We start from the raw sequence: 55,881 nt of genomic DNA on the forward strand, positions 1-55,881 counted from the left end.
CAGGCCGACCTGGTGAAATAAAGGCCTGCCTAACGGCAGGCCGTTACCGGCCCGCACACAAAAAATCTGACAGTCCCGTTGTTGCAGTCACATTGCAATGTAGCTATTGCTTTAGTTTTCTTCGGACATTTCCTGCAAGTCACAGCGCTTTCTGTGAACTTGTGCCCTATCACCCAGCCAGATAACCTTCCCCCGCCGCTGAAAAATCAGCGGTCGGATGTGGAAGTCCGTTTTGTAGCTAAAGGAGCCCAAGCACCCATAAATGCTAAAGGAGCTTCACCCATGAAAAAGATCACCCCCAATCCCCCCGAAACCGCAGCCGTTTCCGACCCCACCAACCACGTCTTCACCATCGCCCCCAACGTCGACACCGAAACCCTATTGATCCACGCCTCCGAAACCCTCGCGTCCCTCAACGCCATGACCACCGACCTGGCCTTCGAGCTCGAAGGTTCGCGGCGCCATGTGGCGTTGGCGATGCAGCAGTTGGTGGTACTCAGTGAGTTGTTGGTGAACCGGGCGCTGGAGCATTTCGACACGCCGGACTCGGCGTCCGGGGTTTCGTCCGCGGCTCGTCACTGAGTGCTCACGCTGGTTCATTCACTGGAGGTTCTGCCATGGCTCGATACATGCCGATCACCGGCATTGACTGCACAATCCCATCTTTGCTGATCGACACGGAAGCGCCGGTCGATGTGCTGCACGACACGGCGGCGTATCGCATTCGCTGTGTGACGCAATTGCTGGAAACACTTTCCCTGGGCGAGGGGCTCGGCCGTGATGCGTTGCTGTTGCAGGACTTTGCGCGGGTGTTGGCGATTCCGCTACGCGATGGCTGTGATTTGATGGATGTGGTGGGGCGACGCTTGCACGCTCAGCTCTGATAGCCGTAACGAAAATGGGCGACCTCGCAAGGTCGCCCATTTTTTTGTTTGGCAGGGAAGGGTGACATACCACACTTCTTCCCCGCGTTGCTCTCGGCTTTAGAGATCCAGGCCTTCCTGTATCACCGAGAGAAAGTTGTCTTCACTGAGCTCGACCGGCTCCGGCCGTGGTTGTCCGGTACGCGGGATGCTCTGGATCTGCCACTGCGCTTCACCGTGTTCGGTCTCGGTCCGGCGCAAATACAGTTCTTTGCCTTTGGCGAGGACATCGACACGGCCCATGCCACCAATGATGAAGCGAGCAATCGGGTCGAGGGTGATGCTGTTGTGGTTACCCTCGATCAGCAGTTTGTCGATGGCGTAGTTGAAGGTCTCGCCGGAAGGGAGGTTTTCGATAACGTGTGTGGGGACTCGGCGAATGTTCAAACCGGCTTCAATCAGCGGCTCCAGCCATGCCTCAAGCTGGTGGTACATCTCATAGACCTGTATCGGCCAATGTTCAATCGCCGTATCTGCGCAGGCTTCGGCGTCAGCACGGGTTTGCTGTTTTTGCTTCAGTTTCGCGGCGAGCTCATCTGCCTTACTCATTTCGATGTCCTATCGTGACGTCAGTGTGATCGTAGCGATTTCAAGGTACTTCACCTGAGCGGGTAATGGCCAGTTAGAATCCGCGGCAATGACAGGTTCACCACGCCGAGAACGATCAACCGATCTGTCCCAAAGGAGAGGGTTAATGAAAAAACTGTATGCACTGGTCGCGCTGTTTGCGCTGACGATTGGCAGCGTGGGCATGAGCGACGCTCGGTCCCATCGCGATAAGCAGCAGACCGAGTCGGTGGCGGGGGTGTTTGATTATTACTTGCTGACACTGTCCTGGTCGCCGACGTTTTGCCTGACCCACCAGAACAATCCGCAATGCTCAGGCAAAGGCTACGGCTTTGTGCTGCACGGTCTCTGGCCGCAGTACGCCAAGGGCGGTTGGCCGGAGTCTTGTCTGCCGATGGTGCCTTTGTCGCCAGCGGAGCAGAAACAAGGGCTGACGTTGTTTGTGACGCCAAAATTGCTTCAGCATGAATGGTCAAAGCACGGCACCTGCAGCGGCCTCGGCGCCTCGGGTTATCTGGATGTGGCGGACAAGGCGGTTGGCGCGGTGAAGATCCCGGACAAGCTGAAACCCTTGAGCACCGAGATCTACTTCCCGGCGCAGGAAATTGCGCAGATGTTCCGTCAGAGCAATCCCGGGATTCCCGAGAATGGCATCGCGATTGTCTGCAACGGACCTGAGTTGTCGGAAGTGCGAGTATGCCTGGGTAAGGACTTGTCATTCGGGTCTTGTGGCAAGGGCGTGAAGAGTCAGTGTCGGGCGGGGGATATTCGGGTTCCGCCAATGCGTTGATGGGGATCGTTGTAGGTTTATTGGCATAAAAAATGGGCGACTTCGGTCGCCCATTTTTGTGTGTTCGTTGCGCTGATAATGTGTGGCTTGTCGGTTCGTTATGCCGGCTCACTCAGGGCCTGCACGGGCAAACCCAGTGCCGCCAGGTCTTTGCGCAGTTGTGCCGCACTGGTGAACTGCAGCGCGTTGAAGCCTTCCCGGCGTGCGCCTTCGATGTTCGGCGCGTGGTCGTCGATAAACACCGCATGGTGGCCTTCGAACTGGTAGCGAGATTTCATTAGTTGGAAGATCGCTGGGGCAGGCTTGATGATGCCTTCGGCGCCAGAGACGAGGATGCCCTCGAACGTGTGCAGAAAGGGAAAGCGCTCAAGGGCAATCGGGAAGGTTTCGGCGGACCAGTTTGTCAGGGCCAGCAGGCGGAAACCCTTGGCGTGCAGTTCATTCAGGACCAGCACGGTTTCGTCCAGTACGCCGCCGAGTGTCTCTTCCCAGCGCTCGCGGTAGGCACGAATCAGCGCCTCTTGTGACGGGTGCCGTGCGATGGCTTCGTCGATCCCTTCCTGCCAGGACCGGCCAGCGTCCTGGCGCTCGTTCCACTCGGGAGGGCAGACCTCTGAAAGAAACGTCTCCATGGCCTGTACGTCATCACCGAAGATCTTTCGGTAAAGGTTTCTTGGATTCCAGTGAATGAGGACGTTACCGAGGTCGAACACAACGGTGTCGATGGTTGTCGGGTGGTTCAGAGTGCTCATGCTTTTCCTCCTTGGATTGGCTTGTGTGGGCGGTTCTAGGGTAGTTCTGTTTTTACCGCATCCCAAACCGAATAACACCTTCCGTAAACAAACTGATCATCCATCTGAACGGCCCATACAGCAGCGCGCTGCCGCCTTCGATTCGGCCGGTATCGCGATGGTTTTCCTCATCTTCCAGAATCGACTGGACTGTTTTCCAGGCCGCCGAATCGTTTCGGCTTTCAAGGTAGGAGAGCTGATTTTTCAGATGGCCCACCACAACCGACTCCACGGCCCAGGTGCAGGCCATGACGCCGCTTTTCCCGAGTAGCGCCGAGATAAAACCCATGAACCAGCCCCCGGCGCCGCAGAGCCAGTAGCTCTTGCACTTGATGCCATTGCGGCGCTGTATCTCTTCCCAGAACAGGTTCATGTGACGTTTTTCGTCTTCCATGAAGCTTTCCAGAAGGGGCACGTAGTCTTTGCGCAGCAGGCGGGATACAAAGATCTGCGATCGGTAAATGTTGATGGCGCCAAATTCTCCGGCGTGGTTCACCTTGAGAATCTTTTTGGCGGTGTCCAGCGATGCGGTGCTGTCTTTGTATTTCATTGGGTGTGGACGTTCACAGGGCTGTATCGGTGGGGAGCATTGATGTTTCAAATGAGCATCGACGAATGCGTTGAACAATACAGGAGAAAGGGCCGCGAATTTATGACTCGCGCCGTTATTTGCCCCTCATCACCCTCGTAAGCTAAGCTCCCCGGCATTAAGGGATCTGGGCTTTTGCTCATGCCTTACCCTTCAAGGATGATGCTTTTGCCTACCCCCATTCACGACCCTCATAATCCCCCCGGCGGCCCTCTTAAACGCTTGCCTCTGCGCAAAGCTGCGGTGATGTTTGTTGCGGCGATTTGCCTGTGCTTGTGTGGCTTGCTTTACCTGCAACTGGAGCAGTCCCGGCGCCACGATTTGTCATTGGCTGAGGTGGCGTCGGCGAACCTGACGCGGGCGATGGCGCAGCAGGCGCAGGACACGTTTTTGAGCGCGGATCTGGTGATGACCAGCCTGGTCGACTGGATTCAGGAGGACGGTTTTGGCGTGGTGCAGAACCCGCGGTTGCAGCGGACCTTTGCGCGGCGGGTGCAGGCGCTTGAGCAGTTGCACGGGCTGTTTCTGTTCGATAAAAACGGGCAGTGGGTGGTGACATCGTTTGATGACCTGCCGCGTCGCGGGGGTGTGGCTGATCGCGACTACTTCACGTTCCATCAGCAGAATCCCACGTTGCTCGCGCACATTGGGCCGGCGATTCATAGCCGGCAGAACGGTGAGTGGATCATTCCGATTTCCCGGCGGGTGAATGACCAGCACGGCGAGTTCCAGGGCGTGCTGATGGCCGGGATCAAGCTGGCGTACTTCGATCAGTTCTTCAAAAGCTTCAGTCTCGATGACAACGGGGTGATGTCTCTGGTGTTGTCGGACGGGACGTTGCTGGCCAGGCGGCCGTTTGATGCGTCGCGAATAGGCGAGTCAGTGGCGCATGGGGATATTTTCCAGCAGCACTTGCCCCATGCCACCTCCGGCAATGTAATGATCCGTTCGGTGCTGGACGGTGTGGTTCGCCTTTACAGCTATCGTCGGCTGGATGCCTACCCGCTGGTGGTTGCGGCGGCGACCCCGGAAGAAACGATTCTTCGGGGGTGGTACGCCAACGCCTATCAATCCAGTGTCATCGTCGCCCTGGTGGTACTGGGTGTTGGCTTGTTCGGTTGGGTGTTTGTGCTGCAGGTTCGCAATGGTGAACTCATCGAGGCGGATTTGCGGACCGCGCAAGAGCGGCTGGAAGTGATCGCGACTCACGACAGCCTGACCGGGTTGGCGAATCGTCGACTGTTCGAACGGGCGCTGGACATTGAGTTCGCACGCGGTGCCCGTCAACAGAGTTCGTTGAGCCTGATCATGCTCGATATCGATTTTTTCAAACGCTACAACGACACCTACGGTCATGTGGCGGGGGATCAGTGCCTGGCAGAAGTGGCGCGAGTGGTGAAAAGTTGTTGTCACCGCAAGTCCGATCTGGCGGTGCGTTACGGCGGTGAAGAGTTCGCGGTGCTGTTGCCCGATACTGACATTCACGGTGCCTTTACGATTGCTGAGCAGATCCGCCACAGCGTCAAGGACAAGCACATCATCCATTCCGGCGCGCCCTCGGGGCATTTGACGGTGAGTCTGGGCTGTTTTGCGTTTGTACCCAAAGACGGGGACAGCATCGAAGTGTTCATTGAGCGGGCAGATGCAGCGATGTACCAGGCCAAAAATTTTGGTCGAAATCGCACGATGGTGTTGTCGATGGAAGGCTGTCCCGACGCGGCTGTGTATTCAGAAGTTTGCTGAGGGGCAGGGCACCGATTGCAGATCGAGTCCGCCTGTCATTTGGATTTTTTACGAGGCACGGCATGAAGTATTCACCCTCGCGACGTTCATTGTTGAAGGCAGGCCTGACACTGCCGTTGATCACTCTGGTGTGCCCAGTCTGGGCAAGCGCTTCATCCCCGGATAAACCACTGGCCGAGCTTTACAAGCAACTCGCCGAGTTGGAGAACAGTGCAAAAGGTCGGCTGGGCGTTGCCTTGATCAACACTGCCACAGGCCACGAGTTTCAGTATCGGGGCGGGGAGCGCTTTCCGTTTTGCAGCACGTTCAAGTTGATGCTGGCTGCAGCGGTGTTGCACAAAAGCATGGCCGAACCTGGGTTGCTCGACAAACCTGTCGCGTATGGCGAAGCCGACTTGCTGTCTTACGCACCGATCGCTAAACAGAACCTGAAACAGGGTATGAGCGTTGCGCAGTTGTGTGCCGCCACGTTGCAATACAGCGATAACACCGCTGCCAATTTGTTGATCAAGGTGTTGGGTGGCGTGGCAGGGGTTAACCAATTTGCCAAGCGGCTGAGTGACCCGGCGTTTCGTCTTGATCGTTGGGAGCCGGAGTTAAACACCGCCATTCCCGGTGATCCTCGTGACACCACCACACCCGCTGCAATGGCCGCGAGTGTGCAGAAAGTGGTGCTGGGTGATGCACTGGCGGCGGCGCAAAGGGAGCAGTTGGCGACCTGGCTCAAGGGCAATACCACCGGCGATGCGAGCATTCGAGCCGGTACGCCGGCGGGTTGGGTCGTCGGTGATAAAACCGGTAGCGGCGACTACGGCACTACCAACGATGTGGCGGTGCTTTGGCCGCAGCAGGGTGCGCCCGTCGTGCTCGCGGTTTACTTCACCCAACATCAAAAGGACGCCGAAGCGCGTCGTGATGTGCTGGCTGCTGCAACCCGTTTGGTGATGGCACACGTGTTCTGATTGACGCTGAATGCTCCAGGCCTGAGTCGGGATCAATGGGCGTCTGCTGACGGCGCGGCCGGTGGTTGCACTTTGCGCATCAAGGGCACCATCAGCGTCGCGATGATGAAGCAGACCATGATCATCAGGAATGCGTCGCCATAGGTTTGCGTCTGGGCTTCGCGGTAGGTCAGCAGCCACAGTTGGTGCAGGCTGGCAGTGACGCCCGCGTCGCCGTTCTGACCCAGGGCGGCGAAGTTGCTGCCGACCTGTGATAGCCACTGGTTCAGGGCTTCATTGCTGCTGTTCAGGTGCTCGGCCAGTCGCGTGAAATGCAGGTTGGTGCGGTCATTGAGGATCGTTGCGCAGGCGGCGATGCCGATCGCACCACCGAGGTTGCGCATCAGATTGAACAACCCCGACGCATGCTTCAACCGCGCCGGGGCCAGCCCGCCAAGGGTCAGCGTGACGGCCGGCGGCACCGCCAATTGCTGGGCTATCCCGCGCAAGGCTTGCGGCAGTATCAATTCCCTGGCCCCCCAGTCATGGGTGATCGGGCTGAAATCCCACATCGATAACGCGAACAGCCCAAGGCCGGTCATCATGATCCAGCGCAGGTCGACGCGGTTGGCCAGAAAGGCATACAGCGGAATCGCCATGATCTGGAACACCCCGGTGGAAAACACCGCCAGACCAATGTCCAGTGCGCCATAACCGCGTACCCGGCCGAGAAACAGCGGCGTCAGGTAAATGGTCGCGAACAGGCCGATCCCGGTGACGAATGAAAAGAAGCAGCCGAGGGCAAAGTTGCGGTCTTTCAGCGCCCGCAGATCAACGATCGGGTTGGCCACGTGCAAGCTCCGGCCGATGAAGGCCAGGCCCGCCAGCCCGGAGATCCACGCAGTGGTCAGAATCGTCTGATCGCTGAACCAGTTCCAGCGCGGACCTTCTTCCAGGGTGTACTCCAGGCAACCGAGAAACAGCGCCATGAAGACCATACTCAGGTAATCCGCGCCCTTGAGCAGAGACAGTTCCGGCTGGTCGATTTTCACCAGCATCGGCACCGCAATGGCGACGAAAATCCCCGGCACCAGGTTGATGTAAAACAACCAGTGCCAGGACGACACGTCGGTGATCCAGCCGCCAATCACCGGCCCGAGGGTCGGCGCCAATGAGGCCACCGCACCAATGGTCGCGGCGGCGATGACCCGTTGTTTGCCGGTGAAGAAAAAGAACGCGGTGGTGAACACCAGCGGGATCATCGAGCCGCCGAGAAAACCTTGCAGCGCACGGAAGGTGATCATGCTCTGGATGTTCCAGGCCGCGCCGCAGAGCAGGCTGGCCAAGGTGAAGCCGACCGCCGAAACGCAGAACAGCCAACGGGTGGAAAACACCCGCGACAACCAACCCGACAGCGGAATTACGATGATTTCGGCTATCAGGTAGCTGGTCTGCACCCAGGCGGTTTCGTCGGTGCCGGCCGAGAGCCCACCGCCGATGTCACGCAGCGAGGCCGAAACAATCTGGATATCCAGCAGCGCGATGAACATGCCGATGCACATCGTGGCGAAGGCAAATACCTTGGTCGCTGTCGCCATGTTCGCGGCATCGAACGGTTGGGCCTGGGCGGTGAGGGCGCGGCTCATGGTGCGCTGGCCTGGGCGACGGCAACTGTCGGTTCCTTGGGCGCGGTTTTGGTGTCCACCGATGCAGTCACCGACAGCCCTGGACGCAACTGGCCGAGTACGCCGTCGGCCGGATCAAGGAGGATCCGCACCGGCACCCGCTGGACGATTTTGGTGAAGTTGCCGGTGGCGTTTTCCGGTGGCAGCACGCTGAACTGCGCGCCAGTGGCCGGTGCCAGGCTGTCCAGATGACCATGGAATTCGCGACCCGAAAGCACGTCGGCATGAATGCTCACGCGTTGGCCGGGCACCATGTGCGCCAGCTGATCTTCCTTGAAATTGGCATCGACCCACAATCCGCTGGCCGGCACCACCGAGAGCAATTGCGAGCCGGCCTGGGCATAGGCGCCAACCCGCGCCCGGCGGTTGCCGATCACCCCGTCGACCGGCGCGCGCAGTTCGGTGTAACCGAGGTTCAGCTGGGCCAGGTCACGTTCGGCACGCGCCTGCATCAACGCCGCTTTGGCTTGTTGCTTGTGGGTTGCGATCACGTCCAGCTGCCGTTGCGTCGCGAGCAACTCGGCTTGTGCCCGGGCACTCAGCGCCTGAGCAGTCTTGAAGGTGGCATCGGCGCGTTGCGCACTTTCTACCGACACCGCATTACTGCCGACCAGTTGTTTGTAGCGGGCATTGTCATCCCGCGAACGGGCGGTTTCCGCGCCTGCGGCATCAATCCCGGCACGCGCCTGACCGATCACCGCGTGTTGCAATTGCTCTGTGGCATCGAGGTTGGCCAGCAGCGCTTCCTCCGCGGCAACGGCGCCTTCGGCCTTGGCCAGGCTGGCGCGATAGTCGCGTGAATCGAGGCGTATCAGCAGGTCGCCAGCCTTGACGCGCTGGTTGTCGGTCACCAGCACTTCTTCGACATAGCCTGCGACCTTTGGCCCGATCACCGTCACGTCGCCACCGATGTAGGCGTCGTCGGTTTCTTCGATGAAGCGGCCGCTGGTCCACCAGTGCGCTGCGTAGATCGCGATCAGCACCAAGGCCACGAGGCCCGCAACGGTGAGCAGTAAGCGCTTGAGCAAAGGTGGGCGCACAGGTTGCACGGCAAGGGAAGGATCAACGGCGTTCAGGTTGGTCATGGCAATCCCCTATGGGATATCAGTCGTTATTACGGACGTAATATGACGTAGGTAATATTTTCTGACAATTGATTTTTTCGGCCACTCGTCGGTTTCAGTGACTTGCCACGGGTGCCCCGTTGCGTTTTTGAGCGCCCTTGAGGTTCTGCGCGTGTGATTCGAGTCGCCAGCGCTTACAGTAGCGGCGTGTTCCAGACCTTACTCAGGACCTGTCCATGACGTCGCTTTTCGATGCCCGCGGCAACATCTACGCTGTTGTCAGCCCACACGATCTGCGCCAGCGCGGTATCGATCTGCCGGAGGACGCCAGCCAGTCGGCGCAAAGCCGTTCCGACTGGGCTCTGTCTGCGGTGGAAGCCATTTGCAGTTGGGCCCCCGGCACCCAACCGGCCGGAGCCAAGGAGCACCGTTCTGATGGCTTGCTGGTCGGTCCGTTTCAGGCCGCGCCACCGTTTGACCTGTTGATCGTCAACACCGACGGCTCCCTGGCCGAGCGCAGTGGCAACGGCCTGACGATTTTTGCCCAGGCGCTGACCGAGCAGGGCTTGATGCCAGCGCAGGGGCGTTGCCTGCTCAAGGTTCACCACGACAAGCGCGATGCGTTGTCGCCGGTCGAGACCTCGGTAGAGTCAGCACAGGTGGAGGGCGTGCAAGGTTTCTGGCTGGACCTTGGCAAACCGGCTTTCGGGCCGGAGGCGGTGGGGGCTCAGGCGGTCGAGGCGCGGACGTTGAATCAACGTGAGTTGAGCCATGTGCCGATGCTCGCGCGGCTGAATCGGCAATGGGGTTACAGCCAGTTTGTGCGGGTCGGTAATCCCCATTGTGTGACCCTGGTGGCGGATGCCGATGCGTTGCCGAGCAATGAGCAGATGCGCGAGCCCGAGTTGTCGGCCCACCTGACGCGCATCGCTTTCGCGCCACCGACCGGGTCTGGCGGGCCTTGTCCGGCGGGCGTCAATCTGCAATGGGCGATGCTGGAGTCCGGGAATCGCATTGTGGCTCGGGTCTTCGAACGCGGCGAAGGCCCGACCGCATCTTCCGGCACCAGTGCCAGCGCGGTGGCCTGCGCGGCGTGGCGTGTGGGTTGGGTGACGACAGGGACTGTGGCGGTGGTGATGCCCGGTGGTACGGCGCCGGTTTTGCTCGAAGAGCAGGACGGTGAACTGAGTCGGGTCAGTTTGTTTGGTACGGCGCGATTGATGCTCTGATGATGCGTTGCCGGTCAGATCGCCATCGTCGGATCGCCGCCCGGAGCAAGCTCGCTCCCACAGGTGAACTGCGACGACCACAATAATTGTGACTGACACAGATCCTGTGTGGGAGCGAGCTTGCTCGCGATGGCGTCAGCCCGGTCAGCCGAAAAGCTCCACCACCGGCATCTGCCGCTTCATCAACACCTTCCCGGCGCGAATCGAGTACAGCGGCAAGCCCTGGCTGCGGATCACCTCGTAATCGCTGTCGGCCGAGAGAATCAGCAAGTTGGCCGGACGTCCCGGCTCCAGCCCGTAACGATCACCCAGGGCCATGGCTTTGGCGCTGTTGTCGGTCACCAGGTCCAGCGCAGTTTGCAAATTGCGGTAACCGAGCATGTGGCAGATGTGCAGGCCCGCTTCGAGCACCCGCAGGATGTTGCCGTTACCCAACGGATACCACGGATCGACGATTGAGTCCTGACCGAAACATACGTTCATTCCGGCTTCCAGCAACTCGTTCACCCGGGTGACGCCACGGCGTTTCGGAAAGTTGTCGAAGCGCCCTTGGAGGTGAATGCTTTCGGTCGGGCAGGAGACAAAACTGATCCCCGAGTGCCCGAGCAGGCGAAAGAGCTTGGCGCAGTAGGCGTTGTCGTAGGAGCCCATGGCCGTGGTGTGGCTGGCGGTCACCCGTGAACCCATGTCGCGGCTGCGGGCTTCTTCGGCCAGCACTTCAAGAAAGCGTGAATGCGGGTCGTCGGTTTCGTCGCAATGCACATCCACCAGGCAGCCGGTGCGCTCGGCCAGGTCCATCAGGAATTTCACCGAGCTGACACCTTGATCGCGGGTGTACTCGAAGTGCGGAATGCCGCCGACCACATCGGCGCCCAGGGCAATGGCCTCGGTCATCAATTCGCGGCCATTGCGGTAGGACTCGATGCCTTCCTGGGGGAAGGCGACGATTTGCAGGTCGATCAGGTGTCGACTCTCTTCGCGCACTTCAAGCATCGCCTTGAGCGCGGTCAGCTGCGGGTCGGTGACATCGACGTGGGTGCGCACATGCTGAATGCCGTGGGCGGCGAGGGCATTGATGGTCTTTTTGGCGCGGGTTTTGGTGTCGTCCGCAGTGATGGTCGCCTTGCGCTCGCCCCAGCATTCGATGCCTTCGAACAACGTGCCGCTCATGTTCCAGCGCGGTTCACCGGCGGTCAGCGTCGCGTCGAGGTGAATGTGCGGCTCGACGAAGGGCGGTACAACGAGGTTGCCGCCCGCGTCGAGGTCTTCGGGGCCGAGGGTTGGCGCCTCGGTTTGACGGGCAATGTTGGCGATCAGGCCGTTTTCCAGGTGCAACTCATGCAGGCCTTCATAGTTGCGCAGGCGGGCGTTGATGATGTGCATGTGGGGCAGGTCCTTTTCTCGATCGATAGCGCGAGTGAATGCCTGAATCATAGGCATAAAAAAACCACCGGTCTCGGTGGTTTTTTTGATCCCCAGGCTTATTCGCCGTGGTAGATGCACCCGCTGGTGCAAGTCTCATGAATCCGAATCGCACTGAGTTCCGGCAGCAATGGCTTTAACTCGTTCCAGATCCACTTCGCCAACACTTCACTGGTCGGATTCTCCAGGCCTGGAATGTCATTCAAATAGTTATGATCCAAACGCTCATACAGCGGCTTGAAGATCGCCTTGATTTCCGAGAAGTCGCGGATCCAGCCGGTGTGTGGATCGAGGTCGCCGCTCAGGTGAATCGCCACTTTGAACGAGTGACCGTGCAGGCGGCCGCACTTGTGGCCTTCCGGGACGTGGGGCAGGCGGTGGGCGGATTCGAAGGTAAACTCTTTGAAGATTTCCACAGTGGTTTGAGCTCTGTCAGGTGGCTATCGCCCACAGCGATGGGGCAGGTCGCGAGTTTAACAGTTTGGGTTCCGGGTTGCGGGAAAACACTGACTAAAGGGTCAACAGCTGCTCGCCCAAACGTCCGCTGGCGCTGAGTTCGAGGAACTCGTCACCGAGCCGCTGGCTCTCGTCCATGGCGGTTTTCCAGTATTTCTGGCGGCTGGTCGGGTCACCCATGAAGCGCTTGAAGTCGTTCCGGTCGGGCAACTTGCCGTAGGGCAGGCGCGACAGGTACGCCTTTGACGGCGCCACCAACAGCACGTTCTGCAAGCGCCCCGGATTGCCGCGTCGCCATGGCAGGGTTTTGTCGAACCAGCCGGGAATCACCCGATCGGTGAAGTGTGGGTAGATCACGATGTCATCACCGCTGTACGGCAAGTCGAGGTGGTAATCCAGCAAACCGCCATCGCGATAAGTCCCCGCGCCAGCGCCGGGCAGGTCGCGCACGCCTTCCATGACCATCGGGATCGAACCCGACGCGAGCAAGGCTTGGCGTAAGTTGCCGGCATTGAGCGGGACGAAACGCGACGGGAAGTCGTTCAGCGCGTTGAGCGGTGGCGCCAGACGAGGGTCATGGACGATCAGCCGTTCAAAGTGCCGCGACAACCGTGAACGCCCACGCAGGTTGTCGGCAATCACCGACGACAAGCCAAGCCCGAGCCGCCCGCGATGATCGTCGGCGAGCAGACCGTGGCTTTTCACCAGCATGATGTTCAGCCGATACAGCGGGTTGCCGAGCAGCAGCGCATCGCGGCCGTCGAGCAAGTCATGCAGCATGCGCTGCGAACGCTGGCTGATCTGCGCCATGCTCACACCCTTGGAAAAACTCTGGGCGTTGTACAGCTCACCGAGACGCCTGATGCCTTCGGCGGCGTCCGGCAAACAGGCACTGGCGAAGCGCCAGGAACCGACCGAAGCGCCGATCAACGAGCGCTCGCGCGGTGCGGCCGGTAGCCATTCGCCGAACAGCGCCAGGTCCAGACCTTGAATTCCCAACGCTTTCGGTCCGCCGGCGGCACCGGGCAGTGTGCCGACATCCAGGGCGCTCAAGCCGTTATTGCGAATCCGCGTCAACGCCCGTGGGCCGGCCTTGAGGGTCAGGGCGGAGAATTTGATGTGGATAGCGGTCATACCGGTCTCAATTTTTTGTAGGAACTCGATGATGGCAATTCAGTTTCAGTTAAGTTCATGTGGCTAGGGTGACTCCCCGGGGAATCCATGAAGAATACGCAGGCACTCCATGCTCAGGATACGTAATGAAGGTTAATCTGCGCACTTATGGTCTGGCGACCCTGACGCTTCTGGCATTTTGCTCGGTGGTGGTGGCCCGCGACCTGGATCAGGACGAAGCCCTGCGCCTGCGTCAGCAAGGGGTGATTCTGCCGCTTGAGCAGCTATTGCAGCAGGCCATGGACCGCTACCCCGGCGCTAAATTGCTGGAAGCCGGGCTTGAAGAAAAGCACGACGTTTACCTCTACGAAGTCGAGTTGCTGACTGCCGACGGCGTGGTGCGTGATCTGGATCTGGACGCCGCCACCGGGCGCTTGATCAAAGACAAGGAAGATGACTGATGCGCCTGCTGCTGGTGGAAGACCATGTACCGCTGGCCGACGAAGTGATGGCCGGGCTCGATCGCCAGGGCTACGCCGTCGACTGGTTGGCCGATGGCCGCGATGCGCTGTATCAGGGCCGCTCTGAACCCTATGACCTGATCATTCTCGATCTCGGGCTGCCTGGGTTGCCGGGGCTTGAGGTGCTCAGCCAATGGCGTACGGGTGGCCTGGCCACGCCGGTGTTGGTGCTGACCGCACGCGACTCCTGGGCTGAGCGTATCGAAGGGCTCAAGGCCGGTGCCGATGACTACCTGAGCAAACCGTTTCACCCGGAAGAGTTGCACCTGCGGATTCAAGCACTGCTACGGCGCTCCCACGGCCAGGCCAATCAACCGACGCTCAAGGCCGCCGGATTGCAGCTGGACGAGGGCCGCCAATGCGTGATTCGCGATGGCGCCGAGATTCAGCTGACCGCTGCCGAGTTTCGCCTGTTGCGCTATTTCATGCTGCACCCGCAGCTGATCCTTTCCAAAAGCCACCTCGCTGAACACCTCTACGACGGTGAAACCGAGCGCGACTCGAACGTGCTGGAAGTTCACGTCAACCACCTGCGCCGCAAACTCGGCCGCAGCGTGATTGAAACCCGGCGCGGTCAGGGTTACCGGTTCGGTGGGCAGGCTCAGTGAAGTCGATTCAGCGTCGTTTGAGCCTGGGGCTGATCAGCGTCATGGTGATCGTAGGGCTGGTGCTGGCGCAAACCAGTCTGTGGTTGTTTGAAATGGGTTTGCAGCGGTATCTGGAAGCCGGGCTGCGCAACGACAGTGAAAACGTGCTGATGGCGTTGGTGCGGGGTCCGCAGGGTTTGCAACTGGACGAACGACGTCTGTCACCGGCTTATCAGCGACCGTTTTCCGGGCATTATTTTCATATCGACTTCGCCGACAACCACTGGCGCTCACGTTCGCTGTGGGATCAGGAATTACCGCTGCTTGATCATTCCGGGCTGCACAGCAACCTGCAACTGGGGCCGGAAGGCCAGCAATTACTGGTCTTGCGCGCGGACTACCGGCGGTTGGGGCAGTCGATTTCCATCAGCGTGGCGCAGGACTACACCCCGGTGCGCGAGAGCTTCCAACGCATGCGCCAGATCGGGCTTGGGTTGGGGCTGACGGGGTTGCTGCTGATTCTGGTGTTGCAGCGCGTCACCGTGCGGCGTGCCTTGCGACCGCTGGAAAATGCCCGCGAGCAGATTGCGCAGTTGCAACAGGCGCAACGTTCGCAACTGGACGCTCAAGTGCCGCTGGAGCTGGAGCCCTTGGTGGCGCAGATCAACCATTTGTTGGCGCACACCGAAGACAGCCTCAAGCGTTCGCGCAATGCCCTGGGCAACCTCGGGCATGCGCTGAAGACGCCACTGGCGGTGCTGTTGAGTCTGGCGTCGAGCGAAAAACTCGACGCCCATCCAGAACTGCGCAAGCTCCTTCTGGCGCCACTCGAACAGGTTCAGCAGCGACTCAATCGCGAGCTTAATCGCGCGCGTCTGGCGGGCGATGCCTTGCCCGGTGCGCAGTTCGATTGCGCTGCCGAGCTGCCGGGGTTGTTGGCGACCCTGAACATGATCCACGGCGAACACCTGCATCTGAGCGAAATCGCGCCGGCCGGTTTGCACTTGCCTTGGGATCGTGAGGATTTGCTGGAGCTGCTCGGCAACCTGCTGGACAACGCCTGCAAATGGGCGGACGCCGAGGTTCGCTTGAGCATCGTCGAGACGGCTGAAGGGTTTGTGCTGGCCGTGGAAGACGATGGGCCGGGCATCCCCGAAGCGCAGCGTGATCAGGTATTCAGCCGCGGTGCGCGCCTGGATGAGCAGACTGACGGGCATGGCCTGGGACTGGGCATCGTGCGCGATATCGTCGAGGCGTGGGGCGGGGAGATGCGGTTGCAAGAGAGTGAGTGGGGTGGGTTGAAGGTGGTGGTGGAGTTGCCTCGACGCTAAAAGATCGCAGCCTGCGGCAGCTCCTACGCCGATCACTGTAGGAGCTGCCGCAGGCTGCGATCTTTTGATCTTGTTTGGTGGCGAGCCTGTTACGCTACCTCCTGACATCAAACCCTGAACTGATCCATCAAACTCTGCTGCTGATTCGCCAGGCTATTGAGCGACTGGCTGACCCGTGCCGATTCATTGGCCTGACCCGACAGCGATTCCGTCACGTCGCGAATGGTCGCCACGTTGCTGTTGATCTCCTCGGCCACTGCGCTCTGTTCTTCGGCAGCGCTGGCGATTTGCAGATTCATGTCGGTAATCACCGTCACCGCATCGCCGATCTGCCGCAGGGCGGTGACCGCCTGGCTGACTTGCTCGACACTGCCCTGGGCCTGGCGATGACTGTTGTTCATCGAGCCGACCACGTCTTGCGTGCCGCTTTGCAGCTGTTCGATCACCTGACGGGTTTCTTCCACCGACTCTTGCGTGCGGCGCGCAAGGTTGCGCACTTCATCGGCCACCACTGCAAAACCACGACCGGCTTCACCGGCGCGGGCGGCTTCGATGGCGGCGTTCAGGGCCAACAAGTTGGTTTGTTCGGCGATGGCGCGAATCACTTCCAGCACCGAACCGATCTTCTCGCTGTTGGCGGCCAGGCCTTCGACCTGGGTCATCGCGGTGCTCATCTCTGCCGCCAGGCTGTCGATGCTGGCGGTGGTGCGGTCGATCACAGTCAGACCCTGACGGGTCGCTTGATCGGCATCGCGTGCCGCTTGAGCCGCCTGAGCAGCACTGCGGGCGACGTCCTGGGCGGTGGCGCTCATTTCGTGGGACGCGGTAGCCACCTGATCGACCTGACGGTACTGCTGCTCCATCCCGGCGCTGGTCTGGGTGGCGATGGCCGACGATTGATCTGCCGTGCTGCGCGCGTCCTGCACCGAGCGTTTTACTTGCGCGATGATCGGTTGCAGCTTGTCGAGGAAACGGTTGAACCAGCCGGCCAATTGCCCGAGCTCGTCTTGCTTGTCGTAGGCCAGACGGCGGGTCAGATCGCCTTCGCCGCTGGCGATGTCTTCCAGCATGCGCGCCACGCCGAGAATCGGTTTGGTCACACTGCGCGCCATTAACCACACCAGCAACAAACCGATGACCGCAGCCAAAACGCCGAGGCTCAGCTCGATCAGGGTGCCGGCGGTGTTGCGTTCGTCGAGTTGTTTTTTCAGGGTTTCGGCGGGGCCGACCAGGACTTTCTCCGGTACATCGAGCAATACGCCCCACGATTTGCTACCGGGGATCGGCTGGAACGGCGACAGCACCTTGAGTAGCTGATTGTTGTGCAGGCTCTGGGTCTGAGTGCTGGCGGCGAGCCTGCGGATCAGCTCGGCACCGCTGTCCTTGTCCACGGTATCCAGACGCTGGCTGAGTTTGCTGGCGTCCGGGCTGTAACCGGCGAGCAGGCCGACCGGGCTGAGGATGCTGACGGTGGTCTGGCCGTCATAAAGCTTTTTGCTCGCTTGCTGGCTGGTCGCTTGCAGGCTGTTGAGGTTGATGTCGACCGACAGCGACGCGATGACCTTACCGTCGACCATCAACGGGAAGACGATGCTGGTCATCAGCACGTTCTGGCCGTCGATCACATAAAAGTAGGGTTCGATCACGCAGGGCTTGAGGGTGGTGCGCGGGCAAGTGAACCAGGCGTTGGCGGGCTCGCCACTAGGACCGGTGCTGGTGTCGGCCATGTCGCTTTCCGGCAGCGACATCGAGTTCAGCTTGCCGGCGGTCGGTTGCGACCAGTACAGGGCGAAGCGGCCCTTGTCGTTGCTGCCGAGTTCTTTCTGGCCGACGAACAGTTCGTCCTTGCCGTCCAGTGCGTTGGCTTCGAACACCAGTGACAGGCCGAGCAATTGCGGGTTGGCTTGCAGCGCCGACTTGACCTGGCGGGTCAGGTCTTCACGCAGGTCGAAAGCATCGAGAAAGCGCTTCTCGGCTTGTTCACGCAGGAACAACACCTGGCGCGAGAACCCGTGGCCATATTGATAGGCGTCCATGAACTGCTGGCGAATCCCCAGCGCCTGAACTTCACCCAGCGCCTCGATGCGTGCTTGAGCCGCTTCGTTGAGCATTTCCATGCTCGAGGCTTTTACCAGCTCCGAACTGTGCTCCATGCGATACAGCGAAAGACCTACCAGCAAGGTCACGACGCCGGCCAGGCACAGCCCGGCGAGCAGGGTGATCTTCCATTGAATGGAAAGTTGTCTGAGCGACATGGAAACGTCCTTTTATTCGATAAATATCTGAGACTTTGCACTGTAGCGGCGGCGTTTCTCCTTTCTTGATCCATTCGAATAAATAAGAAAACACGTAACCCATGGCGCGTCGTTTTCATCACAGGCCAGCCGGCGCCTACAGTTTTGCGCAGGCCGGCCGTTAATGCTTTAACCACGCTAATAAAATCCAGAGTGAACAACTCATGCGCCTGAGCCTAAAAGCCAAAGTCTTGTCCCTCTCCGTCCTCCCGGTTTTGCTCTTTGCGCTGGTGATCAGTCTGACCACCGCATTCATCTTGCAAGAGCAGGCCCGTAAAGAAGTCGAAGAAACCCGTCAGCGTTTGATGAACGATGCCAAGGCCACCCTGCAAAGTTACGTTGCGGTGGCGATGACGGCGATCAAGCCGCTTTATGACGCAGCAGCACCTGGCGATGATGCGGCTCGCGCGCAAGTGATCAAATTGCTGTCGAGCATCAGCTATGGCAAGGACAGTTACTTCTTCGGTTACGACTCCAACACCGTGCGCCTGTTCAAGGCCAACAGCCCGGACGGTGTCGGCCAGAGCTTCAAGGACAACCGTGATCCGAACGGTGTGTACGTCAACCGCGACCTGGTGAAAGTCGCCAAGGACGGTACGCACTACCTGCAATACAGCTCGCCGTTGCCTGGCGACAGCAAAGTCCTGGTGCCCAAACTGGGTTACACCGAATACCTGCCTAAATGGGACATGGCCATCGGTACTTCGGTGAATCTTGATGGTGTCGAAGCTCAGGTCGCTGAAGTCGAGGTCAATGTTCGTCAGCGTATGGAAGGCGTGGTGCTGAGCATCGTCGGCATCGCGGCGGTGGTACTGCTGGTGATCGCGGCGGTCGGTCTGTTTGTGGCCAACACCATATTGCGTCCGCTGCACCTGATGAAGGCCAATCTGGACGACATCGCGGCAGGCGAGGGTGATCTGACGCGTCGTCTGGCGATTACCTCTCAAGACGAACTGGGCGAGCTGGCCGGCTCGTTCAACCGCTTTGTCGACAAGATCCACAGCCTGGTCCGGCAGATTACCGAGATGACGTCGCAGCTCACCGGGTTGGTCAATCAGGTGTCCGATCAGGCCCAGCGTTCGGAGCAGGCCATGGAACGCCAGCGTCACGAGACCGATCAGGTGGCCACGGCGATCAACGAGATGTCGGCGGCGGCGCAGGAAGTGGCGAAAAGTGCCCAAGGCGCTGCGGTCGCGGCCCAGCAAACCGACGAAGAGGGCCAGGCGGCCAAGCGTGTGGTGGCCGGGAGCATTTCGCAGATTCATGCACTGGTTAAAGATATTCGCAGCAGCGGGGTTTCTCTCGACAGTTTGCAGCAGGATGTGGCGTCGATTGTCAGTGTGCTTGGGGTGATCCGTTCGATTGCCGATCAGACCAACCTGCTGGCGCTTAACGCTGCCATCGAAGCCGCTCGCGCCGGTGAGGCCGGGCGTGGCTTTGCGGTGGTTGCCGATGAGGTGCGCGCACTGGCCAGTCGCACTCAGCAAAGCACTCAGGAAATCCAGGGCATGATCGACCGTTTGCAGGCCGGTACCCAGTCGGCGGTCGACGCCATGCGCCGCTCCAGCGATGCCGGTGACGGCACTTCGGCTCAGGCCAATGAAGCTGGCGCTTCGCTGGACACCATGGCCCAGTTGATTGGCACCATCAATTCGATGAACGCACAGATCGCCAGCGCCGCCGAAGAACAAACCGCCGTCGCCGAAGAGATCAACCGCAGCGTGCATCAGATCGCCGTGGCAGTAGACAGCGTCGCCGACGAAACCCAGCGCGGCGCGCAAACCTCCCGCAGCCTGGCGGATCTGGGGCAGCGGTTGGGCAAATTGGTCGGGCAGTTCCGAATCTGATCGACAGACGAAATCCGTAGGAGCTGCCGAAGGCTGCGATCTTTTGATTTTCAGCGTCCTTGATAGCACTAAAAGATCGCAGCCTTCGGCAGCTCCTACGAGCAGACCAGGCCTCAGCCTCCACGCACATCGCGCATCAACAGCCCGAACTGCAAATCCACCGCATCCGGAATCGGCAGATACACGGTGTGCCCGTCCCCCGGCGCCACTTCAATCGCTTCACCTTTGGCACTTTGCAATTGATGCAAGTCGAAGTGGAAATTGCCTTTGGGCGTCATCAATTCCATGTGATCACCTAAGGCAAAGCGGTTCTTCACCTTGACCTCCGCCAGCCGATCACGGCGCTCACCAGTCAGTTCACCGACGAACTGCTGGCGCTCCGACACCGAGCTGCCGTTCTGGTAATTCTGGTATTCGTCATGCACATGCCGGCGCAGAAAACCTTCGGTGTAGCCACGCTGGGCCAGGGATTCGAGGTCGGTCATCAAGCTGCGGTCGAACTCGCGACCGGCCACGGCATCGTCGATGGCGCGGCGGTAGACCTGAGTGGTCCGGGCGCAGTAGAAGTGCGATTTGGTCCGGCCCTCGATCTTCAACGAGTGGACGCCCATCTGCGTCAAGCGAGCGACATGCTGTACGGCGCGCAGGTCCTTGGCGTTCATGATGTAGGTGCCGTGTTCATCTTCGAAGGCCGGCATCAGATCATCGGGACGGTTGGCTTCCTGTAGCAAAAACAGCTGATCGGTCGGTGCACCGATTCCCAGCGTTGGTTCCGGGACGAACGCTTGAACGATCTCGCTCTCGCTGTTTTCCATGGCAGGCTGCGCCGAGTATTTCCAGCGACAGGCATTGGTGCAGGAGCCCTGATTGGCATCGCGCCTGTTCATGTAACCCGACAGCAGGCAGCGCCCGGAATAGGCCATGCACAGTGCGCCATGGACGAATACTTCCAGCTCCATGGCGGGGACTTGCTGGCGAATCTCGGCGATTTCTTCCAGTGACAGCTCCCGCGACAGGATGATCCGGCTCAGGCCCTGCTGCTGCCAGAACTCGACGCTGGCCCAGTTCACCGTGTTTGCCTGCACCGAGAGGTGGATCGGCATCTGCGGGAAATGCCGGCGTACCAGCATGATCAGCCCGGGGTCGGACATGATCAGCGCATCCGGGGCCATGGCAATGACCGGCTCAAGATCCTTGAGAAAGGTTTTCAGTTTGGCGTTGTGTGGGGCGATGTTCACCACCACATAGAAGCGTTTGCCCTGGGCCTGAGCTTCGCGGATACCGAGGGCCAGGTTGGCATGATCGAACTCGTTATTGCGCACGCGCAGGCTGTAGCGCGGTTGGCCGGCGTAGACCGCATCGGCGCCGTAGGCGAAGGCATAACGCATGTTTTTCAGGGTGCCGGCAGGGGCGAGCAGTTCAGGCGTGGCGAGGGGCATAAGGAGCTCGATCACAAAAGCTCGCGAGGGTAGAGCAGTCGTGTCGGGCGTTTATTGATCTGGATCTATGCTGGATGAATAAAGCAGAGCACTCGGGCGTCTCGTGGCTGACTAAAACGGGCAGCCGGTGTCTGCGTGCTACTGACAGGGATCGGACATGAACCAAACCGTTGTGCGAGACAAATCACTGCTGGTGCTGTTGGTACTGGTGACCGCAGCGTTCCTCTGGATTCTGCTGCCGTTCTACGGTGCGGTGTTCTGGGCGGTGATTCTCGGCATTGTGTTCGCGCCCTTGCAGCGTCGGCTGCAAGTGAAGTTTGGCTGGAATCGCAATCTGACGGCTCTTTGCACGTTGAGCATCTGTCTGATAATTGCCATTTTGCCAGTGATCATTACCAGCGTCTTGCTGGTGCAGGAGGGGGCGAACCTCTACAAGAATATCGAGAGTGGCCAGTTGGATATTGCCGGCTACCTGGCGCAGTTAAAATACAGCTTGCCACCGTATTTTCAGCACCTGCTGGACCGCTTTGGCATGGGAGATCTGAACGCCTTGCGCGAGAAAATCGTCAAGAGCGCGATGCAGGGCAGTGAGTTTTTCGCCAGTCAGGCGTTCAGCTTCGGTCAGGGTACATTCGAGTTCGTGGTGAGCTTTTTCATCATGCTCTATCTGCTGTTCTTCTTTCTGCGCGACGGTGCCGAACTGGCGCGCGAGGTCCGTGCGGCTGTGCCATTGGCGGAACATCAAAAGCGCCGCTTGCAGCTCAAGTTCAATCGCGTGGTGCGAGCCACGGTCAAAGGCAACTTGCTGATGGCTATCACACAAGGTGCGCTGGGTGGTTTGATTTTCTGGTTTCTGGATATTCCCAGCGCATTGCTCTGGGCGGTGATAATGGCGTTTCTGTCGCTGTTGCCAGCGGTGGGGGCGGGGATTGTCTGGGTGCCGGTAACGGCTTGGTTTTTGCTCAGCGGGGCGATCTGGCAGGGTGTGGTGCTGGGCTTGTTCGGGGTGTTCGTGATTGGTCTGGTGGACAACGTGCTGCGGCCGCTCCTGGTGGGCAAGGACACCCGGATGCCGGATTACCTGGTCCTGATTTCGACCTTGGGAGGTCTGGCGATCTTCGGTCTCAATGGTTTTGTCATTGGGCCATTGATCGCCGCGCTGTTCATGTCGAGTTGGGCCTTGTACATCGAAACCAAGCCGCGAGTGCAGTTGCCTTAAGCGCCCAACGCGTAGGTGCCGATACGTTGCGACAGCGCCTGGGCGGCAGGTAATGAAGTGAGCGGACCGCTGATCGCGACGCCGTCTTGAACCAGATACCAACAGGCGAGCAGTCCTAGCTCTCTGAGCGGTGCGGGAACGGCGCTACCAATAACGGACATGATCTGAACCTTGGGCATAAGTACCTCCATCAATCTATGGAGCTACCTTACTGACCCGACGGTTTAACGGAAAATCAACGCTCTCGATAGTACACATTGACGACAACATGGCGAATTGCCGCTGTCAGTCGACAACCTGGTCGAGCATGATCATCACTTCATGATCGTTGAGCAGGCCTTTACGCACCAGGTTTTCGGCGAGCAGCGAGAGAAACTTGGCGCTGCGATGGCCTTCCAGGTGTTTGAGCTCGGTCAATGCGTTATAGACCTTGCTTGAGGTGCAGAGTCCGGCAATGTGGTGCGGGTTTTGCGTGGGCATAAGGGGCGTCCTTGTTGTTATGAACCGTTTATTACGGACAATTCAAAGCTTGCTGAACTGTCATGACATAAATATGACGGTTGTTGTGCGTAAGCCAGGGCATTCGTTGGATCAATCATGTCAAATTTAACCGCAGTCATTGTTCCGGCAGCGACCCTGGCAAGATTTATTCAGACATCGTTTAACGCGTGAAACGAAAACAGGCCCCGTTTCGAGGCGGGGCCTGTGTTATGTAGCTTGAGGTGATTACCCGCCTGGGCTTCAGTAACGAGGCTGAACGTAATACCCCGGTGCCGGGCGGTAGTAGACCGGTGGCGGTGGCTGGACATACACCGGCTGTGGCTGAACGTAGACCGGTTGTTGTACGTAAACCGGCTGCGGCTGAACGTAGACCGGTTGTTGTACGTAAACCGGACGCTGCGAGTCGGCGACGACTGATCCTGCTACCACGGCGCCCAACACAGCGCCAACGGCGAGCGGCGCACCCCAGCCCCAGCCGCCGCCATGGCCATGACCATAATAGTAGCCATGGGCTTGCGCCTGTCCTGCGACAGCAAATGCACCGATCAGCAAGGCTATTACAGGGAGTTTGCGGATCATGATAATTCCTCGTGTTTTCGTCCCGGCGCTTGAATCTGCGATAGAAGCAAGGATAGTCGCGGGGATAACTATCAGACAGCGTTTTTTGGCGAATCTGCGACGCGTCTGAGTAAATATTGTGTAAGGTCTGTACCGGCATCTTTACCTTTAAATGCCAGCCGGGCCACAGGCCTCGTTATGATCTGATAAACCAGATGGACTGGCCAATCCCGTCCATCTGAAAGTGCAATTCGAAGGAGATCCACATGCTGATGAACCCAAACAAAGACACCCAACTGTGTATGTCACTGTCTGGGCGCCCCGGGAATTTCGGCCTGCGTTTCCACAACCATTTGTATGAGCAACTGGGTCTGAATTTCTATTACAAGGCGTTCAGCAGTCAGGACCTGCCGGGGGCGATTGGCGGGATTCGTGCCCTGGGTATTCGCGGCTGCGGCGTATCGATGCCCTTCAAGGAAGCCTGCATCGCGCTGGTCGATGAGCTGGACGCGTCGGCCGAGGCCATCGCCTCGATCAATACGATCGTCAACACCAGCGGACACCTCAAGGCTTACAACACCGATTACATCGCCATCGAGCAACTGCTCAAAACCCATGCCGTGCCGCAGGACTCGACGTTCGCCTTGCGCGGCAGTGGCGGGATGGCCAAAGCGGTGGCCAGCGCCTTGCGTGACGGTGGCTATAAAAACGGTCTGATCGTGGCGCGCAACGAGCGCGCCGGTCGCGCCTTGGCCGACTCGCTGGGTTATCGCTGGCAAGCGGAACTCGGCGGCGAGCGCCCGCGAATGCTGGTCAACGTTACGCCGATTGGCATGGCCGGTGGTGCCGAGGCCGATCAACTGGCCTTTGAAGCTGACGCCATCGATGCCGCAGAAACGGTCTTCGATGTGGTGGCGATCCCCTCGGAAACCCCGTTGATCATGCGCGCTCGTGCCGCTGACAAACGGGTCATCACCGGGCTTGAAGTGATCGCCATTCAAGCGCTTGAGCAGTTTGTGCTGTACACCGGCGTGCGCCCCAGCGATGAGCAGTTCCAGAAGGCAGTGGCGTTCGCCCGTAGCTGATTCAGCGCAGCAGCTCAAGGTTTCGGTGTTATTCGAGGCGTGCCAAACGTTCTTCGAGTGCCGCAATCCGTGCTTCAAGCTCTTCGATGCGTTCCACCGACACGCCACCGTTGGCGCCACGTTCCACCGGGTTCTGGCGGGCGGCGAGGATCGCTTCGATGTCGGCCGGGTCGCCCAGTGCGTGCATGTAGCGGTCTTCGCGTTGGCCCGACTGGCGTGGCAGCAACATCGCGAGACCGCGGGCAATCAGGCGCTCCAGCTGATGGACAACCTGTTCGGCATCTTCGAAATCGTGCATGCGGCCGCTGCGCGTCAGCAGTTCATTGACCGTCTGCGGACCGCGCAGAAACAGCAAACCGGTCAGAATGACCTGGGCTGGTACCAGTTCCAGCGCCTTGTCGAGTCGATGCTCCCAGCGATCGGCGCGGCTACCCATGACCAGCTTGGTGAAGCCACGACCTTCCAGGGCACGCAAACTTTGCCCGACCTGACCCTGGCTGAGATTCATCACCGGTTCCCGGCTGGTTTTCTGGTTACAGGCAATGACCAGCGCATTCAGGGTCAGCGGATAGGTTTCCGGGCTGGTCGCCTGTTTCTCGATCAAGGAGCCGAGAATCCGCAGCTCCGTGCTGCTCAGCCGCAGTTCATCGGTGAGCGTCTCGTGTTCGGTGCTCATGCTTTCTGGACCCTTGCTAACCGTTACTTCCATTTTTTACTCCATAATTTAGCAACAGACCCTGGTTTTTCAGGCCAGATCGCTCCCCCTTCAAGTCGTTCTGTTTGACGTTCAGAACCCGGCTCTCGGCGAGCAGAACCTCGTTGAGGGAGGCGAGTGCAGCAATCTTAGCGCACAGTGGCTTCACACCCCGCATAGGCGTGACCTCAATCATGGCGAACCATCAGGGGAGGATTTGAGGGGCATCAATGGCGGGAACTCTTCGGGAGTCAGCGTTTCTTTTTCCAGCAGCAGGCGGGCGCCGGCATCCAGGTCGGCCCGACGACTGTCGAGCAGCGTTTTGGCACGGCCATAGGCTTCTTCGAGCAAGGCGCGGATGCCCAGGTCAATTTCCCGCGCGGTTTGTTCCGAATAGTCCTTCTGGCCAAATCCGGCCATGTGCTCGCCCAAATAGGTAGGGTTTTGTCGTTCCAATACCGACTGACCGAGTTCGGCACTCATGCCGAAGCGGGTGATCAACTGCCGGGCGATGTCGGTCGCCCGGGTCAGATCGTCGGCGGCGCCTGTGGAGATCTGGCCATAGATGATGTACTCGGCAGCCCGACCGGCCATCAGTACGGCGATTCGATCCTTGAGCATCTGACAACTGATCAGGAAGTGATCCTCGGTCGGTCGCTGCAAGGTATAACCCAGCGAGCCAATGGAACGGGGGATGATCGAGACTTTGTGTACCGGGTCCATCCCCGGCAACGTGCCTGCGGCCAGGGCATGGCCCATTTCGTGATAGGCCACCACCAGGCGCTCATCAGGCCGTAACAGGCTGCTCTTGCGTTCGACACCTGCGACGATGCGTTCCACCGCGGCCGTGAAGTCGTCGAGGCTGACGTCCTGGCCTCCCCGGCGGGTGGCCACGATGGCGGCTTCGTTGATCAGGTTCGCCAGGTCCGCACCGGTGAAGCCGGTGGTGATTTCGGCGATGCGTTCGCTGTCGATGTCGGGCGCCACGGTGATTTTTTTCAGATGGACCTTGAGGATGGCCAGTCGGCCTTTGCGATCGGGGCGGTCGATCACGAGTTGGCGGTCGAAGCGACCAGCCCGCAGCAGCGCCGGATCAAGGACCTCCGGCCGATTGGTCGCCGCCAGCAGAACCACACCTTCGCGCGGGTCGAAACCGTCCAGCTCGGCCAGAAGCTGGTTGAGGGTCTGCTCTTTTTCGTCGTTGCCGCCAAACGCACCGACACCGCGCATTTTGCCCAGGGCGTCGAGTTCATCGATGAAAATAATGCAAGGTGAAGCCTGTCGTGCCTGCTCGAACAGGTCGCGCACTCGAGCGGCACCGACCCCGACGAACATTTCGACGAATTCGGAACCGGAAATCGAGAAGAACGGCACGCCGGCTTCACCGGCGATCGCCTTGGCCACCAGGGTCTTGCCGGTGCCAGGTGGGCCGACCAGCAGGGTGCCCTTGGGAATATGCGCCCCCAGGCGTGCGTATTTGGCCTTGTCCTTCAGGAACGAGACGATTTCCACCAGCTCGGCCTTGGCTTCATCGATACCCGCTACATCGGCGAAGGTCACCCCGGTATCACGCTCGACAAATACCTTGGCCCGCGACTTGCCGACGTTCATCAGTCCGCCAAGGCCCTGTTTTTCGGCCATGCCGCGGAACATGAATTGCCAGAGCACCATGATCATGACAAAGGGCAGAAGCCAACCCAGCAGCCCGTTCAGCAGTGTGTTTTCACCGACTCCGGAAAAGCCGACACCCGTTTGAGCCAGTTCAGTCGCCAGCGTGGGATCGACCCGCACGGTGGTGAACAGGTCGTGGCCGTCGATGGCCTCTTGCAGCTTGCCGCTGATCTGGTCCTTCTCGACCCGCAATTCGCTGACCTTATGCTCGCCCAACAGTTGCAGGAACTGACTGTAGGGGATGCTCTGCACAGCATGGCGGTCAACAATAAATAGCTGGGCGAGCGCAAGAACCAGAAAGGTGATCGCGAAGTAGGAAAGGTTCCACTGGTGATTCTTCTTCATGGCCTTGGCTCAGGGATGGAAGGCGGGATGGCCCGATGCGTGGCGGCGCGATCGCCGAACGCCGAGGCTCAAGCTCGTTGGGCATCTGAATACGATTCTAGACGTCATCAGCTCGAACGCCGGGTTTTACGCCGGACCTCGAACTGATATTCCCTGTTTGGCGTCAGGCAATCAGCAGGTGATCTTCCACCGCCCTCACGCCCGGTACTGACCAGGCGGCGCGGACCGCGATCTGGCGCTCACGCCACAGATGGACCCGGCCTTCAAGTTTCACGACATCACCGTCTACCTTGACGTGAATACCCTTTGCATCCACCTCGGCATTGCGCTTGAGGGCTTCTTCGATGCGGTGCTGGATATCGGTCACTTCCACCTGAGGATAAAGGGTGAGCCGGTTGTCCACGCCTACCACCCCGGACAATTTGCGCACCGCACGCTCGACGGTTTCTTTCTGGTACTGCCAGTCCACTTCGCCTTCCAGTGTTATCCAGCCCTTTTGTACGATGACCTTGATCTTGTCCATGGGGATGTCAGAACTCCAGGCGATGATCTTCAATGCGCGGGTAGCGATTGTGTCATCTGCCGTGCCCGCCCCGGGGTCCAGTCTGACCTGGATTTCTTCGGCCAGCGCGCATACGCCCTTGATGCGTTTTACCGCCTGTTCTGCAGCGATTTTCTGGGTATAGCTTTTAACGTGTCCGGAGAGGGTGACTACACCCTTGTCCACGGCGACACCGATATGGGCGGCATCGATATCGGGCTGGAATTCAAGCTCATCCAGAATGGTTTGGCGCAGACTCAAATCGTTCATGAGGGTGTCCTCTTTGGTCGATACGAAGCGGGCACCGGACTGTCAGAGCCCGGTAACTCCTTATGTTTCTACGCCTGGGAAACGGGCATTTATTGAGCTGAATCAACAATGCTTCTTTCAGCAGAAATGCTTTTTTGTCTTAAGTGCATGACGACGACTTTTTGTGATCTTTATCAACCTCGTTCAGCACCTGCCGCTCAAGCCCGGTTTGGGCAGTGCAAAGGCCTGCAAGTGACCATGGAAGTGGTGTGGGCCAAACCGAGTATCGAGGAGGTGCTTGAGTACGTGAATGACTTTCGAGCGGACATCGTGATCAAGGATGTACAGCGTGTGTCGGCATTTAAACGGGTTTTCTACAGGCCCCTGGACTGGCTATTGCTGCGTGACTGCCCGGCCCCCTTGCACCTGGTTACCGATGCAAGAAACCCGTTGCCCATGAAAATTCTCGCGGCCATCGACCTTTCCCATCTCGAAGAGCTGACGCAAGGGCTCAATGACCGGATTCTCGACATGGCCTCGACGCTGGCCACGTCCTGCGGGGCAATAGTGCACCTGCTGAATGTCACTGGCTGGACCATGGCGGGCGACTCGGGAGTGAACCTGCAAAACCTGACCCTGAGAGAAAGTTTAAGAGATGCCGTCAACGATGCCCAGATTGAAGCCTTTGATACGCTCGCCGAACGCTATGGGGTTCCTGTCGGCAGTACCGCCGAGAACACGCTGAACCGGGCTCCCTGCAGTTTGATGATCGTCAAGCCGCTGCCTTGACAGTCTACAGTGGTAAGGGGGGCTGACCACTGCCAGTGCCCTCGGGTTAACCGGCTGATCGGGAGCAGAAGCGTTCATGAAGACGGATCAAACGGCTGCTGTCGATCATCCCGCGATTGTTTCGAGCGGCCTGACCAAATGGTTCGGGGAAGGGGACGCACGAATGAAGGCTGTCGATCAGGTCGAACTGGTCGCACAGTTTGGCGAAATGGTGTTCATCGTCGGTCCGTCAGGGAGCGGCAAGACCACACTGTTGAGCATGATCTCCGGCATCCTGCGGCCGGATGCCGGTACGGTAAAGATCAATGGCAATGACATCTGGAGCATGAGCACCGATCAGCTGGCAGAGTTGCGCCTCAACAGCATTGGCTTCGTGTTTCAGGACTATCACCTGTTTGCGCGGTTGACCGCTGCCGAGAACGTCGCGATTCCCTTGATCCTCAAGCATTGTGACTGGGACGACGCGATTGCGCAGGCGAACCAGAGCCTGGAAGTGGTCGGTCTCAAGGCCCGCGGCGACATTCTGCCGGTCAAGCTGTCCGGGGGCGAACAACAGCGGGTGGCGATCGCCCGGGCGATCATCGGCAGCCCGCAGATATTGATTCTTGATGAGCCAACCGCGTCCCTCGATGGTGATACCGGGAAGATGATCATTGCCTTCGTGAAGTCGAAGATTCTCAACAAGCAGCGTTGCATTCTGATCGTCACTCACGATGCGCGGATCAACGAGTACGCCGACCGCATCATCCACATGGAAGACGGCCGCATAACCGAACCCGATCGGACCTCGCCATGAAGAACCGCGTGCTGTTTGTGCTGGCGGTCATTGGGGTACTGGCCGGGTTGATCGCCGCTTACCTGCTCGGGCGCACGCCTCACGCATTACCGCCGGCCTTTGCTCCGGCAAGCAGCTCCTATGAAACGGCTATTTATGCTAATGGCATTATCGAGAGCGAGCAGTCCGGCGGTTCCAACATCGTGATCTATCCGCAGGTTTCCGGGCCGGTCACTCGGGTACTGGTACAAGAAGGGCAGGCGGTCACCCGCGGTATGCCCCTGATGACCATCGATGACGCCTTGCCCAGGGCCAACGTCGAGCTGGCACAAGCCAATCTGAAAACCGCTCAGGACCAATACATCAAGCGCCTGGCCTCCTACGGGATAGATCCCAAGTCCATCAGCAAGGACACCCTGGACACCGCAAAAGATACCGCGGCCCAGGCACAGGCCGCGCTCAAGTCGGCGAATGCCTCGCTCGCGCAATACGCGATCAATGCCCCGGTGGATGGCGTGGTCCTGGCCATCAATACCACCGTGGGCAGTTATGTGTCGTCTCAGGGCGCTTATGACGCCTATATCCAGCAGTTCAGCCCGCTGGTGGTAATGAGTGCTGAACAGACCCATCTGGCGGTACGCTGCTATTTGGACGAAATCCTGATTGCCCGCTTGCCGGCGCCCGAACATATCCGTGCACAGATGTTGATTCATGGCTCGGATATCAAGGTGCCGCTGGAGTTCGTTCGCGTGCAGCCGTACGTGTCGCCGAAAATCCAGTTGTCCAATCAGCGTCAGGAGAAAGTCGATCTCAGGGTGTTGCCGGTGGTGTTCCGGTTCGAGAAAAAAGACCTCCAGATGGTGTATCCGGGGCAGTTGGTGGATGTCTTCATAGGGCAGAAATGATGTGCCAGTCCAGCGTTCATCGACCTCTGCGACCCCATGCCCGGGTGCTGTCCGCCATTGTCCTGATGGTGATGAGCGCCTGCACGGTAGGCCCGGATTTCTCGCGCCCGGCAGCCCCGTCACAGCACGGTTATGTCCGCAATCCGGTAGCCGTCACCGTCCCGGCGCAGGGCCAGGCGCAGCATTTTCTGTCAGGTGCCGACGTCGCGCCCGACTGGTGGCGGCTGTTCAAGTCAGCCTCTCTGGATGCGGTGGTCCGCCAGGCGATTGCCAACAACCAGACCCTACAGGCTGCCGAGGCCAGCCTGCGGCAAAGCCAGGACACGCTCATGGCCGGCTATGGGGTTTTCTATCCGCACCTCAATGCTCATGCCGGCGCGACCCGCGAGCGCAATGCTCCGCTCCAGCAAGGGCTGACGACGGCGGGGTCGATCTTCAACGTCGTGACCCTGAGTGGAACGATCAGTTACACCCTTGATGTCTTTAGGGGAGAGCGTCGTACGGTGGAGGGGCTGCAAGCCGAGGTCGACCATCAAACCTGGCTGACCCATGCGGCTTACCTCACCCTGACCGCCAATGTCGTCAACACCGCGATCGCCCGTGCGGGTTATGCCGCACAACTGCGCGCAACCGAGCAGTTGATTGCGCTGCAAAAGCAACAGCTACAGACCACCGAGGTACAGGTACGCAGCGGTACAGCGCCTTATTCGGCGACCCTCAGTCTGCGTAGTCTGATTGCCACCAATGAGGCCTTGTTGCCGGCGCTGGAGCAGAAAATCAGCCAGGCCGAGCATTTGCTGGCCACCCTTGAAGGCGTGGTCCCCACCGATGTCAGGCTCCCTGACATCGAGCTGACAGGTCTTTCACTGCCCGCCGATTTGCCGGTCAGCCTGCCCTCTGTATTGGTCCGGCAGCGGCCGGATATTCTGTCCGCAGAAGCACAGCTGCACCGGGCCAGTGCCAACATCGGTGTGGCAACGGCGGCGATGTTTCCCAGTTTCAGTCTGACCGGAACCTATGGTGCGGCAGGCTCGACCCCGGGGTCACTGTTCGCGAGTGCCGGGCGGTTCTGGAGCGTTGGACCATCGATCGACATCCCGCTGTTTCAAGGGGGCAGCCTGTGGTTTGGTCGTAAAGCGGCGATCGATGTCTATCAGCAGGCAGCGGCGAATTATCGGCAAACCGTGCTCGACTCTTTCGCGCAGGTCGCCGATGCCCTCAAGGCCCTGGAGTTCGATGCACAGGCCTTGCAAAAACAGACCGAGGCACAGGCCACCGCTGACGAGGCGCTGCGTTTGCTGCAAGCCAACTACCGATCAGGCCTGGTGACCTACCTGGATTTGCTGGTGGCCGATGTGCAGTTGCATCAGGTCAACATTGTCTATCTGCAAGCCCTTGCCCAACGTCATCAGGATACCGTCGGTCTGTTTGTCGCGCTGGGGGGCGGCTGGTGGAACAGCCCGGCCCCGGCCGGCAGCAGGCAGACGCCATGAAATACTCGGGCATCCTGCGAATCGGCTTCAAGCTGCTGGTCAATGACAAGGCCAAGTTTTCGGCGCTGCTGGTAGGGATTACTTTCTCGGTGTTCCTGATGATGCAGATGACCGCACTGTTTGCCGGCATCCTCAATCGTGCCTACTCGACCGTGACCAATATCGGCGCGGCGATGTGGGTCATGGACCCGGCCGTGAACACCCCGACCAGTGTCATCCCTCTGCCCGATTATCTGCTCGATGCCGTACGCAGCATGGAGCAGGTCCGCTATGCGGTGCCTGTATTCATTGGCGGTGCCCAGGTCAGACTGGCCAGTGGCACCTATCAAGCGGTCAGTGTGATAGGCCTCGACGACACCAGCCTGTTCGGTCGTCCTGAGCTTGAACAGGGCGCTATCGAAGACATCTACGCCGACAACGCGTTCATCATGGTCCACGATGCCGAATATTCGAAACTGGAAAGTCCCAGGATAGGCACCTCCTTCGAACTCAATGACCACCGCGGCACCATCGTTGGCATTGCCAAGGTACTGACCAGCGGATTGACCGGCGTACCGACGCTCTACACCACCTACCGGCGAGCCATCGAATACATCCCGACCACCCGCTTCACGGTGTCTTACATTCTGCTTGAACCCAGGAGCAAGGCCGCCGAGGTCGCGATCAAGCAGCAGGTTGCGCGGTTGGGCTATGTCGCCTTGACCCGGGGAGAGTTCAACCAGCGTATTACCGATTACTACATCTACCAGACCGGGGTAGGCACCAACATACTGACGATGACGGTCATCAGTTTCCTGGTCGGGTTGTCCATCTCCGGACAAACGTTCTACACCTTCATTCTGGAAAACCTGGACAAGTTCGCGGCCCTCAAGGCCATCGGCGCCAAAGGCCGTGAGCTGATCTACATGATCCTCTTCATGGCGACGTTCACCGCCTTGACGGGTTACGGGTTGGGTGTCGGCCTGGTCACGTTGATGATCTTCACGGTGCGCACCTACCTGCCCAACTATGCGGCGATCATCACGTTCTGGAACCTGGGGCTGGCATTTGGTCTGGTGCTGTTGATCGCCGGGGTTTCCAGTTATGTGGGCATACGCAAGGTGCTCAGGATCGAGCCATTCGACATTTTCAGAGGCTGAGCAAGCGGCTGTGCCCGTCTGGTTGGGTCTGTCCGTGTCGCCTGAAACAGAAGAAGGCGATCCCTGACCTGCCGATCTACCTCAACAGCCCCATGGCCGCCGATGTTACCCGCTTGTGTCCATGATCATCGCCGGGGCTCCATCGGTGCGCATCCATGGCAAGGACGTGCCGATTCGGGCCGAAGTGGTGCCCATGGGGACCTTGTCCGCTCATGCCGACGGGGATGAAATCATGCAGTGGCTGAGGGGCTTCAAGCGGCCGCCGAAACACACCTATGTCGTGCACGGGGAACCCAATGCATCGGATGTGCTGCGCCGACGCATCAGCCTGGAGCTGGGCTGGTCGGTCTCGGTGCCGGAGTACCGTGACAGCATTGAGCTGACCGGTGCTCTTCAGTCCCGTCCTGATAAAGCGCGTAAACGTAGGTACCTGAAAAGGCTGCGCGACGTCGTGACTTTGTTGATAAAAGTCAACGTTGCGCGAGCCATTTCAGAGAAACTGCATGGACCGGCCTGTCGCAGAACTACCCAGGAGAGCACTCTGATGGCTCACAGTAAAATTCTGTTTCGTGCCGCCGCTCGCGAGAAAATCCTGTGCGGCGCAACACAACTGGCGGACGCGGTTCGCGTGACCCTTGGGCCCAAATCGAAGTCGGTGTTGATTCAGAATAAATGGGGTAATCCGACGGTCTGCAACGACGGCGTGACGATCGCCAAACGAATCGACCTGCAAGACCCCGAGGAGAATCTGGGCGCCCGGATGCTGCGTCAGGCGGCGGAGCGTACCGGCGATGCGGTAGGGGATGGGACCAGCACGGCAACGGTACTGGCCCATGCCATCCTGGCTGACGGCATCCGCAACGTAGTCGCCGGTGCCAGTGCGATCGACCTGAAACGCGGTCTGGATTGCGGGCTGTTGTTGGTCGTGCAATCGCTGGCAGCCCAATCGCGTCCGGTCAGTACCCCCAAGGAAAAGGCCCAGGTTGCCACGCTCTCGGCGCATAACGATGCCGTTATCGGCCAACTGGTGGCAGACGCTCTGGAAAAGGTCGGCGTTGAAGGGGTGGTCAGTGTCGAGGAGTCCAAGACCACTGAGACGGTGGTCGAGGTGATGGAGGGGATGCGGTTGGACCGTGGTTATGTCTCGCCGTATTTCGTGACGGATACCGAGAAGATGCAGGTGGAACTCGATGATGCCTATCTGCTGCTGTGTGACCATAAGATCGGCGTGCTCAAAGACTTGCTCCCACTGCTTGAACTGATCGCCAAAAGCGGCCAGCCACTGGTCCTGATCGCCGACGACATAGAGGGCGAGGCGTTGACCACGCTGGTCGTCAACCAGATCCGTGGCGTATTGCGCGCGGTGGCGATCAAGGCGCCAGGCTTCGGTGATCGACGTAAGGAGATGCTCCAGGACATTGCGGTCCTGACCGGGGCAACGGTGGTTTCCAATGAGTTGGGCATCAGCCTCGAACAGGCGGAATTGAGCCAGTTGGGGCGGGCGCATCGAGTCGTGGTGCAAAAAGACAGCACGGCACTGATCGGCGGCGCCGGTAAACGCGAGGCGATTGAGGCGCGCCTGCAGCAGATCCGCGTGCAAATGGACGGTACAACCAGCGATTACGACCGTGAAAAATTCCAGGAGCGACTGGCCAGGCTGTCTGGCGGTGTCGCGGTGATCCGGGTCGGGGCGCCTTCGGAGGCCGAGATGAAGACGCGCAAGGATGCGCTGGATGATGCCATTTCAGCGACCCGGGCGGCGATCGCCGAGGGCATCGTTCCGGGTGGCGGGCTGGCACTGCTCAAGGCTGTACCGATTATCGCAGCCGAGGAGGCCGGCTATGAGGGCGATGTCAAAACCGGTTTGCAGATACTTCGCCGAGCCCTGGAAGCGCCGGCCCGGGTGATCGCGGAAAACTCGGCGGTGGATGCCGGCGTGGTCGTTGCTCGCATGCTGGCGGAACCGGGGAACATTGGCTTCGATGCGTCAGCCAATGTCTATGTGGACATGTATGAAGCCGGCATCATCGATCCGACCAAGGTGGTGCGTATTGCTCTGGAAAATGCCGTTTCGGTCGCCAGTATTTTGCTGCTGACCGAGGCGACCATGACTGATATTCCGGAGAAGGAATCACCTGCCCAGCCACCGTTTCCGGAATGACGCGCGCCGGGCCGGCAGTGCGCAGTGACTTGATATAAATCAACGTCAGGACGACGTCGGGGGAGGACTCTGGATTAACGCGGGTGCTTGATCCCACGCGGACGCAACGGCTGACCACCGAAAAGGGTCAGCGGCAGGCGTCGATGTCCCACCTGTCTGGAGTCCCGATCATGAGCCAATATCAAACGTTATTGCTGGTCATCAACCCGGTCCTGCGCCACTCCCCGGCGATCCAGCATGCCGCCGCCCTGGCCAAGGCCAGCGGGGCGAGCTTGCATATCGTCGCGTTATTGAAATCGTTGGACATCCTTTCACTGCTTGAAGACGGCGTCCAGGAAAAGGCTCGGCAGAGTTACCTGCAGGACCATAGCGATTGGCTCAAGGATCAGGCGGAAAAAATGCGCAGCCGGGGGATCGACGTGACAAGCGAGGTGGCATGGGTCGATGACATGCAGCAGGTGATTCTTGATCACGTCACCGAAATGCAACCCGATATGCTGATCAAGGAAGTGCAGCATGAACCGGCGCTCAAGCGCGCATTCTTTACCCCCCTGGACTGGCACTTGCTGCGTCACTGTCCGATACCGATTTATCTGGTGGGCGCGAGTGGCCATGCTTTGCCGCGCAAGGTGGTGGCAGCGGTTGATACTTCAGATCGCGAGTCGTCAAACAGCGAACTGAATGACCGGATCATCCAGCAGGCGTCCGGCCTCGCGCTGCAATGCGATGCCGAGTTGCATCTGCTCTACGCCTGTGACATTTCGTCAGCCTATCTTGGCGATATGGGCGGCGGCGGGTTGACGCTGGCGGATCTGACCAGGGAACTGCGCAGAGAACTGGAAAAGTCATTCCTCAGGTTGGCCGGTCGGTTCGGTGTGCCCTCTGACCGTCGACATTTCGTGATGGGGCACCCCGTCTCGGCGCTGAGCGAGTTCGCTCGCGAGCAACAAATGGATGTGATCGTGATGGGCAGAGTCCAGTCCCACGGGATGGACAAGGTCATCGGCAGCACGACCGAACATATTCTGTATCAGGTGCCTTGCAGCGTTCTGGCGGTCTAGGGCCTGTGGCGCGTCGCGTTGAGGTCAGTAGCGCAAGTTCTCCTGCCGTAGTCGTGCGAAGCGCTCTAGCGCTGCGGTATCAAGCGCTTGCGCCGCGTCAGGCGCTACGCCGTCGCGAATGGCTTGCCACACGGCTTGCGAGCCGATTGAACCGCGGGTCGCCGTAAGATCGAAGGTGCCGGGATAGAGCGCCTGCAGTGTGGCGAGCAGTGCCAATCCCAGGCTTGCTACGGGACGTTGCTCAGGCGCCGGGTCGCGAGTGATGCTCACGCCATGACAGAGCTGACCGTGCCAGGTTGATTCGGTGGGCACGAAGTCGACCGGCTCGAAATGTGCGCCGACGTCGAGCGCATTCAGCACCTGTGCGAGCTGAGTCGCGTTGATCCACGGCGCGCCGATCCACTCGAACGGATGCGGTGTGCCGCGCCCCACACTCAGATTCGCGCCTTCGAGCAAACCGACATCCGGGTAGAGGTCCAGCTGGGACTGCGTGCGCAGGTTTGGCGACAGCGGCACCCAACCGAGACCGGTGTCGGCGAAGGTCATCGCGCGCCGGTAGCCCTGCATCGGCACAACGCGCAGATCCGCGCCAATGTGCTTGTTGCGGTTGAACAGACTCGCCAGTTCACCGACCGTCATGCCCGGCTGCAGCGGTGCCGGGAAATAACCGGTGAACGATTCGTGACGGCTGTCCAGCACCGGTCCGCCGAATCGCTGCGCACCGAGCGGATCGGGCCGGTCCAGCACGAACAGCGGAATGCGCCGCGCCGCAGCGGCCTCAAGTGCGTAGCCGAGCGTCGTCTCGTAGGTGAAGAAGCGCACGCCGGCATCCTGAATGTCGAAGATCAGCGCATCCAGTCCAGCCAGTGAACCGGCCGGAAAGCGCCGCGCCGCGCCGTAGAGACTGTGTACGGTGAGGCCCGTCGCCGAGTCGAGGGTGTCGCCGACCCGCTCATCCATATCGATATTCAGCCCATGTTCCGGCGAGAACAGCGCTGCCAGCCTGACACCTGGCGCGTGCGCGAGTACGTCGACGGTACGCCGGCCCTCGGCGTCGAAGCCGCTGCGATTGGTGATCAAGCCCACGCGCAGGCCTGCGAGCGGCGCAAACCGCTGCGCCTCGAGCACGTCGATGCCGGTTTGTACCAGCCCCGTCGAGATCGGCAGGCGATCGGCGGCACTCAGGGCCGGTAACGTGGATGGCAGCCATTGGCCGATTTGCGCGACGTTCGCAGGCGCGGCCCGGCTGGCCAGCAGCGCGAGCAACTGCGCCCGAAGCGGACGGGCGTCACCACGGTCATTCGGGTACACGCGGTTGGTCAGAATGACGATGAATTGGCGCGTCAGCAGATCGATCCACAGGCCCGTGCCGGTGTATCCGGTGTGGCCGATCATGCCGATCGGCGGCAGACGGTCATGATTCGACGCGAACGGTGCGGCCAGATCCCAGCCGAGTCCGCGCCACGGCGCCGTCGCGAGCGGCGAGGCGGCACTCGTGAGCGTGGCGATGCTCGCTGGCCGCAGAATCTGCAGGCTGCCCGCGCGACCTTCGTTCAGGATCATTTGCGCGAAGCGGACGAGATCATCCGCCGTGGAAAACAACCCGGCGTTGCCGGAGACGCCGCCCATCCATTCGGCCGTCGGATCGTGCACGCGGCCACGGCGGATGCCGGCCTTGTTCGCGAGTGTCGGCGCACTGCGGGCTGCTCGCCCGGGGTCCGGTATAAAGACCGTGTCGCGCATACCGAGCGGCCCGAAGATGTAAGCCTGGCAATACGCGTCGAGCGTGCGGTGGGTGATGCGCTCGACCAGTTCGCCCAGCACCACGAAATTCAGGTCACTGTAGATGACGCGCTCACCTGGCACGCTACGCAGTCGTTGCGCCGCGATGGCGCCCAACACACCTTCGCGGTCCGGATGCAGTGGCCGCACAGGCAGGTCTGGCAGCAGTCCGGAGGTGTGCGCCAGCAGGTGACGCACCGTCACCGCGTCTTTGCCGAACGCGGCAAAGGCCGGCCAATACTGCGCAACGGGTGCGTCCAGGTCGATGCGGCGCGCTTCGGCCAGTTGCATGATTGCCGTGGTGGTCGCGATGACCTTGGTCAGCGACGCAAGATCGAACTCGGTGCTCAGCGTCATTGGCTCGGGGTCGGGCGTCGTCGCGCGTTGTCCAAAGGCTTGGCGATAGAGCACGTGCGTGGCGTCCCCGATCAGGACGACGGCCCCCGGAATGCGTCCGGCGACGATCTGCCCCTCGACGATCTGTGCGGCTTGCAGGCGCGCCGCGGCATCGAAATCGGCGGCTCCCGCGATCTGCGCCGCCGCGATTCCAAGCAGCATTGCCCAGCGTTTCAGCGCACCGATCAACGTTGCGGCAAATCGGCGGCGTTGTAGTGATTGTGTGGATTCCATAACATCCATCCATCGGTGCCGGCTGCGTCGGCGGCGTTTATCTGCGCACTGATCGCCGCTGCGTCAAACAGGCGATGATCGAACGCATAGTCGCGAAAGCCCTGCAGCCACGGACGAAAGCGCACCCCCGGCAGATGGGTGCGCTGCACCGCCTCCGCCAAGGTACGCTTGACGATCTGACCGGGATCGGTGACCGGGTTGGTCAACCCCGGCAGCCCCCAGGTGAAACCGGACGGGTAGAGCATCGGCGAAATATAGTCGAGCGGTTCGCCCAGCAATTCGATTTGCTGGCCGATCGCGGTATCGTCGAGATTCCAGCAGACGTAGCCGAAGATGTCTGCGGAGACGAATACATTGTAGGGCGCGAGCCGTGCGCGTGCGGCCTGCAGGAAGCCGACGATCGCCGCAGTCCGGTTGCGCCGGGTGTTCGAGAGGGCAAAGCGTAGCCCGCTCTTGTCGGGAAAGCGCACATAGTCGAACTGAACCTCGTCGAAGCCCATCCGCGCCGCTTCTTCGGCGACATCGAGATTGTGCTGCCGTACGTCCTGCGAAAACGGATCCATCCATTGCAGGCTCTCGTTATCCCGCCACGGCAGGCCTTCTGCGGTGTGCACGCTCCACTCCGGGTGCGCGTCGGCGAGTGGATCGTCCTTGAACACCACGATACGCGCGATCAGGTACAGGTGTTGCGCATGCAGACTGGCGAGCAGTGCCGGAAAGTCCTGTTCCTGCGGTGCGCGCTTGGTCACGCGGGCTGCCGCGCCGATCGTCTCGCGCGCCGCACTGCGATACGGCGTCATGCCGCGATCGCCCTTGACGTCGATCACCAATGCATTGATCACGGTGCTTTCGGCAAGGCTGACGGCGTTGTTGCGCAGCGCCTTGCTGGTCACGCCGAACACCGACAGGTAGAGCGCTTTCGGGCGAAACGGGGTCAATGCGAGTGTCACAGGCGCATCGCCGGACACCTTGGACTCGGTGCGCAGATACCCTGGCGCGCGAGCCGCAATGCTCTCGACCGCCTGAGCGATTTCGAACTGGCCGTGTTCGTCGGTACGCACAACACCCGCCGATGTGGTGATGATCGCGTCGGCGAGCGGAGTCTGCGTGCTTGAGTCGAGCACGACACCGGTGACGGCCAGGGCGCCTCGTTCGGTCAGCAGGGCCGTGACGGCGAGTAGCGTTGGAATCGCATAGCGCCTCATTGCGCGTGTGAAGGTCATTGCGCGCTCTCCGTTGCGGGCGTCGCCGGGGTGTTCGGTTCACCAAGCAGGCGCGCGAATGCGCTGGCGCCGTAGGCATCGGTCATCAGAAAACGCGGCAGCGCAAGCAGCCGGGCGTGCCGGTCCGTCTTGCGCGCGTCCAGCGTGAAGGCGACGACATAACCGTCGTCGGAGGCGAGTGCGATCAACTCGTCGTCGTAGATGCCGAACGGCCATGCGAGCATGTCGATATGCGTACCGGTTTGCGCCTCGAGGCGTTGACGGGATTTGTCGAGTTGCATGCGCACGAATTGCTGGAAATCTTCCGGTGTACGGTGTCTGCGCTCGACCTTGAAATTGGGATGCCAGTACGTATGACCCTGGATGTCAAAGAGCCCGGTCTGTTTCAGGCTGCGCAATTGTTCCCAGGTCATTGCATAGGACGCGTTCGAGATCGCCGATGGATAGATGAACAGCGTGACCGGAAAACGCTCGCGCAGCACGATGGGCAGCAGCTTTTCGAATACCGAGCGATGCCCGTCGTCGACGGTGATCACTACCGGCTTCTGCGGTAACGTCGCATTGGGGTCGCGCAACCAGTCGACCACCTCACGCAGCGGTACGATGTGGTAGCCATGCTCGCGCAGGACGCGTAACTGGCTTTCGAAGGTGCTCATGCGCACGGTCATCGAGTCGTCCAGTGTCTGCGAAAAACGGTGGTAAACGAGGATCGTGACACGCGGTTCGACGCTTGGCGCGGCTGCGTCCGCGCCCAAGGCTTGACCCCAGATGCACACCAGCACAGCGCACACCAGAAGCCGAATCGAACCGTTCATATAAGCAACCCGTCGTATGGGCACCCAGCGGGACCCCGTCCGCGCACTTTCATTCGATGCTCAACGATGCAGATTCAGCCAGTAGCGTGGCAATCAAGGCCGTGCTGTCGAGTACGTGCAAACGGCGCGTGACACATTCGGCTGGCAGGCGAAACGGAGGCACGCTGTCAGTGATCGCAAGGTGTTCAAACAGTGGCTTGTCGAGCAGATCGCTGCCACCGGTGAACAAGCCATGGGTGGCGGCTGCGAACAACCGGACGGCACCGGCCTGCTGGCAGGCAAGGCCCGCATGCATCAGCGTTTCGCCGGTACTGATCAGGTCGTCGAAAATAATCGCGGTCTTGCCCAGCACTTCGCCGACCAGCAGGGTGCCAGTGAACGTCGTTTGACCACGGTGCTTCTCCATCAGCGCACCGCCCACCGCGCGTCCCAGTTGCCGCTCCAGGGCCTGGCGAAATTGCTCGGCCCGCTTGGTACCGCCGGCGTCCGGGGAAACCGACACCACCTCGGCGTCGCCGACGAGCCCGGCGAAATGCCGGGCGAACAATTCTGCGCACTGCACGTTCCAGGTAGGGATGCGAAAGGCGTTGTCAAACGCTGCCGGGTTGTGCACCTCCAGGGCCACCAGACGATCCACACCGCAGGCTTCAATCATCGCCGCCACGTAGCGGGTGATCGTGGGGTCCTGAGGTTGGGTGCGACGATCCTTGCGCCCGTAGCAGAGGTAGGGCGTCACGACCTGCACAGGGCGAGCGCCGGCATCCTTGAGTGCACCGCAAAAAAACAGCAGGCGACACAGCTTATCGTTTGCGCTCTGCCGGTCATCCCCATACAAGGAATGGAACACCACGACCTCGCGACCGTTGACCGACTCCAGCGGACGGCATTTATGCTCGCCATCTTCATAGTCGCGCTCTTCATGGCGTGCCAGTTGACAGCCAAGCCGCTGCGCGACGCGGTTCGCGTAGTGCTCACTGCCTTGCAAGGCAAACAGAAGCGGGCGTTCGGTGAGCATGTATTGGCTCCTTCGAGGCACTCCCGTCAGCGGGCGGCACCATGACGCAGAACTTCGATGCAAAACTCCACTTCGTAAGGGGGCACGTTGCATTCGACGATGTCATTGGCGGCAACTTGCAAATGCACACCGACAATATCGGCATGGATTGGCTGTTGGCAGACATGCCGATCTACCAAGACTGCGGTGTAGACCCGACGAGCACCGAGTTGCGCCAGGTACGCGCAGGTGCGCAGGAGCGAATGGCCTTCAAACAGCACGTCATCGACAACCAGCAGGGTAGTACTGGCAAGGTCCAGGGCGCCCAGAAGCGGGTTTTCGGTCAATTGCGTGTGTGCATGCAGCACGCTGAGGTCATCGGCATAGCGCTTGACCTTCAGGGGGTATAGCGGCAGTTCCGGCTGGCCGGTCTGACGGGACAGATGTTGCTGTAAACGCTGTGCCAGAGGCTCGCCGCGGCGCTGGATGCCGATCAGTACCGCTTGAGCGGGCGGCAACAGTGCCGCGGCCTGACGCGCCATTGCCTGCAGCACTTCATCGAGTTCATCGTTGTCGTACACGCGCAACCGCTGACTCGCAGGTAGGGTCGGCATAGCAGTCTCCCGTCGAGAGCCGATAGATTGATCATAGCGCAAGGGGCCGTTGCTGATGGCAGTGGGCATCTGTGCCTTGCGCGGGGACTTGATATAAATCAAGACCAGTGAGACTTCAGGGGAGGAACCTGAATAAAAACGGGTGTTGACGTCCGGCTGAGTACCTCCCACGTGCTGATGGCCTGGAAAAGTTTCTCGGCAGTACGCCTGAACATGCCCTGTAACAGGTGCCTTGAAGCCGGTGCGGATGTGGCTCGATTGCCTCAGGAGGTTTCCAAATGACACAGAGTTCCTCACTGAATACCATCTTGCGCGACCGGACTGCTGCCGGTCGAACCTTGGTGGAACCGCTGCTCAAATACGCTCATCGGCCCGATGTCATCGTGCTTGCCTTGCCCCGTGGCGGTGTTCCGGTCGCCTATGAAGTGGCCACGGCCCTGGCGGTTCGCCTGGACCTGATGCTGGTCCGCAAGTTGGGCGTTCCGTCCCATCAGGAGTTCGCCATGGGCGCCATTGCCAGCGGCGGCATACAAATCGTCAATGAAGAGGCGCTGCGGCTTCACCCAATTGATCAGGGCACGTTCGAGGCCGTGGTCGCACGGGAAACCCGGGAGCTGTTGCGTCGCGAGCATTTGTACCGGGCAACGCGTGCGCCGGTGGTACTCAAGGACCAGGTAGTGATTCTGGTCGACGATGGCCTGGCGACAGGGGCCTCGATGATGGCCGCGATACACGCCGTGCGCCTGCAAGCGCCGTCGCGCATTGTCGTTGCCGTGCCCGTGGCGCCGCTTGAGACGGTCGAGGCGTTGCGCACCGAAGTGGATGAGCTGGTGTGTCCGCTCATTCCCGAGTGGCTGATGTCGATCGGCTATTGGTACATGAACTTCACCCAGACCTCGGACGAGGAGGTTATCGATCTTTTGCAGCGAGCCTGGCAACGAGAGTCGAGTACGGGGATTGCCCCTCAGGAGCATTCCGATGTTTGAGTCTCACTATCGAACGCTGAGCCTGGAGGACGTGGAACTGTCAGCCGACCTGCGTCTGCCGATGAACGCTATCGGTCTGGTGGTCTTTGTCCATGGCAGCGGCAGCAGTCGTTCAAGCCCACGTAACCAGCAGGTTGCAGAATCTCTGGGAAGACGGCGGCTGGGCACGTTGTTGTTCGATCTGCTCACGGAGCCGGAGCAGCGCCTGGATAACGTGACGCGGGAGCTGCGTTTCGATATCGCGATGCTTTCCCGGCGACTGGTGCAGGTGATCGACTGGATCGGTCGCGATGCTGAACTGCAATCGCTGCGGATCGGGCTGTTTGGCGCAAGCACCGGGGCCGCTGCGGCGCTGTTGGCAGCAGCCGAGCGTCCGGACGTGGTCCATGCGGTAGTCAGCCGAGGAGGGCGGACCGACCTGGCAGGTGCGGCGCTGTCCCAGGTAAGGGCGCCGACCTTGCAAATCGTCGGAGCAGAGGACCCGGTGGTATTGCGTCTGAACGTCCAAAGCGGTCACGTTCTGCGGTGTGAACAGCGTCTGGAAGTCGTGGAGGGCGCTACCCATCTTTTTGAAGAAACAGGCACCCTTGAGGAAGTCGCCAGACTTGCTGGCGACTGGTTCGAGAGGCATCTGCGCGGTACTCGTCCAAAGACTACTGGCAGCCTTTGACCGGTATCAGACGCCAAACGGAAAGGTTTCGTCTTCCGGTTCCAGCGCCTGGCTTTTCGGCAGAGGCAGTGCCGTTACTGGTTGTGTCTGTTCAATCCACACCATGGCGTCAAATTGCTCGGCCAGCACCGACTCGAAGTAGTGGCTGCTGCGCTCGCTTTCGGGGCGGTAAATCACCCCGATGGCCCGTTCCAGCAGGGGCTCGGACAGCGCCTTGCGCAGGTCTTCGCGCTGGGGATCTCGCCAGTCGGTCAAAGACGCGGGGACACCGGCTTTAAGGAACTGATGCTCCCAACTGTCTGCACGAGACGGCCGGATGTCCTTGATGAGCATATCGGCGTCCCAGTCATCGGCTGCCGCCACCTGGCCACGGTCGGTGCTCATGCCGATCAGAACGACATCGCGCCCATAGGCGCTGCGGCACAGTTGACCGATATTGAACTGGCCCTTCCAGCCCATTTCCGTGGCAGCGGCATTGCCGATATGGGAGTTGTGTGCCCAGACCACGGCCTTGGCGTGAGGGCCTCGGTGCTCAAGCAACGTCCGCAGCGTGTCGAACATGTGCCGGTCACGCAGGTTCCAGGAGGCGGTGGAGCCTCGATAAATCGCTCGGTAATATTGTTCCGCCGCCCGAACGACCCGAGCATTTTGCGTGGCATCGAAGAAGGCATCGTCATCGCGGATAAGCCCCGCCAGTTGTTCGGCGAGCATGGCATTGAGCTGCTCGACCACCGCTTGCTCACAGGGCATCAGGCCGCCCTGTTCGACAAAGTGGCCGTACAACGCAGGCTCATCCTGCCAGGGGGTCAAACAGCCATAGCGCCGTCGTGCTTCGTGTGCCAGTTGCGGCTCGACCCGGTCCAGATAACTCAGGACCTCGTGAATGGAGTTGCGCAAACTGTAAACGTCCAACCCGCGAAACTCGACTCGATGCTCGGGGGCTTGCTTATGGTTGTATTGATGAAGCCAGTGGGCGAATGCTTTCACATCGGTATTGCGCCACATCCAGGTCGGGAATCGGCTGAAGATGTGCCGTTTCCAGGCCGAATGGGCCAGCCCGCGGACATAACGATCAACATGCGCGGCATCTGGCCAATCAGCTTCAACCGCCACAATCGTGAACCCGTGCTGTTCAATCAGCCTTTGGGTGATCGCCGCCCGGGTTCGGTAAAAGTCGCTGGTGCCATGGCTGGCTTCACCGATCATCACTACCCGCGCATCAGCGTAACGGTCGAACATTTCACCGAAGGCGTCTGAATTCAAATCCGGCAGCGGTTCCGCGTATTGACGTAACAGAGGGGTAATAGACGCCCTCGCAACGTTGTTGCGCGGGCCGTACAGTTTTTCCAGCAATTTTTGCGAAGGTGAGGTCATGAGTGTCGTCCCTATAAGAGAGGGGTTACCCGACGTGCAGCACTTTGGGCTGCCTCTTTGATCATTCCTACACCTTGATCCAGAGGATTCTTTGAGTTTCGTCAACAAAGGATGCAATGCCCCAAGAGACAGTGTCTGCATCACACGCCCGCAGGCCGCTGAATATGACCTGACGCCATGGGCACGATGCGCGTTGCAGGCTTGAACGGCGAAACGCGTGATGGAGCTTGTAAACGGCCAGCGTCTGGCTAGGCTCCATTCAAGGTTGAATCGTTCGACAGTCTCTTCAGAGGGAACTGAAATGTATATGAAGAACGGCGAGGCAGGCGGGAAGACGGCGGTGGAGCGGTGGTTTTTTTCCGGGTCAGCTTTTTTAATCAAGTTGCTCCGGCGACCGGGCACCCTGTTGGGGGCGCTATTAGTGCTGCTGTTTTGTCAGTCAGCGCAGGCCCTGCCTTCCTTTGCACGTCAGACGGGGCAAAGCTGCGTTGCCTGCCATGCCGGTGGGCAATTTCCTGAACTGACACCTTATGGGCGCCTGTTCAAGCTGACGGGTTACACCAACGGCGTACGAACCAACCCTCTGGCCGCCATGATCGTTGGCGACTTCACCTCAACGCGCAACAACAGCGACGGTGCGGGCAGCTCGATTTCACCCAAAGACAAGCAATTCATCATTGATTTCGGCAGCGTGTTCCTCGGTGGAAAAATCACTGACGTCATCGGCGGCTTCGCCCAATTCACCTACAGCTCGTATGACCACCAGGATGCTTCGGGTAATTGGGTCAGTCACCTGGGCTCGGACAACTTTGACCTGCGTTATGCGGACCGCCGGGTGGATACCTCGAGCGATGTCATCTGGGGGGTTACATTGAACAACAACCCCACGGTTCAGGATGTCTGGAACAGTACGCCTGCCTGGGGCTATCCGTATGTCAGTTCAACCTTGGGCGCCTTCGGCGGGGTCCCGGCCTCGACACTGATTGAGGGGGGATTGGCTCAACAAGTGGCGGGTATTGGTGCCTATGTTTATTTGAACAAGTCGTTGTATCTGGAGCTGACCTCCTACCAGACAGCCAAAGACACATGGCAGTTTCTGAGTCTGGGCAACAAGAAGGGTGACACCTACCATCCACTGACGTACATGGATGGCTCAAGCCCTTATGCGAGGCTGGCCTATACCTACGAGTGGGGGGCCCAAAACGTGATGGTGGGCGCCTTTGCGATGAATGCCAAAATTCTGCCCATGGATGACTCCAACAATCCGATCCACGGCCAGGGCAGCACCGAGTACCGGGACGTAGGCTTTGATGGCCAGTATCAGTACCTCCTTGAACCCCATGCGTTCACTGCGCAGATTCGGTATATCAAAGAAGAAATCAGAGACGACACCCAGACACTCTTCGACGGACCCGCGTCCCTCCGAACGTTCAAATTGAAGGGCAGTTATGTGTACCGTGCCAAATATGGTGCGAGCCTGGCGTATACCAATGTCAATGGCAGCTCGGATGCCACGGCGTACCCGGACAGCGCCAATTTTTCTCCGGATACACAGATGTGGACGCCAGAGGTGTTCTGGTTGCCGATGCAGAACCTGAGGGTCGGGCTTCAATATAACTACTTCACCCGCTATTTGGGCGCAACGAACAACTACGACGGCAATGGCCGTGATGCCAGTGAAAACGACACCACGTATCTTTATATGTGGTACGCGTTTTGATCAGTTGAACGCAGGGGTGTAGACCATGGAATCAATGGGCATGAAGGGTACTTTCAATCGATCGCATTTTTTTCTTGCCCTCTGCGTGGTTGCGCTCACGGGCTGCACCGGTACGAACGAGGAGGCATCGGAGAAAACCTCGCCCATGTCCGGTATCGCCATGGCGGACAAGGTTTGTTCCATGTGCCATGGGCTGACGGGGGAGTCCATCTCGCCGATGTTTCCCAAGTTGGCCGGCCAGCAAAAAGAGTACCTGAAATTGCAGCTGACAGACTTCAAGGGCCATATACGCAGGGATGAAACCGGGACTCAGTACATGTGGGGATTTACCCATTTGACGGCGACCCAGATCAGCGAACTGGCGGACTATTTTTCCAGTCAGAGCCCCATGAAGGCTGACGCCGATAAGCCTGATGCACGCGGTGAACTGATCTTTCGCAAGGGCTTGCCTGAGTCGGGCGTCGCTCAGTGCAGTTCCTGCCACGGTGCCGACGGCCAGGGCAACGGTCAGTTTCCGCGCCTGGCGGGTCAACATGCCTACTACATGATTCGCCAGATCAAGGTTTTTCAACAGACCGACCAGCGCCCCCGTGGCGGCATGATGAAGCAGGTTACGCATTCACTGTCTGATGCCGACGCCGAATCTGTCGCGCATTACATCGCGACACTCGGGGCAAAACAATAAGCACCTTTGCGGCACTGGCGATGAGCCTGGCGGCACGTCGGGGGGCCCGGCCTTCAAGCGCTGTCTGATCTATATCAATGACAGCGTGGTGGGATCGGCAATCCTGACTCAGTAACCTCCACTGAGTCAGGATTACGCCATGAAGCTCACTGCGGTACCTCTTCCGGAGCCGTTGCCAGTCTTGCCCTCTTCATCGGCCAAGGTCAGGCAGGCGATCGGCAATGATCAGATCGCCGCGATTTTTGACAATATCGCCGATCTGTTGGAAATCGAGGACGCCAATCCTTTCCGTATTCGGGCCTACCGCAATGCGGCGCGAACGCTAAGGGCTTTGACCTTTGAGGTCGCGAAGCTGATCGCGCGGGGTGAACCGCTGCCCAAGCTCAGCGGTATCGGGGTCGATCTTGCCGGCAAGATCAACGAAATCGTCACCACGGGCGATTGCGCACTGCGCCAACGGCTGCGCACGACATTACCCTTGGGGCTGGTCGAGCTGCTTTCCATCGCCGGACTGGGGCCTAAACGCGTCAAACACCTCTATCACGATCTGGGCATCGAAACCGCGCAGCAACTGTGTCAGGCGGCCAAAGAGGGGCGGATTCGCCATCTGCCTGGCTTCGGCGAAAAGATGGAAGCCCGACTGTTGCACGCCGCGCAGAAGGGCATCGGCAGGGACCGCCGGTTGCCATTGGCCTTTGTGGCTCCGGTAGCCCTGCGGCTGACCGAGTACCTGCAACAGCTGCCAGGCGTTGAGGCGGCCACGGTTGCCGGAAGCTTGCGACGCATGCGCGACACCATCGGCGATATCGATATTCTCGTGGCCGCGCCACCGTCGGTGGACGTCACGGCGCACTTCATCAACCATCCCGACATTTCCAGCGTGCTGGCGCAGGGTCGCACCCGTACCAGCGTGGTGCTGGGCACAGGCATGCAGGTGGATCTGCGGGTGGTCGAACCGGCGGTCTATGGCGCCGCCCTGGTGTATTTCACCGGCAGCAAAGCGCATAACATCGCGATTCGCCAACGGGCTCAAAAGCAAGGTCTCAAGCTCAGTGAATACGGCCTGTTCAGGGCAAAAAAATGCGTGGCCAGCGCCACCGAACATTCGGTTTACCAGGCATTGGGGCTGGAATGGATGACCCCGGAACTGCGCGAGGATCGCGGTGAGATTGCCGCGGCACTAGCAGGTCGTTTGCCCAGGCTGATTGAGTTGAGCGACCTCAAAGGCGACTTGCATGCTCACACCCGCGCCTCGGATGGGGGCAACAGCCTGGAAGAGATGGCGTTTGCCGCGCAGGCAGCCGGACTGGAGTATCTGGCGATTACCGAGCATTCGCGGTCCCTCAGAGTGGCCCATGGTCTGGATGCCGACCGGTTGCTCAAGCACATCGACCAGATCGATGCGCTCAACAGCCGCTTGCAGGGCATGACCTTGCTCAAGGGGATCGAGGTGGACATTCTCGAAGACGGTAGCCTGGACCTGCCGGACGATATCCTGGGGCGTCTGGACCTGGTGGTCGGTGCCGTGCACAGCCATTTCGGCCTGACGTTGCGTCAACAAACCCAACGCTTGCTCAGGGCCATGGATCATCGCTATTTCACGATTCTGGCGCACCCGCTGTGCCGGTTGATCAATGAGCGCGACCCGCTGAACCTGGATCTGCCGGTCATCATCAAGGCGGCCCGGCAGCGTGGTTGCTGCCTGGAACTCAATGCGCAGCCGCAACGCATGGACCTGTTCGACCTGCAGTGCCGCTATGCCAAGGATGAAGGGGTGCTCATTGCCATCAACTCGGATGCGCATCGCACCGTTGACTTTGCCTATTTGCAGTATGGGGTCGCTCAGGCACGCCGTGCCTGGCTGGAAAAAACCGATGTGCTCAACACCCGTCCCCTGGCGGAACTCAAGGCGTTCCTGACCTCAGGTTCCGCCCGGGGATGAGTCACTGTTGGTGGAGGATTGAGGCGGCCCATTCCTTTTCGCCACCCATGGTGCGCACATGGAACTGCATCCAGTGTCTGCCAACGTGCGAGATACTGTCCGCGAAATCAGCTCCGCCAATCAGTGTATGGGGCCGGAGGGTGTCCCCGGAACCAGGCGCCACGCTTCAGGGCATTGGCGCACATAGGGGTAGTAGCCTTTGGCTGAAGGGCAGTAATACCAGCTAGGCACAGACGGGGTGTTGGGGGGCGCTGCCGCCGCAGGCGGGTTCGCCGGGTAGTAATAAACAGGGGGCGGGTAGTAGTAAACCGGATAGGAGGGATAGTAATACGGACCACGAAGGTACGCGCCTTCCCAGCCCAGGCCCAAGCCAAGACCGATGCCCCACCAGAACGGAGCGCCGCCATGACCGCCTCCGTGTCGGTCGGCGTTGGCCGGTAATGCAAGGCCTGTAGCGATCAGGATCGCCCCGATCAGCGCGCAACGTTTTACCGAGTTGATGTTCATGATGTCTACCCAATAGAGCAGAGAGTACCGTTCATTGTTTGCCTGTTTCGTCCTGGTCGCCTTCCATCCGGTGTTTAAACATATGCATTGGCATCTGCCCACCGTCATGGCCGGAGAAACGGTGATGCATCACCGTCCAGAACAGGTCGAAAATGGTTTTTTGTTCAGCATCCAAGGTCTCGTAGAAAGTTTTGGTGCGCGCCAGAGCAGCGTCCAGGCGAACCAGATGCGCCTGCATCCAGAGGGTTTGTGCACGCAAATGCTCTATCCCTTTGGCCATTCTTTGCGGTGTCGTTTCATCAATCAGGGCTTTCGGCGTGCTCGTCGCTTCATCGCCTCCGGGCTTGTCCTTTTCCAGTTGCTGATTGGCATCCGTGATGACCCCTGCGGCCCATGCATCCCACGCTGGCATTTGCTCCGGCTTGAGATTGAGCTTGCCCTTGAGATCATCCAGAGTCTGCTGCGTGTGTTTGACCCAGTCGAAATCCGAGTGGTGACTGGACATGCCGCCGGGTGATGACATGGGCGGGTAGGCAAAAACGCTGGCTGATGGCACCAGTAAGGCACTTGCCGCCATCAATATGCATTGGCCGATCAAGCCTGATTTCTTCATCTCCAGCTCCTCTCGATATCGTGGGGGTCACTCGAGAATAGGAGTCGGTCATAGCGAGAATCTGATCCACATCAGAAAACAGGCATACGAACGGGCAAACGGATAGACGGGCTGCTGATAGGGTGGGACCAGTAATGGTGTTCGATGCAAAAAATAACCCTTGCCGGTTTTCCGGCAAGGGGGCAGGGCGGTCACCGGCTAGTCGGCTTTGATCGGCACGATCTTTTCCGGTTTCATGGCCTCGGGCTTCTTCGGTAACGATATGCTCAGTACACCTTTGCTGAAACTCGCTTCGATCTTCTCGGCATCAACGCCTTTGGGCAGGTTGAACACCCGCTCGAAGGAACCGTAGTGACGCTCGGACAAGTGATAGCCCTTTCTATTTTCTTCCTTGTCTTCCTGTTTTTCGCCTTTGATGATCAAGCTGCCGTCGGACAGTTTGATCTCAATGTTCTTCTGATCCATGCCGGGCAGTTCGGCAGTGATTTCGAAGCTTTTTTCTTTCTCGGTAATATCCACCGCAGGAATGCTGTGACCGATCAGTTCCCGACGCCAGAGCGGATCGACATCGAACAGCCCACGGCTGAACGGCGATAATCCTGAAGAACCTCGATTGAAGTCTTCGAACAGGTGATCGACCTGTTGCCGCAGTTTTTGCAGAGGTCGCCAAAGGTCAGTCGTCACGGGGTGCTGGCTGGTTTTGTCTTCGGTATGGACTGGCACTTTCTTCTCGGAGTTGGACATTTTCACTTCTCCTCTTGGGTTATGTCGGGGGACGGTGAACGTTCTGGACGCCCGCGCCGGCCTCGAAAAAAACAGATCTATGCCTTTGGCGTTACATGGCCAGTTTCCCTGACCACAACATCCAGCTGGCAAAAGCGGCCGCCGCCCAGATGACGATCAACAGTCCCCACTCGAAGCCATTCAGTGCTTGACCCTGGCGAGCCCGTTTGGTGGCCAGGTAAATCAGTGAGCCGGGGGCATAGAGCAGGGCACTGAGCAGCATGTATTTAGGCCCGGCGGCGTACAGCAGCCACAGGCAATACAGCGTTGCGACCGATGCAATCGCCATGTCCCGCCCTTGCAGGGCTTTGTGTCCGGCATACGTCGCGCCCTGCCACGTCAGCTTCAACGCATACAGGCCGCTGAACAGGTACGGCAACAGAATCATCGAGGTCGCAAGGGAGATCAGGGCCAGGTAACTGGCACTCGAATACAGCGTCAGCAGCAGGAACAGCTGAATGCAGCCGTTGGTAATCCACAAGGCATTGGCAGGCGCGCCATGGGTGTTTTCCAGGGCCAGCGGTCCCGGCATGACCTTTTCCTTGGCCGGTGTGAACACCGACTCTGCCGCCAGCAGCGTCCAGGCGAGCAGGGCGCCACCGACCGAGATGATCAGGCCGATACTGATCAACATCGCCCCCCAAGGACCGGCCACTGCCTCAAGCACGCCACTCATCGACGGGTTTTTCAGGGCGGCCAGTTCCGGTTGTCTGAGAATGCCCAGTGACAACAGCGACACCGCAATCAGCAGCAACAAGGTGAGGGCAAAGCCGATCACGGTGGCGCGTCCCACATTGGCCCGTTCCGCCGCGCGGGCAGAGAACACGTTGGCGCCCTCGATACCGATAAACACCCAGACGGTCACCAGCATCGTGCTTTTGACCTGATCCAGTGTGCTGCCCAGCGCCGGTGCGCCCCAGAAGTCGACCATGAAGGTTTCGCGTTGGAAGGCCGCAATCACCAGGCCGATAAACAGAAGCAACGGAACGATCTTGGCCAAGGTCGTGAGCGCATTGGCCCGCGCTGCGGTGCGCATGCCCCGCAGAATCATCCAGTGCAAGGACCACAGCACCACGGACGCCGCTGCAATGGCCGCTTTGTTATTGCCTTCACCGAATAGCGGAAAGAAGTAACTCAGCGCTGCGAACAGAATCACCAGGTAACTGACGTTACCGATCCAGGCACTGATCCAGTAACCCCAGGCCGAGTTGAAACCGAGGAATTCACCGCCCAATGCGCGGGCATAGGCAAACACGCCGTTGTCCAGTTCGGGCTGGCGGTTGGACAGGGTTTGATAGACCAGCGCCAGTGACAACATGCCGACACCGGTGATCAACCAGCCAATCAGGATCGCACCGGCACCGGCGCTGGCGGCCATGTTCTGCGGCAGGCTGAAAATACCGCTGCCGATCATCGAGCCGACCACCAGAGCGATCAACAGGCTCAAAGACAGTCGTCTGGGCTCCAGTTTACGCAAGCTTCCCGCCGCAGGGCGGGGTGAAATGCCTGGGATAGTCGGTTGGGTGCCTTGCACATGCGTTGCCATGGAAGCCTCCACGAGACGAGAGATTCGACACCCATCACAAAGGTGATGGCACGAACGTTGATTCTCAATTTCTACGTGAATGGCCTGTCGGGGTTTGATCTAGATCAGAAGGATGACAACCAGTTGAATGGACATGGATTCCGGGATCGATCTGGCAGACTTCACTCAAGTACATGTCATACAAACATCAAGCAACGGCACCAAACGAGATGCCTACTGCTGCGGTAATGGCCATCGCCAGTGCACCCCACAGCGTCACCCGCCATGCCCCGATCAGAAGATTGGCGCCGCCTGCCTTGGCGGCAATGCCCCCTAAAGCGCCCAGGAAAACCAGTGACATACCGGATATCCACGGAATCACACTGTGCGCGGGAGCGAGGATGGTTACGCCCAGCGGCAATGCGGCGCCCACAATAAAGCTGGCCGCCGAGGACATCGCCGCCTGCAGCGGTTTTGCGCTGAGGGCATCGGAAATGCCCAGTTCGTCTCGCGCATGTGATCCCAGTGCATCGTGTGCCATCAGCTGCGTGGCGACTTGACTGGCCAACTCGGGTTCAACGCCGCGATCCACGTAGATGGCCGCCAATTCCCGATGCTCGGCAAGCGGCGCCGTTTCAAGCTCGGTTTGTTCGCGCAAAAGATCAGCCCGTTCGGTATCGGCCTGGGAATGCACGGAGACGTATTCTCCCGCCGCCATCGACATCGCACCCGCCACCAGCCCGGCCACACCGGTGACGAGTAAGGTGCTGTGGGGGGCATTGGCGGCGGCGACGCCGATCAGCAGACTGGCGGTCGATACAATGCCGTCGTTGGCCCCCAATACCGAGGCCCGAAGCCAACCGATCCGCTCATGTTTATGGGATTCCGCGTGTCTGCGAAAGAACTTCATCGTTGAAACCTGCTCACTGTCGTTGAATCGATGCCGATCAAAAAGTGCCTGAATAAATCAACCGCTGGCCTGGTCGTTTCAGCGAGTTTCAATCTGCGCCTGGAGCCGTCCGGCAACAACCGATATTTCCCTGAACTGCTCGTCATCATGTACCACGAACAACGCATCCATGCCGCGCTCCTGCGCCAGCTCGGGACCGGCTTTCTCTCCCAGGACCATCAGCGCGGTGGCCCATGCATCGGCGAGCATGCAGGTGGAGGCGACCACGGTCACTGCTGCGAGTGAGTTGGACAGGGGCGCTCCGAGAGCCGGGTCCATCGTATGCGAGTAGTGCCGACCCGCGACCTCGATCCAGTGACGATAGTCCCCGGACGTGGCAATCGCCGCATCACTGATCTCCATCACGCCCATGACTTCACGAACGCCACGGCGGGGTCTTTCAATGGCGACGACCCAGGACTCGCCTCCCGGCTTGGCCCCCCGTGCGCGCATTTCACCGTCGATCCCCACCAGGTAGTTCGTTATCCCCCAACCATCGAGGCAACGTGCCATTTCATCCACCGCAAAGCCCTTGGCAATGCCTGAAAGATCAAGGGTAGTTGCTGAGCGTTTGCGGACCAGTTTGCGCAGCGGATCAATCTCCAGCGCTTGAGTGGCTGGCACGCGCCCCTGACGATCCGAGGCACTGATATACGCTGCGCTGGGTCGTAGTTCGCCGGGCCCAAAGCCCCAGGCATTGACCAGATCGCCCACGGCAATATCAAACGCCCCGCTGGATTGACGGCTCACACGCAGCGCCGTGGCCAGGACGGTGGTCAGCTCCTCGGGAATGGGCAGCCATTGCTGTTCGGGTGCTGCGTTGAGGCGGTTGAGCGCGGATTGGGCCTTCCACGTCGACATCTGTTGATCCACCTCGTCGACAGCCGCAAACAGGCTCTGGTTGATGGCGGCCTCATCCACCGCCGGCTCGGCGTAAAACACCGCACTGTAACGGGTGCCCATGGTCTCCCCGCTCAGGCTATAGCGCTGGGCTTCAGTAGACATCTTCACGGTAGCGTCCTTGTGCTTTGAGCGTCAGCACGTTCAAGTCGAGTGGAGCCAGCACTTCATCCAGGGCGTTCATCACGCCTTTGGCCATCTCGCGACTCCCGCACACCAACACGTGGGCACCTTTTTCAATCAGGCGGCGTAGTGCCAGGGCGTCGGCGATGAGCCGGTCCTGCACATAGCTGCGTTCATGGGTTTGGGAGAAGGCGGCGCGCAACCGGGTGAGACGTTGATCCGCCAGATAGCGGTTGAGTTCGGGTTCATAGAGAAAGTCAGACGCCGGGTGACGTCCGCCCCAATACAAGTGCATGGGGTGCCTGGCTTTGTTGTTGCGGATAAAACCGGTTAAAGGGCCGATTCCCGTGCCGGCACCGATGAGAATCACCGGCGCTTTTCCAGCGCCGGGACGAAACTCGGGATTGGGCTGTATGAAGACTTCAATCTGTCCTCCCAGCGGCAAGTCATGAAGGAATCCGGAACACACGCCGTCTGTGTGTTTACGCACACAGATTTCCAGAACGCCGTCAGCTGATCCGCTGGCCA

The 55,881-nt window shown here is 59.7% G+C and carries 53 protein-coding genes and 2 pseudogenes (1 of these 55 only partly in view); 25 read left to right on the forward strand and 30 right to left on the reverse strand.

From position 1 onward, the window contains the following. The first annotated feature begins 282 nt into the window (after nt 1-282). Nucleotides 283-582 carry a DUF6124 family protein gene (locus tag AC1RPZ_RS22455; RefSeq protein ID WP_493139511.1) on the forward strand — a complete coding sequence of 100 codons (300 nt, stop codon included), beginning with the start codon at nt 283-285 and terminating at the stop codon, nt 580-582. 35 nt (nt 583-617) lie between these two features. Continuing rightward, entirely contained in the window at nt 618-884 is a 267-nt protein-coding gene (locus AC1RPZ_RS22460; RefSeq protein WP_493139513.1) for a hypothetical protein, read from the forward strand. Between the two features lie 99 nt (nt 885-983). Here the strand turns inward: AC1RPZ_RS22460 and AC1RPZ_RS22465 are convergent, their stop codons facing one another. Then, entirely contained in the window at nt 984-1,472 is a 489-nt protein-coding gene (locus AC1RPZ_RS22465; protein ID WP_493139514.1) for a hypothetical protein, read from the reverse strand. A gap of 145 nt (nt 1,473-1,617) precedes the next feature. Here AC1RPZ_RS22465 and AC1RPZ_RS22470 point away from each other — a divergent pair, with 145 nt between their 5' ends. Continuing rightward, a complete protein-coding gene (locus AC1RPZ_RS22470; RefSeq protein ID WP_493139515.1) occupies nt 1,618-2,280 on the forward strand; it encodes a ribonuclease T2 family protein in 663 nt (220 codons plus the stop codon). Nucleotides 2,281-2,378: 98 nt separating this feature from the next. Here the strand turns inward: AC1RPZ_RS22470 and AC1RPZ_RS22475 are convergent, their stop codons facing one another. Together AC1RPZ_RS22475 and AC1RPZ_RS22480 are read right to left on the reverse strand one after the other, a co-directional pair. Beyond that, nucleotides 2,379-3,032, reverse strand: coding sequence for an HAD family hydrolase (locus tag AC1RPZ_RS22475; RefSeq protein WP_493139517.1), 654 nt, complete (start codon nt 3,030-3,032; stop codon nt 2,379-2,381). A gap of 52 nt (nt 3,033-3,084) precedes the next feature. Then, nucleotides 3,085-3,621 carry a demethoxyubiquinone hydroxylase family protein gene (locus AC1RPZ_RS22480; RefSeq protein ID WP_493139519.1) on the reverse strand — a complete coding sequence of 179 codons (537 nt, stop codon included), beginning with the start codon at nt 3,619-3,621 and terminating at the stop codon, nt 3,085-3,087. Between the two features lie 207 nt (nt 3,622-3,828). On the opposite strand from AC1RPZ_RS22480, the gene AC1RPZ_RS22485 reads away from it, so the two are divergent. Beyond that, nucleotides 3,829-5,403 (forward strand): sensor domain-containing diguanylate cyclase, encoded by a 1,575-nt coding sequence (locus AC1RPZ_RS22485; RefSeq protein WP_493139520.1) that lies wholly within the window; start codon nt 3,829-3,831, stop codon nt 5,401-5,403. A 62-nt stretch (nt 5,404-5,465) separates the two neighbouring features. Continuing rightward, nucleotides 5,466-6,365 carry a class A beta-lactamase gene (gene bla / locus AC1RPZ_RS22490; RefSeq protein WP_493139522.1) on the forward strand — a complete coding sequence of 300 codons (900 nt, stop codon included), beginning with the start codon at nt 5,466-5,468 and terminating at the stop codon, nt 6,363-6,365. Nucleotides 6,366-6,397: 32 nt separating this feature from the next. Here the strand turns inward: bla and AC1RPZ_RS22495 are convergent, their stop codons facing one another. Both AC1RPZ_RS22495 and AC1RPZ_RS22500 read right to left on the reverse strand, forming a co-directional pair. Then, nucleotides 6,398-7,990, reverse strand: coding sequence for a DHA2 family efflux MFS transporter permease subunit (locus AC1RPZ_RS22495; protein WP_493139523.1), 1,593 nt, complete (start codon nt 7,988-7,990; stop codon nt 6,398-6,400). Further along, nucleotides 7,987-9,114: an HlyD family secretion protein gene (locus AC1RPZ_RS22500; RefSeq protein ID WP_493139525.1), complete on the reverse strand. Its 1,128-nt coding sequence runs from the start codon at nt 9,112-9,114 to the stop codon at nt 7,987-7,989. The genes AC1RPZ_RS22495 and AC1RPZ_RS22500 overlap by 4 nt, the downstream gene beginning before the upstream one ends. Before the next feature lie 215 nt (nt 9,115-9,329). Here AC1RPZ_RS22500 and AC1RPZ_RS22505 point away from each other — a divergent pair, with 215 nt between their 5' ends. Then, nucleotides 9,330-10,322 carry a diaminopimelate epimerase gene (locus AC1RPZ_RS22505; protein ID WP_493139526.1) on the forward strand — a complete coding sequence of 331 codons (993 nt, stop codon included), beginning with the start codon at nt 9,330-9,332 and terminating at the stop codon, nt 10,320-10,322. Nucleotides 10,323-10,466: 144 nt separating this feature from the next. Here AC1RPZ_RS22505 and codA read toward each other — a convergent pair whose 3' ends face one another. From codA to AC1RPZ_RS22520, 3 genes are all read right to left on the reverse strand, one after another. After that, nucleotides 10,467-11,705, reverse strand: coding sequence for a cytosine deaminase (codA, locus tag AC1RPZ_RS22510; protein ID WP_493139528.1), 1,239 nt, complete (start codon nt 11,703-11,705; stop codon nt 10,467-10,469). 98 nt (nt 11,706-11,803) lie between these two features. Next, the gene (gene queD, locus AC1RPZ_RS22515) at nt 11,804-12,160 is read right to left on the reverse strand and encodes a 6-carboxytetrahydropterin synthase QueD (RefSeq protein WP_019692825.1); all 357 of its coding nucleotides are present in this window, start codon (nt 12,158-12,160) and stop codon (nt 11,804-11,806) included. Between the two features lie 94 nt (nt 12,161-12,254). Further along, nucleotides 12,255-13,334, reverse strand: coding sequence for a patatin-like phospholipase family protein (locus tag AC1RPZ_RS22520; RefSeq protein WP_493139529.1), 1,080 nt, complete (start codon nt 13,332-13,334; stop codon nt 12,255-12,257). A gap of 125 nt (nt 13,335-13,459) precedes the next feature. Between AC1RPZ_RS22520 and AC1RPZ_RS22525 the strand changes: the two genes are divergently transcribed. From AC1RPZ_RS22525 to AC1RPZ_RS22535, 3 genes are read left to right on the forward strand one after another with little or no spacing between them, the layout of a single operon-like run. Continuing rightward, nucleotides 13,460-13,774, forward strand: coding sequence for a PepSY domain-containing protein (locus AC1RPZ_RS22525; protein ID WP_493139531.1), 315 nt, complete (start codon nt 13,460-13,462; stop codon nt 13,772-13,774). Beyond that, complete coding sequence (locus AC1RPZ_RS22530; RefSeq protein ID WP_493139533.1) at nt 13,774-14,442, forward strand: response regulator transcription factor; 669 nt, start codon at nt 13,774-13,776, stop codon at nt 14,440-14,442. Before AC1RPZ_RS22525 ends, AC1RPZ_RS22530 begins: the two co-directional genes overlap by 1 nt. Next, on the forward strand, nt 14,439-15,752 hold the full coding sequence (locus tag AC1RPZ_RS22535) for a sensor histidine kinase (protein ID WP_493139535.1): 1,314 nt from the start codon (nt 14,439-14,441) through the stop codon (nt 15,750-15,752). The genes AC1RPZ_RS22530 and AC1RPZ_RS22535 overlap by 4 nt, the downstream gene beginning before the upstream one ends. Before the next feature lie 107 nt (nt 15,753-15,859). On the opposite strand, the gene AC1RPZ_RS22540 is transcribed toward AC1RPZ_RS22535, so the two are convergent. Both AC1RPZ_RS22540 and AC1RPZ_RS22545 read right to left on the reverse strand, forming a co-directional pair. After that, complete coding sequence (locus AC1RPZ_RS22540; protein WP_493139707.1) at nt 15,860-16,615, reverse strand: methyl-accepting chemotaxis protein; 756 nt, start codon at nt 16,613-16,615, stop codon at nt 15,860-15,862. Nucleotides 16,616-16,717: 102 nt separating this feature from the next. Beyond that, nucleotides 16,718-18,007: pseudogene (locus AC1RPZ_RS22545) on the reverse strand (cache domain-containing protein); the annotation flags it as partial. A gap of 203 nt (nt 18,008-18,210) precedes the next feature. Here AC1RPZ_RS22545 and ctpM point away from each other — a divergent pair. Then, nucleotides 18,211-19,893 (forward strand): methyl-accepting chemotaxis protein CtpM, encoded by a 1,683-nt coding sequence (ctpM, locus tag AC1RPZ_RS22550; RefSeq protein ID WP_493139536.1) that lies wholly within the window; start codon nt 18,211-18,213, stop codon nt 19,891-19,893. Between the two features lie 113 nt (nt 19,894-20,006). Here the strand turns inward: ctpM and trhP are convergent, their stop codons facing one another. After that, entirely contained in the window at nt 20,007-21,332 is a 1,326-nt protein-coding gene (trhP, locus tag AC1RPZ_RS22555) for a prephenate-dependent tRNA uridine(34) hydroxylase TrhP (protein ID WP_493139538.1), read from the reverse strand. Between the two features lie 157 nt (nt 21,333-21,489). Between trhP and AC1RPZ_RS22560 the strand changes: the two genes are divergently transcribed. Then, on the forward strand, nt 21,490-22,551 hold the full coding sequence (locus tag AC1RPZ_RS22560; RefSeq protein ID WP_493139539.1) for an AI-2E family transporter: 1,062 nt from the start codon (nt 21,490-21,492) through the stop codon (nt 22,549-22,551). On the opposite strand, the gene AC1RPZ_RS22565 is transcribed toward AC1RPZ_RS22560, so the two are convergent. From AC1RPZ_RS22565 to AC1RPZ_RS22575, 3 genes are all read right to left on the reverse strand, one after another. Further along, on the reverse strand, nt 22,548-22,730 hold the full coding sequence (locus AC1RPZ_RS22565; protein ID WP_019692817.1) for a hypothetical protein: 183 nt from the start codon (nt 22,728-22,730) through the stop codon (nt 22,548-22,550). The genes AC1RPZ_RS22560 and AC1RPZ_RS22565 overlap by 4 nt on opposite strands. 106 nt (nt 22,731-22,836) lie before the next feature. After that, entirely contained in the window at nt 22,837-23,031 is a 195-nt protein-coding gene (locus AC1RPZ_RS22570) for a hypothetical protein (protein WP_493139541.1), read from the reverse strand. A gap of 261 nt (nt 23,032-23,292) precedes the next feature. After that, complete coding sequence (locus AC1RPZ_RS22575) at nt 23,293-23,631, reverse strand: hypothetical protein (RefSeq protein ID WP_493139543.1); 339 nt, start codon at nt 23,629-23,631, stop codon at nt 23,293-23,295. A gap of 245 nt (nt 23,632-23,876) precedes the next feature. Between AC1RPZ_RS22575 and AC1RPZ_RS22580 the strand changes: the two genes are divergently transcribed. Next, a complete protein-coding gene (locus AC1RPZ_RS22580) occupies nt 23,877-24,695 on the forward strand; it encodes a shikimate 5-dehydrogenase (RefSeq protein WP_493139545.1) in 819 nt (272 codons plus the stop codon). A gap of 28 nt (nt 24,696-24,723) precedes the next feature. Here the strand turns inward: AC1RPZ_RS22580 and AC1RPZ_RS22585 are convergent, their stop codons facing one another. The 3 genes from AC1RPZ_RS22585 to AC1RPZ_RS22595 all read right to left on the reverse strand — a co-directional run bounded on the left by AC1RPZ_RS22585 (nt 24,724) and on the right by AC1RPZ_RS22595 (nt 28,216). Next, the gene (locus AC1RPZ_RS22585) at nt 24,724-25,371 is read right to left on the reverse strand and encodes a YceH family protein (RefSeq protein ID WP_493139709.1); all 648 of its coding nucleotides are present in this window, start codon (nt 25,369-25,371) and stop codon (nt 24,724-24,726) included. A 210-nt stretch (nt 25,372-25,581) separates the two neighbouring features. Continuing rightward, nucleotides 25,582-27,405, reverse strand: a complete 1,824-nt coding sequence (ftsH, locus tag AC1RPZ_RS22590) for an ATP-dependent zinc metalloprotease FtsH (protein ID WP_493139547.1) — start codon at nt 27,403-27,405, stop codon at nt 25,582-25,584. 163 nt (nt 27,406-27,568) lie between these two features. Further along, nucleotides 27,569-28,216, reverse strand: a complete 648-nt coding sequence (locus AC1RPZ_RS22595; protein ID WP_493139549.1) for a BON domain-containing protein — start codon at nt 28,214-28,216, stop codon at nt 27,569-27,571. A gap of 147 nt (nt 28,217-28,363) precedes the next feature. Here AC1RPZ_RS22595 and AC1RPZ_RS22600 point away from each other — a divergent pair, with 147 nt between their 5' ends. The 8 genes and pseudogenes from AC1RPZ_RS22600 to AC1RPZ_RS22635 all read left to right on the forward strand — a co-directional run bounded on the left by AC1RPZ_RS22600 (nt 28,364) and on the right by AC1RPZ_RS22635 (nt 36,518). Further along, entirely contained in the window at nt 28,364-28,984 is a 621-nt protein-coding gene (locus AC1RPZ_RS22600; protein ID WP_493139551.1) for a hypothetical protein, read from the forward strand. A 76-nt stretch (nt 28,985-29,060) separates the two neighbouring features. Beyond that, complete coding sequence (locus AC1RPZ_RS22605; protein ID WP_493139552.1) at nt 29,061-29,780, forward strand: ABC transporter ATP-binding protein; 720 nt, start codon at nt 29,061-29,063, stop codon at nt 29,778-29,780. Next, complete coding sequence (locus AC1RPZ_RS22610; protein WP_493139555.1) at nt 29,777-30,664, forward strand: efflux RND transporter periplasmic adaptor subunit; 888 nt, start codon at nt 29,777-29,779, stop codon at nt 30,662-30,664. Before AC1RPZ_RS22605 ends, AC1RPZ_RS22610 begins: the two co-directional genes overlap by 4 nt. After that, on the forward strand, nt 30,664-32,157 hold the full coding sequence (locus AC1RPZ_RS22615; protein WP_493139557.1) for an efflux transporter outer membrane subunit: 1,494 nt from the start codon (nt 30,664-30,666) through the stop codon (nt 32,155-32,157). The genes AC1RPZ_RS22610 and AC1RPZ_RS22615 overlap by 1 nt, the downstream gene beginning before the upstream one ends. Further along, complete coding sequence (locus tag AC1RPZ_RS22620) at nt 32,154-33,296, forward strand: ABC transporter permease (RefSeq protein ID WP_493139559.1); 1,143 nt, start codon at nt 32,154-32,156, stop codon at nt 33,294-33,296. The genes AC1RPZ_RS22615 and AC1RPZ_RS22620 overlap by 4 nt, the downstream gene beginning before the upstream one ends. A 38-nt stretch (nt 33,297-33,334) precedes the next feature. After that, nucleotides 33,335-33,690, forward strand: a pseudogene (locus tag AC1RPZ_RS22625) (MBL fold metallo-hydrolase RNA specificity domain-containing protein); the annotation flags it as partial. 150 nt (nt 33,691-33,840) lie between these two features. Continuing rightward, the gene (gene groL / locus AC1RPZ_RS22630; RefSeq protein ID WP_493139710.1) at nt 33,841-35,457 is read left to right on the forward strand and encodes a chaperonin GroEL; all 1,617 of its coding nucleotides are present in this window, start codon (nt 33,841-33,843) and stop codon (nt 35,455-35,457) included. 170 nt (nt 35,458-35,627) lie between these two features. Then, complete coding sequence (locus AC1RPZ_RS22635) at nt 35,628-36,518, forward strand: universal stress protein (protein WP_493139562.1); 891 nt, start codon at nt 35,628-35,630, stop codon at nt 36,516-36,518. A 24-nt stretch (nt 36,519-36,542) separates the two neighbouring features. Here AC1RPZ_RS22635 and AC1RPZ_RS22640 read toward each other — a convergent pair whose 3' ends face one another. From AC1RPZ_RS22640 to AC1RPZ_RS22660, 5 genes are read right to left on the reverse strand one after another with little or no spacing between them, the layout of a single operon-like run. Beyond that, the gene (locus tag AC1RPZ_RS22640; RefSeq protein ID WP_493139564.1) at nt 36,543-38,930 is read right to left on the reverse strand and encodes an exo-beta-N-acetylmuramidase NamZ domain-containing protein; all 2,388 of its coding nucleotides are present in this window, start codon (nt 38,928-38,930) and stop codon (nt 36,543-36,545) included. Next, nucleotides 38,882-40,153, reverse strand: coding sequence for a putative glycoside hydrolase (locus AC1RPZ_RS22645; RefSeq protein WP_493139566.1), 1,272 nt, complete (start codon nt 40,151-40,153; stop codon nt 38,882-38,884). The genes AC1RPZ_RS22640 and AC1RPZ_RS22645 overlap by 49 nt, the downstream gene beginning before the upstream one ends. Next, the gene (locus AC1RPZ_RS22650) at nt 40,150-40,968 is read right to left on the reverse strand and encodes a polysaccharide deacetylase family protein (protein ID WP_493139568.1); all 819 of its coding nucleotides are present in this window, start codon (nt 40,966-40,968) and stop codon (nt 40,150-40,152) included. Before AC1RPZ_RS22650 ends, AC1RPZ_RS22645 begins: the two co-directional genes overlap by 4 nt. A 49-nt stretch (nt 40,969-41,017) precedes the next feature. Continuing rightward, nucleotides 41,018-41,983, reverse strand: coding sequence for a ribose-phosphate diphosphokinase (locus AC1RPZ_RS22655; protein WP_493139569.1), 966 nt, complete (start codon nt 41,981-41,983; stop codon nt 41,018-41,020). A 26-nt stretch (nt 41,984-42,009) separates the two neighbouring features. After that, complete coding sequence (locus tag AC1RPZ_RS22660; protein ID WP_493139571.1) at nt 42,010-42,576, reverse strand: phosphoribosyltransferase family protein; 567 nt, start codon at nt 42,574-42,576, stop codon at nt 42,010-42,012. Between the two features lie 278 nt (nt 42,577-42,854). Here AC1RPZ_RS22660 and AC1RPZ_RS22665 point away from each other — a divergent pair, with 278 nt between their 5' ends. Beyond that, nucleotides 42,855-43,562 carry a phosphoribosyltransferase gene (locus tag AC1RPZ_RS22665; RefSeq protein ID WP_493139573.1) on the forward strand — a complete coding sequence of 236 codons (708 nt, stop codon included), beginning with the start codon at nt 42,855-42,857 and terminating at the stop codon, nt 43,560-43,562. Next, entirely contained in the window at nt 43,555-44,232 is a 678-nt protein-coding gene (locus tag AC1RPZ_RS22670; RefSeq protein WP_493139575.1) for a dienelactone hydrolase family protein, read from the forward strand. Before AC1RPZ_RS22665 ends, AC1RPZ_RS22670 begins: the two co-directional genes overlap by 8 nt. A 6-nt stretch (nt 44,233-44,238) precedes the next feature. Here the strand turns inward: AC1RPZ_RS22670 and AC1RPZ_RS22675 are convergent, their stop codons facing one another. Continuing rightward, nucleotides 44,239-45,606: an erythromycin esterase family protein gene (locus tag AC1RPZ_RS22675; protein ID WP_493139577.1), complete on the reverse strand. Its 1,368-nt coding sequence runs from the start codon at nt 45,604-45,606 to the stop codon at nt 44,239-44,241. A 301-nt stretch (nt 45,607-45,907) separates the two neighbouring features. Here AC1RPZ_RS22675 and AC1RPZ_RS22680 point away from each other — a divergent pair, with 301 nt between their 5' ends. The 3 genes from AC1RPZ_RS22680 to polX all read left to right on the forward strand — a co-directional run bounded on the left by AC1RPZ_RS22680 (nt 45,908) and on the right by polX (nt 49,953). Further along, on the forward strand, nt 45,908-47,326 hold the full coding sequence (locus tag AC1RPZ_RS22680) for a cytochrome C (protein WP_493139579.1): 1,419 nt from the start codon (nt 45,908-45,910) through the stop codon (nt 47,324-47,326). A 25-nt stretch (nt 47,327-47,351) separates the two neighbouring features. Further along, a complete protein-coding gene (locus tag AC1RPZ_RS22685) occupies nt 47,352-48,011 on the forward strand; it encodes a c-type cytochrome (protein ID WP_493139581.1) in 660 nt (219 codons plus the stop codon). 139 nt (nt 48,012-48,150) lie between these two features. Next, a complete protein-coding gene (polX, locus tag AC1RPZ_RS22690) occupies nt 48,151-49,953 on the forward strand; it encodes a DNA polymerase/3'-5' exonuclease PolX (RefSeq protein WP_493139582.1) in 1,803 nt (600 codons plus the stop codon). A gap of 120 nt (nt 49,954-50,073) precedes the next feature. Here polX and AC1RPZ_RS22695 read toward each other — a convergent pair whose 3' ends face one another. The 7 genes from AC1RPZ_RS22695 to AC1RPZ_RS22725 form a co-directional block, all read right to left on the reverse strand. Continuing rightward, nucleotides 50,074-50,460 (reverse strand): hypothetical protein, encoded by a 387-nt coding sequence (locus AC1RPZ_RS22695; protein WP_493139585.1) that lies wholly within the window; start codon nt 50,458-50,460, stop codon nt 50,074-50,076. A 31-nt stretch (nt 50,461-50,491) separates the two neighbouring features. Further along, on the reverse strand, nt 50,492-51,073 hold the full coding sequence (locus AC1RPZ_RS22700; protein WP_493139586.1) for a Spy/CpxP family protein refolding chaperone: 582 nt from the start codon (nt 51,071-51,073) through the stop codon (nt 50,492-50,494). 198 nt (nt 51,074-51,271) lie between these two features. Next, complete coding sequence (locus AC1RPZ_RS22705) at nt 51,272-51,817, reverse strand: Hsp20/alpha crystallin family protein (protein ID WP_493139588.1); 546 nt, start codon at nt 51,815-51,817, stop codon at nt 51,272-51,274. A 91-nt stretch (nt 51,818-51,908) separates the two neighbouring features. Then, nucleotides 51,909-53,402 carry an arginine-ornithine antiporter gene (gene arcD, locus AC1RPZ_RS22710; protein WP_493139590.1) on the reverse strand — a complete coding sequence of 498 codons (1,494 nt, stop codon included), beginning with the start codon at nt 53,400-53,402 and terminating at the stop codon, nt 51,909-51,911. A 187-nt stretch (nt 53,403-53,589) separates the two neighbouring features. Next, nucleotides 53,590-54,291, reverse strand: coding sequence for a VIT1/CCC1 transporter family protein (locus AC1RPZ_RS22715; RefSeq protein ID WP_493139591.1), 702 nt, complete (start codon nt 54,289-54,291; stop codon nt 53,590-53,592). A 78-nt stretch (nt 54,292-54,369) separates the two neighbouring features. Then, a complete protein-coding gene (locus tag AC1RPZ_RS22720) occupies nt 54,370-55,335 on the reverse strand; it encodes an FAD:protein FMN transferase (RefSeq protein WP_493139711.1) in 966 nt (321 codons plus the stop codon). Then, nucleotides 55,325-55,881, reverse strand: partial view of a PepSY domain-containing protein gene (locus AC1RPZ_RS22725; protein ID WP_493139593.1) — the final stretch only. It continues 1,669 nt past the right edge of the window; only the last 557 of its 2,226 coding nucleotides appear in the window; the start codon falls outside the window, past its right edge; its stop codon occupies nt 55,325-55,327. Before AC1RPZ_RS22725 ends, AC1RPZ_RS22720 begins: the two co-directional genes overlap by 11 nt.

It is taken from the genome of Pseudomonas sp. GW822-FHT02D10, from assembly GCF_058802345.1.

Bases quoted from the DNA above. Each gene is read 5' to 3' on its own strand.
- AC1RPZ_RS22560 (WP_493139539.1), top strand. From the start codon at position 21,490: ATGAACCAAACCGTTGTGCGAGACAAATCACTGCTGGTGCTGTTGGTA.
- groL (WP_493139710.1), top strand. From the start codon at position 33,841: ATGGCTCACAGTAAAATTCTGTTTCGTGCCGCCGCTCGCGAGAAAATC.
- AC1RPZ_RS22455 (WP_493139511.1), top strand. From the start codon at position 283: ATGAAAAAGATCACCCCCAATCCCCCCGAAACCGCAGCCGTTTCCGAC.
- ftsH (WP_493139547.1), bottom strand. From the start codon at position 27,405: ATGAAGAAGAATCACCAGTGGAACCTTTCCTACTTCGCGATCACCTTT.
- AC1RPZ_RS22465 (WP_493139514.1), bottom strand. From the start codon at position 1,472: ATGAGTAAGGCAGATGAGCTCGCCGCGAAACTGAAGCAAAAACAGCAA.
- AC1RPZ_RS22580 (WP_493139545.1), top strand. From the start codon at position 23,877: ATGCTGATGAACCCAAACAAAGACACCCAACTGTGTATGTCACTGTCT.
- AC1RPZ_RS22700 (WP_493139586.1), bottom strand. From the start codon at position 51,073: ATGAAGAAATCAGGCTTGATCGGCCAATGCATATTGATGGCGGCAAGT.
- AC1RPZ_RS22715 (WP_493139591.1), bottom strand. From the start codon at position 54,291: ATGAAGTTCTTTCGCAGACACGCGGAATCCCATAAACATGAGCGGATC.
- AC1RPZ_RS22695 (WP_493139585.1), bottom strand. From the start codon at position 50,460: ATGAACATCAACTCGGTAAAACGTTGCGCGCTGATCGGGGCGATCCTG.
- codA (WP_493139528.1), bottom strand. From the start codon at position 11,705: ATGCACATCATCAACGCCCGCCTGCGCAACTATGAAGGCCTGCATGAG.
- AC1RPZ_RS22600 (WP_493139551.1), top strand. From the start codon at position 28,364: ATGACGACGACTTTTTGTGATCTTTATCAACCTCGTTCAGCACCTGCC.
- AC1RPZ_RS22525 (WP_493139531.1), top strand. From the start codon at position 13,460: ATGAAGGTTAATCTGCGCACTTATGGTCTGGCGACCCTGACGCTTCTG.
- AC1RPZ_RS22635 (WP_493139562.1), top strand. From the start codon at position 35,628: ATGAGCCAATATCAAACGTTATTGCTGGTCATCAACCCGGTCCTGCGC.
- AC1RPZ_RS22720 (WP_493139711.1), bottom strand. From the start codon at position 55,335: ATGTCTACTGAAGCCCAGCGCTATAGCCTGAGCGGGGAGACCATGGGC.
- AC1RPZ_RS22495 (WP_493139523.1), bottom strand. From the start codon at position 7,990: ATGAGCCGCGCCCTCACCGCCCAGGCCCAACCGTTCGATGCCGCGAAC.
- AC1RPZ_RS22505 (WP_493139526.1), top strand. From the start codon at position 9,330: ATGACGTCGCTTTTCGATGCCCGCGGCAACATCTACGCTGTTGTCAGC.
- AC1RPZ_RS22595 (WP_493139549.1), bottom strand. From the start codon at position 28,216: ATGAACGATTTGAGTCTGCGCCAAACCATTCTGGATGAGCTTGAATTC.
- AC1RPZ_RS22470 (WP_493139515.1), top strand. From the start codon at position 1,618: ATGAAAAAACTGTATGCACTGGTCGCGCTGTTTGCGCTGACGATTGGC.
- AC1RPZ_RS22680 (WP_493139579.1), top strand. From the start codon at position 45,908: ATGTATATGAAGAACGGCGAGGCAGGCGGGAAGACGGCGGTGGAGCGG.
- AC1RPZ_RS22640 (WP_493139564.1), bottom strand. From the start codon at position 38,930: ATGGAATCCACACAATCACTACAACGCCGCCGATTTGCCGCAACGTTG.
- polX (WP_493139582.1), top strand. From the start codon at position 48,151: ATGAAGCTCACTGCGGTACCTCTTCCGGAGCCGTTGCCAGTCTTGCCC.
- AC1RPZ_RS22500 (WP_493139525.1), bottom strand. From the start codon at position 9,114: ATGACCAACCTGAACGCCGTTGATCCTTCCCTTGCCGTGCAACCTGTG.
- AC1RPZ_RS22620 (WP_493139559.1), top strand. From the start codon at position 32,154: ATGAAATACTCGGGCATCCTGCGAATCGGCTTCAAGCTGCTGGTCAAT.
- AC1RPZ_RS22540 (WP_493139707.1), bottom strand. From the start codon at position 16,615: ATGGAGCAGCAGTACCGTCAGGTCGATCAGGTGGCTACCGCGTCCCAC.
- bla (WP_493139522.1), top strand. From the start codon at position 5,466: ATGAAGTATTCACCCTCGCGACGTTCATTGTTGAAGGCAGGCCTGACA.
- AC1RPZ_RS22665 (WP_493139573.1), top strand. From the start codon at position 42,855: ATGACACAGAGTTCCTCACTGAATACCATCTTGCGCGACCGGACTGCT.
- AC1RPZ_RS22670 (WP_493139575.1), top strand. From the start codon at position 43,555: ATGTTTGAGTCTCACTATCGAACGCTGAGCCTGGAGGACGTGGAACTG.
- ctpM (WP_493139536.1), top strand. From the start codon at position 18,211: ATGCGCCTGAGCCTAAAAGCCAAAGTCTTGTCCCTCTCCGTCCTCCCG.
- AC1RPZ_RS22570 (WP_493139541.1), bottom strand. From the start codon at position 23,031: ATGCCCACGCAAAACCCGCACCACATTGCCGGACTCTGCACCTCAAGC.
- AC1RPZ_RS22645 (WP_493139566.1), bottom strand. From the start codon at position 40,153: ATGACCTTCACACGCGCAATGAGGCGCTATGCGATTCCAACGCTACTC.
- AC1RPZ_RS22520 (WP_493139529.1), bottom strand. From the start codon at position 13,334: ATGACCGCTATCCACATCAAATTCTCCGCCCTGACCCTCAAGGCCGGC.
- AC1RPZ_RS22460 (WP_493139513.1), top strand. From the start codon at position 618: ATGGCTCGATACATGCCGATCACCGGCATTGACTGCACAATCCCATCT.
- AC1RPZ_RS22565 (WP_019692817.1), bottom strand. From the start codon at position 22,730: ATGCCCAAGGTTCAGATCATGTCCGTTATTGGTAGCGCCGTTCCCGCA.
- AC1RPZ_RS22480 (WP_493139519.1), bottom strand. From the start codon at position 3,621: ATGAAATACAAAGACAGCACCGCATCGCTGGACACCGCCAAAAAGATT.
- AC1RPZ_RS22605 (WP_493139552.1), top strand. From the start codon at position 29,061: ATGAAGACGGATCAAACGGCTGCTGTCGATCATCCCGCGATTGTTTCG.
- arcD (WP_493139590.1), bottom strand. From the start codon at position 53,402: ATGGCAACGCATGTGCAAGGCACCCAACCGACTATCCCAGGCATTTCA.
- AC1RPZ_RS22615 (WP_493139557.1), top strand. From the start codon at position 30,664: ATGTGCCAGTCCAGCGTTCATCGACCTCTGCGACCCCATGCCCGGGTG.
- AC1RPZ_RS22585 (WP_493139709.1), bottom strand. From the start codon at position 25,371: ATGAGCACCGAACACGAGACGCTCACCGATGAACTGCGGCTGAGCAGC.
- AC1RPZ_RS22530 (WP_493139533.1), top strand. From the start codon at position 13,774: ATGCGCCTGCTGCTGGTGGAAGACCATGTACCGCTGGCCGACGAAGTG.
- AC1RPZ_RS22475 (WP_493139517.1), bottom strand. From the start codon at position 3,032: ATGAGCACTCTGAACCACCCGACAACCATCGACACCGTTGTGTTCGAC.
- AC1RPZ_RS22610 (WP_493139555.1), top strand. From the start codon at position 29,777: ATGAAGAACCGCGTGCTGTTTGTGCTGGCGGTCATTGGGGTACTGGCC.
- AC1RPZ_RS22655 (WP_493139569.1), bottom strand. From the start codon at position 41,983: ATGCTCACCGAACGCCCGCTTCTGTTTGCCTTGCAAGGCAGTGAGCAC.
- AC1RPZ_RS22675 (WP_493139577.1), bottom strand. From the start codon at position 45,606: ATGACCTCACCTTCGCAAAAATTGCTGGAAAAACTGTACGGCCCGCGC.
- AC1RPZ_RS22575 (WP_493139543.1), bottom strand. From the start codon at position 23,631: ATGATCCGCAAACTCCCTGTAATAGCCTTGCTGATCGGTGCATTTGCT.
- trhP (WP_493139538.1), bottom strand. From the start codon at position 21,332: ATGCCCCTCGCCACGCCTGAACTGCTCGCCCCTGCCGGCACCCTGAAA.
- AC1RPZ_RS22705 (WP_493139588.1), bottom strand. From the start codon at position 51,817: ATGTCCAACTCCGAGAAGAAAGTGCCAGTCCATACCGAAGACAAAACC.
- AC1RPZ_RS22685 (WP_493139581.1), top strand. From the start codon at position 47,352: ATGGAATCAATGGGCATGAAGGGTACTTTCAATCGATCGCATTTTTTT.
- AC1RPZ_RS22660 (WP_493139571.1), bottom strand. From the start codon at position 42,576: ATGCCGACCCTACCTGCGAGTCAGCGGTTGCGCGTGTACGACAACGAT.
- AC1RPZ_RS22650 (WP_493139568.1), bottom strand. From the start codon at position 40,968: ATGAACGGTTCGATTCGGCTTCTGGTGTGCGCTGTGCTGGTGTGCATC.